General features: G+C 69.6%; 39 protein-coding genes and 1 pseudogene (1 of these 40 running past the window's edge). 14 read left to right on the top strand and 26 right to left on the bottom strand.

The annotated features are described in order from the left end of the window. Positions 1-258: 258 nt before the first annotated feature. Positions 259-1,734, top strand: coding sequence for an endo-1,4-beta-xylanase (locus AB0B66_RS15425; RefSeq protein WP_360528969.1), 1,476 nt, complete (start codon positions 259-261; stop codon positions 1,732-1,734). Between the two features lie 191 nt (positions 1,735-1,925). Further along, complete coding sequence (locus AB0B66_RS15420) at positions 1,926-3,971, top strand: family 43 glycosylhydrolase (RefSeq protein WP_360528993.1); 2,046 nt, start codon at positions 1,926-1,928, stop codon at positions 3,969-3,971. A gap of 105 nt (positions 3,972-4,076) precedes the next feature. On the opposite strand, the gene AB0B66_RS15415 is transcribed toward AB0B66_RS15420, so the two are convergent. After that, on the bottom strand, positions 4,077-4,943 hold the full coding sequence (locus AB0B66_RS15415; RefSeq protein WP_360528966.1) for an alpha/beta hydrolase: 867 nt from the start codon (positions 4,941-4,943) through the stop codon (positions 4,077-4,079). Between the two features lie 183 nt (positions 4,944-5,126). Here AB0B66_RS15415 and AB0B66_RS15410 point away from each other — a divergent pair, with 183 nt between their 5' ends. Then, positions 5,127-6,629, top strand: coding sequence for a class I SAM-dependent methyltransferase (locus AB0B66_RS15410; protein WP_360528963.1), 1,503 nt, complete (start codon positions 5,127-5,129; stop codon positions 6,627-6,629). Between the two features lie 10 nt (positions 6,630-6,639). Here AB0B66_RS15410 and AB0B66_RS15405 read toward each other — a convergent pair whose 3' ends face one another. Beyond that, positions 6,640-7,422, bottom strand: a complete 783-nt coding sequence (locus AB0B66_RS15405) for a hypothetical protein (protein WP_360528960.1) — start codon at positions 7,420-7,422, stop codon at positions 6,640-6,642. 89 nt (positions 7,423-7,511) lie between these two features. On the opposite strand from AB0B66_RS15405, the gene AB0B66_RS15400 reads away from it, so the two are divergent. Then, complete coding sequence (locus tag AB0B66_RS15400) at positions 7,512-8,144, top strand: DUF998 domain-containing protein (protein ID WP_360528957.1); 633 nt, start codon at positions 7,512-7,514, stop codon at positions 8,142-8,144. Here the strand turns inward: AB0B66_RS15400 and AB0B66_RS15395 are convergent. Continuing rightward, the gene (locus tag AB0B66_RS15395; protein ID WP_360528954.1) at positions 8,130-8,813 is read right to left on the bottom strand and encodes a HEAT repeat domain-containing protein; all 684 of its coding nucleotides are present in this window, start codon (positions 8,811-8,813) and stop codon (positions 8,130-8,132) included. The genes AB0B66_RS15400 and AB0B66_RS15395 overlap by 15 nt on opposite strands. Positions 8,814-8,952: 139 nt before the next feature. Between AB0B66_RS15395 and AB0B66_RS15390 the strand changes: the two genes are divergently transcribed. After that, positions 8,953-9,666, top strand: coding sequence for a GNAT family N-acetyltransferase (locus AB0B66_RS15390; protein ID WP_360528951.1), 714 nt, complete (start codon positions 8,953-8,955; stop codon positions 9,664-9,666). A 69-nt stretch (positions 9,667-9,735) separates the two neighbouring features. Here the strand turns inward: AB0B66_RS15390 and AB0B66_RS15385 are convergent, their stop codons facing one another. Both AB0B66_RS15385 and AB0B66_RS15380 read right to left on the bottom strand, forming a co-directional pair. Beyond that, on the bottom strand, positions 9,736-11,115 hold the full coding sequence (locus AB0B66_RS15385; RefSeq protein ID WP_360528948.1) for a thrombospondin type 3 repeat-containing protein: 1,380 nt from the start codon (positions 11,113-11,115) through the stop codon (positions 9,736-9,738). A 294-nt stretch (positions 11,116-11,409) separates the two neighbouring features. After that, positions 11,410-11,895 carry a hypothetical protein gene (locus AB0B66_RS15380; RefSeq protein WP_360528945.1) on the bottom strand — a complete coding sequence of 162 codons (486 nt, stop codon included), beginning with the start codon at positions 11,893-11,895 and terminating at the stop codon, positions 11,410-11,412. A 925-nt stretch (positions 11,896-12,820) separates the two neighbouring features. Between AB0B66_RS15380 and AB0B66_RS15375 the strand changes: the two genes are divergently transcribed. The 3 genes from AB0B66_RS15375 to AB0B66_RS15365 are packed head-to-tail and all read left to right on the top strand — an operon-like array spanning position 12,821 to position 15,902. Next, complete coding sequence (locus tag AB0B66_RS15375; protein WP_360528942.1) at positions 12,821-14,227, top strand: MFS transporter; 1,407 nt, start codon at positions 12,821-12,823, stop codon at positions 14,225-14,227. Between the two features lie 37 nt (positions 14,228-14,264). After that, positions 14,265-15,134 carry a hypothetical protein gene (locus AB0B66_RS15370; protein ID WP_360528939.1) on the top strand — a complete coding sequence of 290 codons (870 nt, stop codon included), beginning with the start codon at positions 14,265-14,267 and terminating at the stop codon, positions 15,132-15,134. Positions 15,135-15,143: 9 nt separating this feature from the next. Next, positions 15,144-15,902: an MBL fold metallo-hydrolase gene (locus AB0B66_RS15365; RefSeq protein WP_360528936.1), complete on the top strand. Its 759-nt coding sequence runs from the start codon at positions 15,144-15,146 to the stop codon at positions 15,900-15,902. Positions 15,903-15,964: 62 nt separating this feature from the next. Here the strand turns inward: AB0B66_RS15365 and AB0B66_RS15360 are convergent. Further along, positions 15,965-16,651: pseudogene (locus AB0B66_RS15360) on the bottom strand (transposase); the annotation flags it as partial. Between the two features lie 15 nt (positions 16,652-16,666). Then, the gene (locus AB0B66_RS15355) at positions 16,667-17,182 is read right to left on the bottom strand and encodes a hypothetical protein (RefSeq protein WP_360528933.1); all 516 of its coding nucleotides are present in this window, start codon (positions 17,180-17,182) and stop codon (positions 16,667-16,669) included. A 134-nt stretch (positions 17,183-17,316) separates the two neighbouring features. On the opposite strand from AB0B66_RS15355, the gene AB0B66_RS15350 reads away from it, so the two are divergent. Beyond that, positions 17,317-19,329 carry a phage holin family protein gene (locus tag AB0B66_RS15350; RefSeq protein WP_360528930.1) on the top strand — a complete coding sequence of 671 codons (2,013 nt, stop codon included), beginning with the start codon at positions 17,317-17,319 and terminating at the stop codon, positions 19,327-19,329. On the opposite strand, the gene AB0B66_RS15345 is transcribed toward AB0B66_RS15350, so the two are convergent. From AB0B66_RS15345 to AB0B66_RS15335, 3 genes are all read right to left on the bottom strand, one after another. Continuing rightward, positions 19,326-20,372, bottom strand: coding sequence for a questin oxidase family protein (locus AB0B66_RS15345; protein ID WP_360528927.1), 1,047 nt, complete (start codon positions 20,370-20,372; stop codon positions 19,326-19,328). The genes AB0B66_RS15350 and AB0B66_RS15345 overlap by 4 nt on opposite strands. Positions 20,373-20,441: 69 nt before the next feature. Then, positions 20,442-21,077, bottom strand: a complete 636-nt coding sequence (locus AB0B66_RS15340) for a hypothetical protein (protein WP_360528925.1) — start codon at positions 21,075-21,077, stop codon at positions 20,442-20,444. Positions 21,078-21,117: 40 nt separating this feature from the next. After that, positions 21,118-21,723 carry a TetR/AcrR family transcriptional regulator gene (locus tag AB0B66_RS15335; RefSeq protein WP_360528922.1) on the bottom strand — a complete coding sequence of 202 codons (606 nt, stop codon included), beginning with the start codon at positions 21,721-21,723 and terminating at the stop codon, positions 21,118-21,120. 66 nt (positions 21,724-21,789) lie between these two features. On the opposite strand from AB0B66_RS15335, the gene AB0B66_RS15330 reads away from it, so the two are divergent. Then, complete coding sequence (locus AB0B66_RS15330) at positions 21,790-22,704, top strand: alpha/beta hydrolase (protein WP_360528919.1); 915 nt, start codon at positions 21,790-21,792, stop codon at positions 22,702-22,704. Between the two features lie 453 nt (positions 22,705-23,157). Here AB0B66_RS15330 and AB0B66_RS15325 read toward each other — a convergent pair whose 3' ends face one another. Together AB0B66_RS15325 and AB0B66_RS15320 are read right to left on the bottom strand one after the other, a co-directional pair. Then, on the bottom strand, positions 23,158-23,730 hold the full coding sequence (locus AB0B66_RS15325; protein ID WP_360528916.1) for a hypothetical protein: 573 nt from the start codon (positions 23,728-23,730) through the stop codon (positions 23,158-23,160). A 1,375-nt stretch (positions 23,731-25,105) separates the two neighbouring features. Beyond that, positions 25,106-26,164 (bottom strand): saccharopine dehydrogenase NADP-binding domain-containing protein, encoded by a 1,059-nt coding sequence (locus AB0B66_RS15320; protein ID WP_360528913.1) that lies wholly within the window; start codon positions 26,162-26,164, stop codon positions 25,106-25,108. Between the two features lie 93 nt (positions 26,165-26,257). Here AB0B66_RS15320 and AB0B66_RS15315 point away from each other — a divergent pair, with 93 nt between their 5' ends. Further along, on the top strand, positions 26,258-27,238 hold the full coding sequence (locus tag AB0B66_RS15315) for a helix-turn-helix domain-containing protein (protein WP_360528910.1): 981 nt from the start codon (positions 26,258-26,260) through the stop codon (positions 27,236-27,238). 32 nt (positions 27,239-27,270) lie between these two features. Here the strand turns inward: AB0B66_RS15315 and AB0B66_RS15310 are convergent, their stop codons facing one another. From AB0B66_RS15310 to AB0B66_RS15290, 5 genes are all read right to left on the bottom strand, one after another. After that, the gene (locus tag AB0B66_RS15310) at positions 27,271-28,932 is read right to left on the bottom strand and encodes a CotH kinase family protein (RefSeq protein ID WP_360528907.1); all 1,662 of its coding nucleotides are present in this window, start codon (positions 28,930-28,932) and stop codon (positions 27,271-27,273) included. Then, on the bottom strand, positions 28,932-29,609 hold the full coding sequence (locus AB0B66_RS15305) for a DUF4956 domain-containing protein (protein WP_360528904.1): 678 nt from the start codon (positions 29,607-29,609) through the stop codon (positions 28,932-28,934). Before AB0B66_RS15305 ends, AB0B66_RS15310 begins: the two co-directional genes overlap by 1 nt. After that, positions 29,606-30,571 carry a polyphosphate polymerase domain-containing protein gene (locus AB0B66_RS15300; RefSeq protein ID WP_360528901.1) on the bottom strand — a complete coding sequence of 322 codons (966 nt, stop codon included), beginning with the start codon at positions 30,569-30,571 and terminating at the stop codon, positions 29,606-29,608. The genes AB0B66_RS15305 and AB0B66_RS15300 overlap by 4 nt, the downstream gene beginning before the upstream one ends. Before the next feature lie 267 nt (positions 30,572-30,838). Next, positions 30,839-32,296, bottom strand: coding sequence for an MDR family MFS transporter (locus AB0B66_RS15295; RefSeq protein ID WP_360528898.1), 1,458 nt, complete (start codon positions 32,294-32,296; stop codon positions 30,839-30,841). A gap of 346 nt (positions 32,297-32,642) precedes the next feature. Further along, a complete protein-coding gene (locus tag AB0B66_RS15290; RefSeq protein ID WP_360528895.1) occupies positions 32,643-32,930 on the bottom strand; it encodes a hypothetical protein in 288 nt (95 codons plus the stop codon). A 314-nt stretch (positions 32,931-33,244) separates the two neighbouring features. Between AB0B66_RS15290 and AB0B66_RS15285 the strand changes: the two genes are divergently transcribed. Further along, complete coding sequence (locus AB0B66_RS15285; RefSeq protein ID WP_360528892.1) at positions 33,245-33,391, top strand: hypothetical protein; 147 nt, start codon at positions 33,245-33,247, stop codon at positions 33,389-33,391. A 115-nt stretch (positions 33,392-33,506) separates the two neighbouring features. On the opposite strand, the gene AB0B66_RS15280 is transcribed toward AB0B66_RS15285, so the two are convergent. The 3 genes from AB0B66_RS15280 to AB0B66_RS15270 all read right to left on the bottom strand — a co-directional run bounded on the left by AB0B66_RS15280 (position 33,507) and on the right by AB0B66_RS15270 (position 35,522). After that, positions 33,507-33,881, bottom strand: a complete 375-nt coding sequence (locus tag AB0B66_RS15280; RefSeq protein ID WP_360528990.1) for a PRC-barrel domain containing protein — start codon at positions 33,879-33,881, stop codon at positions 33,507-33,509. A 167-nt stretch (positions 33,882-34,048) separates the two neighbouring features. Then, positions 34,049-35,074 carry a DUF6461 domain-containing protein gene (locus AB0B66_RS15275; protein WP_360528889.1) on the bottom strand — a complete coding sequence of 342 codons (1,026 nt, stop codon included), beginning with the start codon at positions 35,072-35,074 and terminating at the stop codon, positions 34,049-34,051. A gap of 133 nt (positions 35,075-35,207) precedes the next feature. Next, a complete protein-coding gene (locus AB0B66_RS15270) occupies positions 35,208-35,522 on the bottom strand; it encodes a hypothetical protein (protein ID WP_360528886.1) in 315 nt (104 codons plus the stop codon). Positions 35,523-35,788: 266 nt separating this feature from the next. Between AB0B66_RS15270 and AB0B66_RS15265 the strand changes: the two genes are divergently transcribed. Further along, positions 35,789-36,577, top strand: a complete 789-nt coding sequence (locus AB0B66_RS15265) for a S1 family peptidase (RefSeq protein WP_360528883.1) — start codon at positions 35,789-35,791, stop codon at positions 36,575-36,577. 151 nt (positions 36,578-36,728) lie between these two features. On the opposite strand, the gene AB0B66_RS15260 is transcribed toward AB0B66_RS15265, so the two are convergent. Further along, a complete protein-coding gene (locus AB0B66_RS15260; protein WP_360528880.1) occupies positions 36,729-37,280 on the bottom strand; it encodes a YdeI/OmpD-associated family protein in 552 nt (183 codons plus the stop codon). A 237-nt stretch (positions 37,281-37,517) separates the two neighbouring features. Here AB0B66_RS15260 and AB0B66_RS15255 point away from each other — a divergent pair, with 237 nt between their 5' ends. Then, on the top strand, positions 37,518-38,312 hold the full coding sequence (locus AB0B66_RS15255; RefSeq protein WP_360528877.1) for a class I SAM-dependent methyltransferase: 795 nt from the start codon (positions 37,518-37,520) through the stop codon (positions 38,310-38,312). 103 nt (positions 38,313-38,415) lie between these two features. Here the strand turns inward: AB0B66_RS15255 and AB0B66_RS15250 are convergent, their stop codons facing one another. From AB0B66_RS15250 to AB0B66_RS15230, 5 genes are all read right to left on the bottom strand, one after another. Beyond that, complete coding sequence (locus AB0B66_RS15250; protein ID WP_360528874.1) at positions 38,416-38,769, bottom strand: matrixin family metalloprotease; 354 nt, start codon at positions 38,767-38,769, stop codon at positions 38,416-38,418. Positions 38,770-39,095: 326 nt separating this feature from the next. Continuing rightward, positions 39,096-39,602, bottom strand: a complete 507-nt coding sequence (locus tag AB0B66_RS15245; RefSeq protein ID WP_360528871.1) for a hypothetical protein — start codon at positions 39,600-39,602, stop codon at positions 39,096-39,098. Beyond that, the gene (locus tag AB0B66_RS15240) at positions 39,569-45,826 is read right to left on the bottom strand and encodes an RHS repeat-associated core domain-containing protein (RefSeq protein ID WP_360528868.1); all 6,258 of its coding nucleotides are present in this window, start codon (positions 45,824-45,826) and stop codon (positions 39,569-39,571) included. The genes AB0B66_RS15245 and AB0B66_RS15240 overlap by 34 nt, the downstream gene beginning before the upstream one ends. 594 nt (positions 45,827-46,420) lie before the next feature. Further along, positions 46,421-46,990 (bottom strand): hypothetical protein, encoded by a 570-nt coding sequence (locus AB0B66_RS15235; RefSeq protein WP_203692972.1) that lies wholly within the window; start codon positions 46,988-46,990, stop codon positions 46,421-46,423. Positions 46,991-46,998: 8 nt separating this feature from the next. Then, a protein-coding gene (locus tag AB0B66_RS15230) for a polymorphic toxin-type HINT domain-containing protein (RefSeq protein WP_360528864.1) crosses the window boundary here: on the bottom strand, positions 46,999-47,951 show its final stretch. The gene runs 5,722 nt beyond the window's last position; the window shows 953 of its 6,675 coding nt (coding positions 5,723-6,675); its start codon lies off the right edge, out of view; it ends in the stop codon at positions 46,999-47,001.

Below are 47,951 nucleotides of genomic sequence, written 5' to 3'. Positions count from 1 at the left end.
AACGCCGACCAGACCATGACCATCGACCCCTGCAACCTGCAGCTGCTCTACCAGGGCCGCTCGCCGAACTCCGGCGGCGACTACGGGCTGCTGCCTTACCGACCGGGCCTGCTCACCCTGCAGCGCTGACGCCACCGGCACCACACCGGCCGTGCGGGCACGCCCATGCCCGCACGGCCGGCACAACGACCTATCGCACCTCCCGGGCAACCGCCCGGGCGGCTCCACGGACCTGTCCACCGCTCCCAGGAGACAGACATGAAACGAACGAACGTCCGCACGTTCCGTGCGGCTCTGACGGCGACGCTGCTCGTGGCCGCGACCGCCCTGACCACCATCGCCATGGCGAACTCCGCCAGCGCGGGCACCACCCTCGGCGCCTCCGCCGCCGAGCGGGGCCGCTACTTCGGCGCCGCGATCGCGGCGTACAAGCTCAGCGACTCGACCTACGTCGGCATCCTGAACCGCGAGTTCAACTCGGTCACCCCCGAGAATGAGATGAAGTGGGACGCCACCGAGCCGTCGCAGGGCAGCTTCAGCTACGGCAACGCCGACCGAATCGTCAACCACGCCCAGGCCAACGGGATGCGCATCCGCGGCCATGCCCTGCTCTGGCACGCCCAGCAGCCCGGCTGGGCGCAGAACATGTCGGGCAGCGCCCTGCGCTCGGCGGCGATCAACCACGTCACACAGGTGGCGACCAAGTACCGCGGCAAGATCCACTCGTGGGACGTGGTCAACGAGGCGTTCGCCGACGGCAGCGGCGGCGGGCGGCGTGACTCGAACCTGCAGCGCACCGGCAACGACTGGATCGAGGCCGCGTTCCGCGCCGCACGGGCGGCCGACCCGAACGCCAAGCTCTGCTACAACGACTACAACACCGACGGGATCAACGCGAAGTCGACCGGCATCTACAACATGGTGCAGGACTTCAAGTCCCGCGGCGTGCCGATCGACTGCGTCGGCTTCCAGTCCCATCTGAGCAACTCGGTCCCCTCGGACTACCAGGCGAACCTGCAGCGTTTCGCGAACCTGGGCGTCGACGTCCAGATCACCGAACTGGACATCTCCGGGTCGAACCAGGCCGCGGTGTACGCCACGGTGACCAGCGCCTGCCTGGCCGTGGCCCGCTGCAACGGCATCACCGTGTGGGGCATCCGCGACAGCGACTCCTGGCGCACCGGCCAGAACCCGCTGCTGTTCGACTCCTCCGGCAACAAGAAGGCCGCCTACACCTCGACGCTCAACGCCCTCAACAACGGCACGCCGTCGAGCCCGGCACCGTCCACGCCGAGCGGCTCCATCGACACCAGCGCGTGGTACGTCCTGGTCAACCGCAACAGCGGCAAAGCCGTCGACGTGTACAACTTCTCCACCGCCGACGGCGGCCGCATCACCCAGTGGACGCGCGGCAACGGCAACAACCAGCAGTGGCAGTTCGTCGACTCCGGCGGCGGCTACTACCGCATCAAGTCCCGCCACTCCGGCAAGGTCCTCGACGTCTACAACTTCTCCACCGCCAACGGCGCGTCCGTGGTGCAGTGGGCCGACGGCAACGGCACCAACCAGCAGTGGCGCGCGGTCTGGTCGGGCGGCTACCTCCGGCTGATCAACCGCAACAGCAGCAAGGCCCTCGAAGTCCAGGGCGCGTCCACCGCCGACGGCGGCAACATCGTGCAGTACGACGACTGGGGTGGCAACAACCAGCAGTGGCAGCTCGTCCGCGTCGGATAGCCCACCATGATCAGCCGCCGGTGCGTGGGTAGCCGCAGCCCCGCACCGGCGGCCTGCTCCACGAATCCCCGCCGCGAACCTCGGCGCGGCGGGGCCCGCCATGAGACAAGGAGGATGCCGTGAGCGGCATCGGCACCATCACCCATGTCCGGCCTCCCCGGCGAGGCTGGCGCGCCGCGCTGATCACCGTCGTGGTCACCGCGCTGGCCGGCACGGGCCTGGCCGTCGTCACCACCAGCGCGGCCCAGGCCGCGACCGTGGACACCAGCGCCTGGTACATCCTGGTCAACCGCAACAGCGGCAAAGCCCTCGACGTGTACAACTTCTCCACCGCCGACGGCGGCCGCATCACCCAGTGGACCCGCGGCACCGCCAACAACCAGCAATGGCAGTTCGTCGACTCCGGCAGCGGCTACTACCGCATCAAATCCCGCCACTCCGGCAAGGTCCTCGACGTCTACAACTTCTCGACCGCCAACGGCGCGTCGATCGTCCAGTGGGCCGACGGCAACGGCACCAACCAGCAGTGGCGGCTGGCCGACTCGGCCGACGGCTACGTCCGGTTCATCAACCGCAACAGCAGCAAGGCCCTGGAAGTGCAGGGCGCGTCGACCGCCGACGGGGCCAACATCGTGCAGTACGACGACTGGGGCGGCAACAACCAGCAATGGCAGCTCGTCCGCGTCGGGGGCAGCACCCCGTCGCCGAGCGCGTCCTCCTCGCCGCCGCCGTCGGGCGGGACCTACGCCAACCCCGTGCTGTGGCAGGACTTCGCCGACATCGACATCATCCGCGTCGGCGACACGTACTATTACTCCGCCTCGACCATGCACTACTCCCCGGGCGCGCCGATCCTGCGCTCCTACGACCTGGTCAACTGGGAGTTCGCCGGGCACTCGGTGCCGGTGCTGGATCATTCCAACGCGTACAACCTCAACGGCAACGGCCGCGCCTACGTCAAGGGCATCTGGGCGTCCACCCTCAACTACCGGCCCTCCAACAGCACCTTCTACTGGATGGGCTGCATGGAGTTCAACAAGACCTACGTGTACACGGCCTCGGCCGTGGACGGCACCTGGTCGAAGCGGTCCACCATCAACAACTGCTACTACGACGCGGGCCTGCTCGTCGACGACGACGACACCATGTACGTCGCCTACGGCAACTCCAACATCAGCGTCGCGCAGCTGTCGTCCGACGGGCTCAGCCAGGTGCGCACCCAGCAGGTGTTCACCACCCCGTCCAGCGTCGGCACCCTGGAAGGGGCCCGCTTCTACAAGCGCAACGGCAGCTACTACATCTTCCTCACCCGACCCGCCAACGGGCAGTACATCCTCAAGTCGTCGAGCCCGTGGGGCCCGTACACGATGCAGCAGCTGCTGCTCAACCTGCCCGGCCCGGTCTCCGGCGGCGGCGTGCCCCACCAGGGCGGCCTCGTCCAGACCCAGAACGGCGCCTGGTACTACCTGGCCTTCGTCGACTCCTACCCCGGCGGGCGCATCCCGGTGCTCGCCCCGGTCACCTGGACCTCGGACGGCTGGCCGCAGCTCCAGCTCGTCAACGGCGCCTGGGGCAGCAGCTACCCCAAGCCGAACCTGCCCGCGCCGCCCCGCCAGGTCAAACCGATGATCGGCAGCGACAGCTTCACCGCGAGCACGCTGGGCCCGCAATACGAGTGGAACCACAACCCCGACAACAGCCGCTGGTCGGTCGGCAGCGGCCTGCGCCTGCAGACCGCCACCGTCACCAACGACCTGTACAACGCCCGCAACACGCTGACCCACCGCATCCAGGGACCGACCTCGACCGCCACGATCGCCCTCGACTACTCGGCGATGCGCGACGGCGACCGGGCGGGCCTGGCGATGCTGCGCGACCAGTCGGCGTGGATCGGCGTCAAACGCGACAACGGCACGACCAGAGTCGTCATGACCAACGGGCTCACCATGGACAGCAGCTGGAACACCACCGGCACCGGCAGCGAGAACGCCTCCGCCTCGGTCTCGGGCGGGCGGATCTGGCTGCGCGTCAACGCCGACATCCGACCTGGCAGCGGACGCCAGGCACGCTTCTCCTACAGCACCGACGGAACCAACTTCACCGCGCTGGGCTCCGCGTTCACCCTCAACAACGCCTGGCAGTTCTTCATGGGCTACCGCTTCGGCATCTTCAACTACGCCACCCAGGCGCTGGGCGGCTCGGTCACCGTGTCCCGGTTCGACCTGACCACCCCGTAACCCGGTCGGCCGGGTTCGCAGCAGACGGCCGGTGCGGATTGACCGCTCCGCACCGGCCCGTTCTGACGGGCGAGAAGGCGCGCCCGGCCGCCCCGCCCGCGGGCGTCAGGCGTCCTCGGCGAGGACCTCGCGCAGTTTGGCGGCGAACTCCGCCGGCTTACCCGGCATGCCGAACTCGCCGCCCATGAAGCCGCCGTGGTTGCTGGGGAACACCACCGCGGTGGTGCCCAGCCGCTCGGCCAGCGCGACCCCGCCGCGGTAGGCCATCGTGCCCGCCGACTCCTCGCCGACGGCCGGCACGATCCTGGTCGACGCCGCACGCAGCGCGTCGAGGTCGGGCTCGTAGTGCGTGCAGCTGATCAGGTTCTGGCCCAGCAGCACGTCGTCGCGGGAGCCGTCGTCCTCGGCCGACATGCCGAACTGCGCCGGGTCGGGCGCGACCGCGTAGTCGGCCGGGAACTCGCCCTGGTGACCGACCGCGGCGATGAAAGCCGCCATGCCGGCGCCGGAGCCTTTCGCCTGGTACGTGTCGCGGATGAAACGGATCGCGGCGAGCGCCTGCTCTCGGTCGGGCAGCAGGGTCCCGGCCGGCGGCTCGTGGGCGACCAGGATGCGCACGTCGGCCGGATGCCGGGCGACCAGGGCCAGCGTGTTGACCGCCCCGCCGCTGCTGGCGAAGATGTCGACCGGTCCCCCGCCGAGCTCGGCGATCAGCCGGTGCAGGTCGTCGGCGTGCACGTCGGGGGTCGACTCCCCGGCGTCCGCGGTGCGGACGCTGCGCTCCGCGCCGCGCGGGTCGTAGGTGACCACGGTGCGGTCGGGGAAGTACCCGGCGAGCGTGGTGAACCCGCGCGCGTCCATGGGCGAGCCGATCAGCAGCAGGGCCGGCTCGGTGGTGTCGGCGTTCTCGCGTACGTCGTAGTGCAGGACCGCGCCGGGAACGTCCAGGGTGTGGGTCTTCGCGTCAGTCATCGGTGCCACTCCTTCTCGGGTCATGTCCAGGTAGACCGCCGCCGCCCGGGAAACTCATCGGTGCACGGCCGAGAACTTTCCCGGCGTCACCGAAACGGGCAAATGCCTCCGCCAGCATAGTCCGGCACCCCGCCGCCGACCTGCGATGAACAGCTCCGCCCGCGCATGCGGTATCAAGTTCCGATGGAATTCGTGCTGTTCCCCGGACGCCACCACCTGCTGACCCGGTTTCAGGCCGACCGGCTCGTCGAGCTGGCCGCCCGGCACGGCGCGACGATCGTCTGGGCGGTGACCTCGGCGAACCACGACAACACGCGCCGCAACCCGGTTCCGTACCACCGGCGGGAGGCGGCCGTCGAACGCTTCAGCGCGACCACCGGCCTGCGCTCGGTGGTGGTGCCGGTCTTCGACATGCCGCCGACGCCGCGGTTCGCCGAGGTCACGATCAAGAACATCACCGCGGCCACCGGTATCGAGCTGACCCCGCACAACACCGTCGTGGCCTGCTCCACCCCCGACGTCGCCGCGCTGTACGAGCGGCTCGGCTTCGCCATCGACCCCGTCGAGGCCGGGCAGTCCCCGGCCGCCGAACGCCCCTGGGACGTGCTGCTGCGCCTGGCCGCGGGCGACGAGACCTGGCGCGAGCTGGCCCATCCCGCCACCGTCGACGTGTTCGACCGCTACCGCCTCACCGAGACCGTGCGCACCGTCGTCAACGACCCGGTCGTCGGCGACGAGGGCGGCCTGACCGCGACCCGCGACTACCGCGCCTACGTGGAGGCCTTCGCCGACAGCGCCGCCCGCAAGTGGGCCACGGCCCGCGAGCACGTGCAGCCCGGCCGGGTCGTCGACATCGGCTGCGGCGCGGGCGCCGTGCTCGAACTCGCCGACCGCGAACCGGCCCTGCGCGAGAGCGACCTGATCGGGGTCGAGATCGCCCGCCACTTGTTCGACGAATGCGTGCACCGCAAGGCGCAGGGCGTCTTCGCCAATCCCAACGTGTTCTTCTACCGCCGCAACGTGCTCGGCGGCGCGGTGTTCCCCGCGCGTTCGATCAACACGACGCTGACCTTCGCGCTGACCCACGAGATCTGGTCGTACGGCGACCAGGAGAAGTCGCTGCGCGCCTTCGCCCAGGCCATCTTCGACCACACCGCGCCGGGTGGGGTCTGGATCAACAGCGACGTCTGCGGCCCCGACGAGCGCGACCGGCAGGTGCTGCTGCGCCTAGAGCCTGGCGACGGCGAGAACCCCGACCGGCCGCGCACCGACCTGGCCGGCCTGCCGTCCGCCCAGGTCGCGGCCTATGTCGCCGGGCTGTCCACGCGGGCCCGTTTCGACCAGTTCACGGTCGACTTCGCCTTCGGCGTGCCGCACGTCCCGGCCGGTGACACCGTCCGGCTCTCGCTGGGCGACGCCATGGACTACCTGACCCGCAAGGACTACTCGGCGAGCTGGCTGGCCGAGACCCGCGAGCAGTTCTGCGGCATGGCGTACGCGGACTGGCGGCGGCTGCTCACCGACGTCGGCTTCGAGCTGGACCCGGCCTCGGGGACCAGCCGCAACGACTGGATCGTCGACAACCGGATCGCGCCGGTCGCCGCGCTCACCGACCTCGACGGCACGCCGCTGGACTGGCCGGTGACACACCTGCTGGCGGTCGCCCGCCGCCCGCTGAACTCGTGAACCGTCGGGGTCAGCGGATCCGGCCGCCTTCGGTGACCAGCCACTCGCCGGTCTCCCAGTCCGACGGGCCGCCCTCGCCCCGGTAGCAGAGGTCGAACCGGATGCCGAGGTCCGGCCACGGGTGGCGGACCGGGACGACCCGGAAGATGTCCGCCAGACCCGGGAAGGTCATCCCCTCGGGATCGGGGAACAGCACCTCCAGCTCGTCGCGGGTCAGGTCGGTCCACAGGGCGATCTGCCACGACGTCTGGGTGAGCCGCTGCTCGCGGACCAGCTCGAACCGGGGTTCACGGCCGACCACGAAGTCGCGGATGTCGTCGGCCAGCTCCTGTGGTGTCGCGGGCAGCACGAACGGCCACGGCTCGCCGTCGGGGTAGTGGTACATCGCCGACGCGGCGGCGACCGCGCCCACCAGGTCGTCCCACTGCTCGGCGGAGGTGCCGACGGGCAGGTTCACGCCCGTGTGGTCCACCCGGCGCACGCGGCCGGCCAGGCGGCGGGCCAGGTCGGACAGCTCGACCCGGGCCGGCAGGACCACCGCGTCGGTCCCCGGGCCGGTCACCAGGCCGATGACCTGCCCGGTGTCCAGGGCGACCTCGGGCGCGGGCACGTCGGCCAGCGCGAACGTGGTCACCGGGCGGGCCTCGCCGGACCACGGCGGGGTGAGCGTCAGGCGATCCACGGACCCCACGGCGTACGGCACGTCGGCGAGCAGCAGCCGCAGTCCGTCGAGGAAGGCGCGGGACGCCGCCGTGTCGGGCAGCCGGAAAGTGATCTCGGAAAGCCGGTTCATGCGCTCGACCGTAATCGCGACCAGGCCGCCCCCGGTACGACAATTTGCCGGGACCGCGCATCCCGGCCGATGGGTCTAATCTCGACGGGGTGAGACAACGGCTGGGTGCGGCCTGCTGGATGCTGACGGTCGTCTACTTCCTGGTGCAGCCGGTCGTCGCGGCGGCCTGGGATCCGGCGTACAGCTATGCCGACAACACGATCAGCGATCTCGGCAACGCGATATGCACGACCTCGGACGAATCGTGGCGGCCCGGCGTCTTCCTCTGCTCGCCCCGGCACGTGCTGATGAACGTGACCTTCGTGCTGGTCGGCCTGTGCACGACGGTCGGCGCGCTGACGACCCGGCGCTGGTGGCCGCAGCATCGCCTGGCGGGGACGGGACTCGCGCTGATCGCGATCAGCGGCGTCGGCGCCGTGCTGGTCGGCCTCGCACCCGGTGACGTGAACATGCCGCTGCACCTGGTCGGGGCCGGGTTGCAGTTCCCGGCCGCGCTCAGCCCGCTGCTGCTCGGCCTGGCCACACCCCGCGAGCGGCGGCGCGAGCGGGCGTTCTCACTCACGATGGGCGTCGTCGGGATCGTCGGCTGCGTGCTGTTCGCCAGCGGACTGCATCTCGGGCTGGGCGTCGGCGGCGCGGAACGGCTCGGCTTCGACCCGCTCACCGTCTGGACGGTCGTGCTCGGCGCGGTGATCTGGCGCGCGGGCTCAGTCCGGCGCTGATCGGCCGCCCTCCCCGGCGGCCAGGCGGACCCGGGCCAGCTCACGGATCTGCTCGTCGGGGTCGTCCACCAGGTCGGCGAGTGACCGGGCGACGAGTTCGGGATCAGCGCCCGAGATCTCCTCGACCATCGCATAAAGGGCGTAGTACCGGGTGTCGGCCTCGTCGTCCCGGCACAGCGACCGCAGCGCCTCCAGCGCTCTCGGCTCGATCCGCTCCTGGTCCACCAGCGCCGGAAGCACCGCCGCGACGTGGAAGCGGACCCACCGGTTCGGGTGCCCGGTGAACCGGAGCACCTCGTCGAGGGCCTCCCGCGCCGCGTTGTACCCGAGCGCCGAAATCACGTTCTGGAGCACGTACGGGTCCTGCTCCCGATCGAGCCGCCCGACCAGCAGCGGTATCGCCTCCGCGCTGAACGGCCTGCGTCCCGCGTCGTCCTGCCGCCCCAGTTCGCGCAGGACCCGCACGCCGAGTTCGCGCGCGTCCGGGTCCTCGTCGTCCAGCGTGCTCACCGCGGTGGCGTACACCGCCCGGGTCGGCCGCTCGTGCAGGGCGACCAGGTGTGGAGCCGGGTCGAGGGGGTCGCCCTCGGCGACCTCGGTCGCCGCTGCCGCGAACAACTCCGCGTCCGGCATCCGAGCCGGCTCGACCCTGCGGTCCTGATTCCCCATCAGGCCATTGTCGGCCGCCACTCAACGGGTTTCGCGCCGGAGCCGAGCGCGGCCTTGGCCGCCGAATCTAGACTCCATTCACGACCGTCAGTGTCGGACTGGAGTCCGCACCGGCCCTCGCAGCGACCTGGGGACCAGAATGGCCGATCCGCTCGACGACCCCGTGCGATCCGCGCTGACCGGGCCGCATGCCCACCTGGCGCAGCGGCGGGGCCGCGTCCTGCGTTATCCGCCGGAGCTGTCGAGGTTCATCGCGATCCCGCATCCGACGACCGCCGAGGACTGGGCCGACGCCGCCGCGCTGGTCGGCCCCGAGCGGGCCCCGATCGCCGGCGTCGTCGTCGCGCCCCACGACGATTGGAAGGTCACCGGCGTCGGGCCCGGTCTGCAACTCGTCGAGGACGACGTCGAGCCCCGGCACGACGACGAGGCCGTGCGGCTCGGCCCCACCGACCTGCCCGAGATCGTGGCGTTCGTCGCGCGGCACCGCAACGGCCGCTTGTTCACGCCGCGCACCCTCGAACTGGGCACCTACCTGGGCATCCGCCGTGGCGGGGCGCTGGTGGCGATGGCCGGGGAGCGCCTACGGCCGGTCGGCTGGAACGAGCTCAGCGCCGTCTGCACCGACCCCGCCCACCGCCGCCAGGGCCTGGCCATGCGGCTGGTCCGCGCGCTGATCGCCGGTATGCGCGAGCGGGGCGAGCGGGCCTTCCTGCACGTGAGCGACAGCAACCCCGGCGCGTACGCCATGTATGAGCGGCTCGGTTTCCGGGTGCGGCGGCCGATCACCATGGGCTCGGTGCACATTCCCGAGGAGCATCTTCCGGCCGCGTTCCGGTCGGACCACAGCTGACGCCGGGACGACGGGCAAGGGATGGCCGGACCGGCCGCCGGATGCCTCCCGCGGCCGGTCCGGGGTCGTTCACCGGCAGGTCAGGCAGCCCTTGGACGCGGGCAAGCCGGGGAGAGGCAGGTCGTCGCGGTACTCGGGCTGGGCTTTGGTGATCCGGGGTGGGGACACCAGCAGGAAGCCGCTGGACAGGTCGGAGTCGATCAGCCCGACCAGGACCGGGTCGCGCGGGTTCGCCGGCTCCTTCTCGAAGCCGGGCGCGGCCCAGCCGGGCACCGTGTTCACGGCCGCTCCCCGGGTACGCAGGACGTTCTTCTCCGCCTCGAAGGTGACGACGGTCGTGTCGGCGTCGGGGTTGTAATACTCCTCGTCGTCGACGGTGTCGCTGTCCTCGTAGTCGGAGTCGACGACGGTGCAGTTGCCGTCGGCGTCGCACTCCTCGACGGTGGTGTCCGCCGAGCCGTACTCGCCGTCGGCGGAGACGTAGCTGACCACGGTCGTCTTCTGCGAGCCGATCACGTTGCCGTCGCCGTCGTAGGCGAACTTGATCGTGGTCGTCATCGTGCTCACCGCCCCGCTGCCGAAGCGGTGCTCGTCGACATACGTGACGCTGGTCAGGGTGCCGTCGGGGTCGGTCGTGCTCTGCTTGTCGCCACGTACCGTGCCCCCCTCGCCGTCGCTGGACTCCCTGCTCTGGCCCACGGTCGACGGGCCCGTGCTGCCGTCGGGGTTCGTGGTGGTCCGATTGAACCCGCCCTCGCCGTCGGACCTGGTGGTCTGGGTCGCGCCGTCGTTGAACTCGATGTGGGTGCCGGTGCCGCCGTCGATGGTCTTGACGCTCTTGACACCGCCGTGTTCCTGGCCGAAGCGGTACTTCGGATCGGCCGCGCCCGCGGAGATCAGCCCGACCGACACCCCGCCGATGCGGGCGCCCGGCAGCGAGCCGATCCCGCCTTTGCCCGCCATCCCGACGGTGAACCCGTGGGTCGGATCGACGTCGACTCCGCCCGTCTGGAGTTCGCCGAAGGTCAGGCCGAAGTGGGTCAGCGTGTCCCGGCGCGAGGCCATGTCGAACGCGCCGAGCACGTCCATGCCGACCTTCTCGCGCGCCTCGATGATCTCCTGGGGCACGGCGAGGAACGCGCCGAGCCCTGCCTCGAACGACGGGAGCTTGCGCTCCAGGGCCACCTCGACGACCACTTCCAGGCGCGGGCGGCTGTTCGGGTCGTACGGGTCGGTGCCCGCCATCAGCTCGTCGGCGTCGCTGACGCCGTCGTGGTCGGAGTCGACGACCCGCCAGGCCACGTAGCAGCCGGTCGGGTCACAGATGCGCAGGGTGGACTTGTTGTGCACCGGATCTGCCGCGTGGGCCGGCTGGGCCACCACGGTGGCGGCCAGCAGCACGGCTGCGGCTACGGTCGCGGCGGTGCGCCGCGAGATATCGAACATCATGCGCGAAGCGTCGGCGAGCCTTCCCATGGACGCCCCGGACTGCGCAGAACCCGTCAGTCCGAAACCGGCCTGCCGGCAACCCGTGCGCGAGGAAGGACGCCTACCCTGCCGCGAGGCATGAGAAGGCGCCCTTCCTCGGTGCGAGCCGCGGGCCCGGTTCACGGGCCTAGGGCTCAGCGCCCGGCCCACCAGCGGCCGCACACCCCGAGCAGCACGCACAAGAAGCCGGTGAGCAGCAGCGATACGACGTCGGGACCGCCCGTCACCGGGAGCACGCCGGTCGCCGCCGCCCGGTCAGCGAACTGCCTGAAACGTCACGTTCCAGTTCGTCGTCCACTTCATGCCCTGGCAGATCAGGGGTGCGTCGCCAAGCTTCACGCCGTCGCCGATGGTGTAGTCGAAGTCGCCGTCCTTGGCCAGCGTCGGCAGCGCAGGGTACATGCCCTGGTTAGTGACGACGTACGCCTTGCACGTGTCCACGTCTGTGGGGGCCACCCCGCTGACCGTGACCGTGCCGGGGCTGATGCCGGTGACCTGTGCCCGCACGTTCGAGTTCGGGTTGTGGATGGCCAGTTTCACGTTCGACGACTCGCCCGGCAGCAGCGGCGAGCTGAGCTGCTCTCCGACGACGGTGATCTCCTGGACGATCTCGGCTCCACCGGCGGCTCCGGCCACGATGGTGGAGCCGAAGACGGCCCACGCGGCGGTGGCTGCCACGATGGTGCCGAGCACGGCCGTGCCGACGACGGCGGTCCGCTTGGTGATCCGGTGTTGCTTCATGGCGTCCTCCTGGACAGGGTGGGTCGACCCGCGCGCCCACACGACGCGCCGGTTGCTGGTTGACGTGGTGTTACGCCGCGGACGCGGGCGTCGCGGGGACAGGCGGCGACGGGTCGGCCGTCGCGCTTTCGGGGGTCGGGGTCTCTGAGGGCACGGCGTCTGGAGCCGGATCAGGCAGCGTCTCGCCGGCCGGTGGCGAAACGGCCGACGGCGACGGCGACGCCGTCGGTATCGGCGACGGGCTGGCGGACGCTGACGCGCCCGGCTCGTCGGTGCCCGGTCGGGCGGTTCCGGTCGGTGTCGGGGCCGCCGGGGTGGCCGTCGGCCCGGCGTGCGCCGACGGACTGGGCCACCTTCCGGCCGCGTGGCCTTCGACCGGCACCTGTGCGGAGCCGCGCCAGGGAGCCGCGGCTGCGACAGCACCAGCAGCGACCAGCACGGTGGTGGCGGCCAGCGCACCGGTGGCGAGCAAACGTCGGCCTCGCCGGGTCAGCGGCTGGTGCACCACGGGCGGCCTCCTGTGTCGGGTGCCGCTGCGCGGATCGCCGGGAGGCGTCCGGTTGCGGCCACGCGAACAACCCTGCCGCATAGCCATGGAATGGGGCATAGGGAACATGGTGGGCTACCGCTGACACATAGGGCGGCTGTCCAGCGCAGACGTGCACCGGCCGGCTCCGGGCGAACTACCCAGAAAGGATGAATCGAACTATATAGATAGGCATCGTCGGCCATGCGGTCGCGGTGGCTGGAGACCCTTACCGCAAAGCAACCCACGAGGTTTGCCATCGGATATTCACAATATAACGGCATGAAACAGACACGCTAAATACGCTGTAGGGCACCCGCGTCCTGCGATCGGGCGCGTGGAGAACCTGGACAGGCTGCTCGATGCGGCCCACGCACACGGGCGATCGAGGAGGCACCCATGACGACGGCCCGATCCCCCGCCGCCGAGCCGCCCGCGCGGGCCCTGCGGCAGATGCTCGTACCGCTCGCGCTCGCGCAGTTCATCTGCAGTTTCGCCGGTTCGAACATGAACGTGATGATCAACGACATCAGCCAGGACCTGAACACGACGGTCCAGGGCGTCCAGATCGCCATCACGATCTTCCTGCTGGTGATGGCCGCCCTGATGATCCCAGGCGGCAAGCTGACCGACCGGTACGGCCGCAAGCGCTGCTTCCTCGCCGGCCTCATCCTCTACGGCATCGGCGCGCTGCTCAGCGCCGTGTCACCGGGGCTGGGCGTGCTCATCCTCGGCAACTCGATCCTGGAGGGCGTCGGCACCGCGCTGCTCATCCCGCCCGTCTACATCCTCACCACCCTGCTGTTCAGCGGCGTCACCGCGCGGGCCAAGGCGTTCGGCGCGATCAGCGCGATGGGCGGCGTCGGGGCCGCGGCGGGCCCGCTCATCGGCGGTCTGATCACCTCGGCGCTGAGCTGGCGCTGGGCGTTCGTGTTCCAGGCCCTGGTGATCGCGGTGATCATCGTGCTGGGCCGCAAGGTGCTCGACCCGCTGCCACCGGACCCGACCCGCCCGTTCGACACCCGCGGCGCGGTGCTGTCGGCGGCCGGGCTCATCCTCGTCGTGGCCGGCATCCTCGCCGCCGACGACAACGCCTGGCTGATGCTCGGCCTGATCGCCGCGGGCGTGCTACTGCTGTTCCTGTTCTTCCGGTGGGTACGCGCCCAGGAGCGGGCCGGCCGCGAGCCGCTGCTGTCGACCGCGCTGTTCCGCAACCGCACCTCGAACCTGGGCCTGATCACGCAGAACGCCCAGTGGCTGATCCTGATGGGCACCTCGTTCACGGTGGCTGCGTACCTGCAGGTGGTCCGGGGCTACGACGCGATCCAGACCGGCGTCATCTTCACCGCCGCGACGGTCGGCCTGCTGGTCTCGTCACTGGCGGCCGAGCGACTGGCCAAACGCCGCCCGCAGCGCACGCTGATCCAGGCGGGCTTCGTGCTCACCGCGGTCGGTGTGCTCGTGCTGCTCGCCCTGGTCGCCGGGACGCCCGGGGTCTGGGCGTTCGCGCCGGGACTGCTGCTCATCGGGCTCGGGCTGGGCCTGATGCTGACCCCGTCGGTCAACGTGGTGCAGTCCAGCTTCGGTGACGACCTGCAGGGCGAGATCTCCGGGCTGTCGCGCAGCGTGTCCAATCTCGGCTCGTCGCTGGGCACCGCCGTCGCGGGCACCATCCTGGTCGCGGGCATCACCGCGACCCCCGGGCGGGCGTACGGGCTGGCCATGGCCGTACTGGCCGTCGTGGCGCTGGCCGGGCTGTTCGCGGCCGCGAAGCTGCCGAGGACCGCCGCACCCTCCGCGCCCTGATCAACACATGTCCCCGACCTACCAGGCAGGAGACCACGTGGACACGTTGCAGCTGCTGCTCAACGCGATAACCGTGATCTTCATTTCGTCGACCATGTTCGCGGCGGGCCTCGGCGCGACCGTGCCCGCCCTGCGCCGGGCGTTCACCGACGTGCCCCTGCTCGTGCTCGTGCTGCTGGCCAACCTGATCGTCATCCCGCTGCTGGGCTGGGGGCTGGCCGCCCTGCTACAGCTCGCGACCGCGCCGTTCATCGCACTGCTGCTGATCGCGTGCTCACCCGGCGGGCCGTTCGGGGCCAAGCTCGGCATGATCCAGCGCGGTGACGTCACCACCGGCGCCGCCATGCAGGTGCTGCTCGCGGCCATCGGCAGCGTCACCTTCGCGCTGACCGCCAACGTGCTGCTCACCGCGGCCGACGTGGGCGGCGGCATCTCGCTCGACGTCGGCGCGCTGGTGCGCACCGTCGCGATCCTGCAGCTCGTGCCGTTCGCGATCGGCCTGCTGCTGCGCCATTACGCCGCCGACACGGCCCTGTCCTGGCATCCGGCCGCGGTCAAGGTGTCCAACGTGACGTTCCTGATCGTGCTCGCCGGGATGCTGCTGGGCAGCTGGAGCGACGTCGTCGACCTGCTGGGCTCGCGGGCGCTTCTGGCCGGGTTCCTGTTCTCCGTCCTCGCGTTCGGCCTGGGCACACTGCTGTCCACCGGGTCACCGGCCCGGCGCACCACCATGGGCGCCGTCACCGCCGTACGCAACCTCGGCCCGGCCCTGGCCGCCATCGGGATCGCGTTCAGCGACCAGCCCGCCGTGCTCGGCGCGCTCGCCGCGATCCTGCTCAGCGGGCTCTGCGCGGCCATCCCCATCACCGCGGCCCTCGCCCGCCGCCGCGGCGAGCCCCGGAGCTGAGAGGTCCCGGTGGCGTGCTCGCTGGTGTTCCTCGGCCACTCGACGGTCCTCCTCGACCTCGACGGCGTACGCGTGCTCACCGATCCCGTGCTGCGCGGCCGCCTGACGTTCCTGCGCCGGGTCGCCGCGCCGGTGCCGACCCACCACCACGCCGATGTCGACGTGGTCGTGCTGTCACACCTGCACCACGACCACTGCGACCTGCGCTCGCTCGCTTTGCTCGGCCGCGACGTGCGCCTCGTCGCACCCGACGGCGCCGGGGCCTTCCTGCGGCGGCGGGGCTTCCGTCAGGTGGTCACGCTGAAGGCGGGCGAGTCCCACACGGTCGGCGCATTGACCGTGACCGCGACCCCGGCGGTGCACGACGGCAGGCGGGAGCCGTTCGGGCCGCGGGCCGCCGCAGTGGGATACCTCATCGGGTCCGCGCGCAGCGCCGTCTACTTCGCCGGCGACACCGACCTGTTCGCCGGGATGCGCGACCTGTCCCCGGACCTCGACCTCGCCCTGATCCCGGTGTGGGGCTGGGGACCGAACCTCGGCCCGGGACACCTGGACCCGCAGCGGGCCGCCGAAGCCGTCGCCCTGCTGCGGCCGCGCCGCGCGGTGCCCATCCACTGGGGCACGCTGTTCCCGTACGGCCTGCGCGTCTTCTACCGCGACCGGCTGCGCGAACCCGCCCGCGCCTTCGCCGCCGCCGTCGCGGCCCGCGAGCTGCCCACCGAGGTACGGGTGCTGGCCCCCGGCAGCGGGCTGACATGGCAGCCTTGACTGCTTCCCCGCCTGAAGGCGGGGGATTCTTCCCGCCTTCAGGGCTTATGAGGATTCCTGGCTCAGGCAGCCACCCGAGCCAGCGGCTCAGGTGGTCTTATGCCCTCAGCACCAGCAGGGCTCAGACCAGCCCTGACAAGCATCACGCGGGCGGAGTTCTTGTCCCGTGGGGACACGGCTCCGCACGCGGTGCGGGTATAGGTGCGCTCCCCCAGCGGCAGTGCATGCTTGGCTCTCGTCATGCAATGCGCGCAGTCCATCGTGGTATGCGCGGGATGTACGGGCCGGACGTCCCGGCCATGCTTGCGGGCCATCTCGACCAGTGCGGCTTTGGTGGCGCCGATGGCGGCGTCAGCGGCCTTGCGGGCCATGGTGGTCTTGGCGAGGAACTTCGGCCGGAAGTCCTCCACCGCGATGTGGTCGTGGTCGGCGACCACGGCCTTGGCCCATTTACGGGCCGTGTCCTGCCGCTGACGGGCCACCTTTTTGTGCAGCTTCGCGGCCTGCCGCTGCGCCTCGCGGTAGCCCCGACTCTGCGGCTTGCCCTTGGGTCGTTCGCGGCGCGACATCTGGCGCTGGTAGCGGGCCAGCCTTGCGGCGGCCTTACGCCCGTGCTCGGGGTGGGGAAGGTCATGGGCGTCGCTGGTGGTGGTCGCGACCTCTTTCACGCCCCAGTCGATGCCGATCACACTGCCGGTCGCGGGCAGTGGCTCGATCGGTGCGGCGACGACGAACGAGCAGCACCAGTGTCCGAGGTTGTCGCGTTACACGCGCACCGAGCTGGGGTCGGCCGGGAGTTCGCGGGACCACACGACGGTCACGACGACGCCGCCCGCCAGGTGCAGCTTGCCGTCCTTCAGGCGGAAGCCGCGGCGGGTGTAGTTCAGGCTCGGGTCGCTGTGGTGTTTCTTCTTTACCCGGGGCATCCCAGCTCGACGCGCCATGGGCAGCCGGTCCTTGATGTCCTTCAGCGCTTTGGCACGGGACTTGCCGAAGTCCCGTGTCACCTGCTGCTGCGGCACCGACGACCCTTCGCGCAGCCACGCGGTGCGGCAGCGGGCCTCGGTCAGCATCTTGTCGAGCTGCGCCGGACCCCGGGCTACCTTCACGCCGGTCGACCTGGACTGATGGTGCGCGGCCTTCGACTGGTGGACGCATTCGTTCCAGACCCAACGGCAGCGGGCCCACTCGGCTTCCAGCGAGGTGGCCGCGGTCTTGGACACGCGCAGCCGGTACATGTACCGGGCATGACCGGCATCATCCGGCGGCGTGGCGGTCATGGTCCCAACCTAGCGGCGGGGTCTGACAGTCGACGGCGGTCCGCCCTGTGGGCGAATCGCCTTTCCTTGCCCTGCTGCGCAGGAGTCCGAATTCCTCCCCGTCCTGAAGGACGGGGCATCCTTCGGAGGTTCCGGTGAACCTCCACCGCCTCGGCGGCCGGCTGCGCCCGGCGATCGTGGTGCTGCTGCTCGACTGGGCGGCGCTGAGCATCGCGATCGCGGTCACGCCGGGCCTGTCGGCGAGCACCGGATGGGACGTCCTACTGGCCGCGGTGCTGCTCGCGATCGCCGCCGCGGTGCTGCGGCCGCTGTTCGCCGCGTTCGCCGCCCGGCTCGGCTGGGCCGGGGTCGTGGCGGGCTGGCTGCTGACCCAGTCGCTGCTGGTGTACCTGGCGCTGATCCTCGCCCCGCACATCACGGTGGACGGCTTCTGGCCCGCGTTCTGGGCGTCGTGGATCTACTCCATCCTGGTCAGCGCCGGGATGTGGCTCGTCACCGCGGGCGACAACGCGGCGATGCTCGCGCACCTGCTGCGGTCCACGAAGACGACCCGCCGCGAAGCCGTCGCCACCGCGGTCCCCGGCGTACTGATGATCCAGATCGACGGGTTGTCGGCACCGCTGGCCCGCTGGGCGATCCAGGCGGGCAACCTGCCGACGCTGACCCGCTGGATCCGCTCGGGCAGCCACACGCTGGTCGAATGGCACGCCCAGCTGCCCGCGACCACCCCCGCCAGCCAGGCCGGCCTGCTGCACGGGGCCAGTGCGCACGTGCCCGCGTTCCGCTGGCTGGAGAAGGAGACCGGCCGGCTCGTGGTCACCAACCACCCCAAGGACGCCGAGTACGTCGAGCGCGGCTTCTCCGACGGGCGGGGCCTGCTCGCCGACGGCGGGGTGAGCCTGTCCAACGTGTTCTCCGGCGACGCTCCGGTCAGCCTGCTGACCATGAGCACGGCGGCCCGCAAGGGCAGCAAACGCGGCCCCACCCGCGAGGTCAGCAGCTATCTCGTCGACCCGTTCGGGCTGACCCGCTCGCTGGTGCTGACCGCCGGAGAAATGATCAAGGAAGTGTTCCAGGCGCGGCGGCAGCGGGCTCGCGACATCGAACCCCGGGTGCACCGCGCCGCCTCTTACGTGGCCCTGCGCGGTGTGACCAACGTGCTGCTGCGCGACCTCAACCTGAACCTGGCGGCCGAGCACATGATGCGGGGCGCACCGGTCCTGTACTGCGACTTCGTCGACTACGACGAGATCGCCCACCATGCCGGGCCGACCCGGGCGGAGTCGCTGGCCTCCCTGGACGGCATCGACTGGGTGCTGGGCACGCTGGAGCAGCTCGCGCGCAGCGCGCCACGGCCGTACCACCTCGTGGTCCTGTCCGACCACGGGCAGAGCCAGGGCGCGACGTTCCTACAGCGGTACGGCACGACGCTGGAGGCCCTGGTCCGAAAGCTGATGGCGGGCGACGGCGCGGACGTGGCGACCGCGCCCGAAAACGAGCAGTGGGGCCGGGTCCGGGCCCTACTCACCGAGATCAGCGGCGAGCGGAAGGCCGTCGGTCGGCTGACCCACGACATGCTGGAGGCACGCGAGCCGGTAAGCGCGCCGGGGTCTGCCGCGGGTGCGGAACTGGTCGTCGTCGCGTCCGGCAACCTGGGCATGGTCTACCTCGCCCGGGAGCGCCGCCGGCTGACGCTGGAGGAGATCGAGGCCCGGCACCCGAACCTGCTCACCGGCCTGGTCGCCCACCCGGGCATCGGGTTCGCGATGGTGCGCTCCCGCGCCCGTGGACCGGTCGTGCTCAGCCGCGACGGCGTCCACCACCTCGCCGACGGGCGGGTCGACGGCACGGACCCCCTCGCGCCGTTCGGCCCGCACGCGGCCGACGACCTGCGGCGGCACGACACGCTGCCGCACGTCGGCGACATCGTGCTCAACAGCCTGCTCGATCCGGCGACCGGTGAGGTGGCCGCGTTCGAGGAGCTGGTCGGCTGCCACGGCGGGCTCGGCGGGTGGCAGACCCGGCCGGTGCTGATCCACCCTGCAGGATGGACCGCGCCGGACGCCCTCGTCGGCGCCGACGCGGTCCACCGGCAGCTGGTGCGCTGGCTGGAAAACCTCGGACTGCGAACACCGCCGACCGGTTAGCCCCGGGCGATCAGATCGTTGGCGTACGTCGCCACGTCCAGCACCGCCTGCTCGCCGGTGCGCCGATGCACGTCGAGGGCCGCGTCGATGAACTTGATCCCGTGCGAGTCCTGGTCGTGCAGCCCGCGTGCCATCAGGTCGGCCGGATCCGTCGCTCCGCGGACCGGCATCGGCCGAGCCTCGGCCGGCGAGTACGCGCTCGTCACCGCCGCCGTCGCGGCCCACGCCGCCTGGACGCTCGGCTCCCACAGCGCGGCCGGCAGCACCGGCAGCACTCGCGCGATCGCGTTCGGCGCGGTGGTCGCGTGCACCAGCATCACCGGGTTGCCGTGCCCGTGCGTGCCGAACCGCAGCGCCGCCGCCTCGACGATGGCCGCGAGCCGGTCCGGCGCGCCCGTCTCGGCGTCGCCGGGCACCGCCCCGGCCGACTCCGGCCATCCCGGCAGATCCGCGAGCTGCGCGAGCCGGTTGCGGATCCCGGATCGCTGGTGCGGCACCCGGGGCACGGCGTCGAGCGCCGAGCGCGGATCGCTCGACCGATACGGGCCTTTGCCCGCCGGTGCGAGCGGCTGCCAGCGGGCGGCCCAGTAGCCCAGGCCCGCGCCGAGTTCGGCCACCCGGGCGGGGGTCGCCGTGCCGTCCTGCTCGCTGTCGAGCAGGGCGCGCACCGCGTGCCCGACCCTGATGACGCCGTGCGTGGCCCCGGCGGCCACTCCCGGCAGCAGCCGGGGCCACCACTGGATCAGCACCTCGCGCCAGGGCCGCTCGGTGAGCTGCCGTTCGAAGAAGGTGAGCCAGTCACCGGTGCGGACCGGGTCGCCCAGCGGATCGCGCCACTCGCCGACGGAGATGCGCCGGATGCCGCGCGGGCGTTCGGACAGCCGGTCGCGGTAGCCGTCGATCCAGGCGTGCACCTGGTCGGCGTGGCCATGCCGGACCAGTGCCTCCGCGGCCATGGGCGCGTGGTTGGACAGCCAGCCGTCGCGCTCCGGCCCGGTGTGCTGCAGCCGCTGGTATACCTCGTCGAGAACCCCGTTTATCATGCTCAACAGCTTTCGACCTCAAGCTGACTTGATGTCAAGAGCTTCTGAACTGGCGAAAGTGTAGAGCGGTCACCATCCGCTCGCGGCGTCGCCGAGGATGCCGCCCCGGACCGCGCGAGCCAGTCCCTGCGCCAGTTCCTCCTCGTACGCGCCGACGTGCACGTACAGGCTGTGGCCCGGCGGAGGATTACGGTCGTACATCTCCATGCCGTTGAGGCCCAGCTCGAACCCGGCCCCTTTGCACCGCCCCGGCCAGCACACGTGCCAGGCGATCGTCGCCGGGTCGCCGCCCACCGCCGCGACCACGAGATCGGCGGGGTCGTCGTGCAGGTCGTGCTCCCGGGTGAAGATCGTGCCGTCGAGCAGCGGGAGCCCGGACAGCACGGTGACGACGGCTTCGGTCAGGTCGGCCATCAGGTACGCGCTGCCGTCGCGTCGCCGGGTCATCCGGTCGGCGGTCGGCAGATGCGGATCCAGCGCCGAGGCGAACTGCTCGAAGAGTTCCGCGGCAACCGACACCGACAGGTGCGCGCCGTTCAGGGTCAGGTAGCGGGCCAGGTCCCGATGGGTGTCGACCTCGATGCACGCGTCGACGCGCGCCGGGCAGCAGGTGGGCGAGCGCAGGTCGAGCAGCCGCCGCGTCTTCGCGTACACGGTGTCGAGGTCGTCGCTGGTGTAGATCCGGTACACGGTCGAGTTGCCCACGGCGGAGCATCATGCCATCAACCGCGGCGGGCCGACGAGGTCAGGCGTGCGCGGCGGCAGTGGCGAGCTGGGCGAGGTGGCGGTCCACGACGGCCAGCGCGTCCTGGTGTGACAGCGCGCCCGCGAGCACCGGCAGCCGCAGCCCGTCGAGCAGCGCGGCGAGCCGCTGGGCCTCGGCGGGGGCGTCGATCGGCCACCCGGCGGTGTCGAACACGCTGCTCAGCGTACGGACGAACCCGGCGAAGGCGGGCGCGAGCGCGGCGGCGAGCGCCGGTGCGACGGCTGCCCGGGACAGGAACGCGACGGCGACCAGCGCGTCGGCCCGTCCGGCCGCGTCGTGGGGCAGGTACTCAGCCGCTATCGCGCGCAGCACCCCGGCGGGTTCACCCGCGGGTTCGCCCGCGAGCCGGTCGCGGACCCGGCCGGCGAAGCGGTCGTGCACGCTCAGGCTCAGCCAGTGCTGCAGCGCGTAGAGCAGCATCTCGTCCTTGCTGGCGAAGTAGTGCTGCACGGCGCCCATGGACACGCCAGCCTCGTGGGCGACCTCGCGCAGGGATACCGCCTCCAGGCCCTGTGCTCCGGTGATGCGCAGCAGCGACTCGACGATGTGGCGGCGTCGCTGATCATGGTCGACCTTGCGGGGCATGGCCAGAACGTACCTTCCCGTGTTTACAATGCAGTCGCATTGCGAAACTAGCGCGAAGAGGCCACGGTGACCATACGGACGGCACACAACGGAGAAGTCCAGCTCGCGTACGAGACCTTCGGTGCGCCCGGCGGCGAGCCGTTGCTGCTCATCATGGGTCTGGACTTCCAGATGGTGTTCTGGCCCGACGGCTTCTGCCGGGCACTGGCCGACCGCGGCTTCCACGTCGCGCGCTACGACAACCGCGACGCCGGGCTGTCCACGCACTTCACCTCGCCGCGGCCGGAGAACCCGTTCCGGGTCCTGTTCAGCGGCAGCCGCAAGCCCGCCTACACCGCCTCAGACATGGTCGACGACGGGCTGGCCGTCATGGACGCCCTCGGGTGGAACTCGGCCCACCTGTGCGGCGTCTCGCTGGGCACCGGCCTCGCGCTGGCCACCGCCGTCCTGCACCCGCAGCGGGTGCGCACCGTCACCGCCGTCGCGGGCGGGCCTTCCGGCAAGCTCGGCCTGCTGCGCTACGTGAAGTTCGGCGTGTTCGGCCGCTTCGCGCGGATCAAGCATCCCGACACCGATGAGGGAGCGGTGCAGACCCTGGTCGACATGATCCGGCTGCTGTCCTCCCCGCATCACCCGTTCGAGGAGGAGTGGGCCCGGTCCGTGGCACGGCTCAGCCACGCGCGGTCGCCGCGTGATCCCAGCACCACGCAGCGCCAGACCGCCGCCGGGCTCAACCTCGGCGCGACGGGCCGCCGGCTCGGTGAGATCACCGCGCCGACCCTGATCGTCAACGGTGCCGACGACCCGCTCATCCGCGCGTCCGCCGGCGCCGCACTGGCCCGCCGGATCCCCGGCGCGCGGGCTGTCGCGTACCCCCGCATGGGCCATGTCCTGCCCGAACACGTGTGGGCCGCCATGGCCGACACCATGGCGGCCCAGGCCGGGCTCGCCGCCGGACCGGTCACCACCGACACTGCATAGCAGCCCACACACGCGGCTCAACCCCGCCCGGGTGCAAGACCGGGCAGGTCGACTGCCGTCGCGTCGAATGAGATTGTCGAGGACGGAGTGTGGGCAGGGCAGTAATCGCCGCGGGAGTTCGCCCCGGCCGATCTTCATGCGGCCAATGCCGTGGAGTCAAAGCTGACGCCGTTTGTGAACAACTTGCCGCCATACGACCCCGAGAACCAGGAAGAGAGAACGACTCGGCTCGTCGATATCGTGGTGACACGTCAGCGCGGCCTGGCCGCCAAGTAAGACAAAACCGTCACCACCAGTTTTGCCGCAGGCAGCGCGCAGAGGGCCGCCCCGCCGAAGGACACCGAGATGCAAGAGAGGTAAAGCTCAGCCACCGTCTTCGCCGGCACCAAAGTCAGATAGCTCCGGCGGTAGAGGTCCCGTGGCCACACGCGGGACCCCCACCGCCCGAGACATTCACACAGGCAAGTGGTCGCGCACCAGGTTCTCGGCAACGTCGATCGCCGTCACCAGTTCGCTGGCCGCGCTGTACTGACGCAGGGCGACTAGCCCGACCTCGGCCTTCGTCCAGGTTTCCGGTACCACGCCCATGGCCTCGACCCGTTCCTCCGGGAACGGTGTTGTCAGTAGGACCTCGGCAAGCTGCGCGACACCACCGTCGTGGCAGCGGCACAGGTTGTCCCTGACCGTCTCAGGCAGGGACGACGCGACGACGTTGAGGCTGTTGAGGTGCTCTTTCAGGTCCAGCTGCTCCATACGACGAGCAGTCAGGACCTCGTCGCCGTTCACCACGGCGCAGGCGATGACCTTGAGGTCAAGCAACCTGTCGAGCGCCTTGTTGAGCGCGTGCTCGTGCCGCACGCCGACTGTGCGGCGGGCCAGATCTTGCCGACGGGCAGCACTCTCGACCTCTCGACGCTCTTCGTCCTGCCTACGCCAGTTGCGGGCATCCCCGAGCTGGAGGAACCCCGCGATGCCGAGTAGACCGCAGACAGCGGCGATGATGGAGACGATCAGGTCAGCGTCCACCGACACCTCCGTGGCGGTGGACGAACAGCCGACGGCGGTGGTGGAGTACTGGTGTGCGGCGTGGCGCGTGGGCCAAGTCATCTCCTTGTTCGTATCGGACACATCGTGGGCAGGCGCACCACCCGGCCGGCATAGCCGTGGCGGGGGACGCCACGGCCATGCCGACCGTGGCGGTGCGGATAGGCGGACTTGCGTGTCTTGCTCGTGGTGCCGTGTTGCTCTCGGTGCCGTCCGGCCGGGATGGAGGCCCTTCGCGGACGCACTTCAGGATCCCACGCAGACATCTCATTGCGAGCTGATCGTCTGCGAGACACGGGTTTGGCGTGTCGTATCAGGCCTCATGTTTCACTCGATCGGTGGATCGTGTTCGGGTCGCTTTCCTGACTCACGCGACTTACACATACGCCAAAAGACATCAAATAACCCAAATCAGACAAATATGGCTCGGTGTGCCCGCTGGCGCAGCGGAGGAGACGACCCCACAATGGGGAAGTCGTCGACAAGTTCCTTGCGGTCGTGTCGCGACACTCGTGCGCTTCCTAGGCGGACTTGCGCGAGAACACTGTGGGGCGCGTCCGGATGGAGCCGGGCGCGCCCCAAAGCGTTTCAGCAGTTCTCACCGCTCACGAGAGTCGACCGCCCACGGCAGCCTCACCGGCCGCGACATCTACCTGCTCTTCCGCTAAACGGAGGTGGCCGATGTTCAGGTTATGGACGATCAGTTCCCGAGTAGCCGGGCAGGCGATGCCAATATCGTCCAGCTGATAGATGCGATGGCCAACGGGCGGGCGTCGAGGCGTCGAACGACTCGACGCCGAAGGGCCATGACGTCGTCAAGCGCGTGGAGCTGACGGCCGACGAGGTCAATCGGTAGAGCGCGATCTGCACACGAAGGGTCCGGCTACGCCTGCGGCGCGGCAGCCCTCCATTCGAGCGAGCTCGACGGGCGGTCGCTTCGGATCAAGTAGGACACCATCTGCGACCAAGTGAGCGAACTCGCGCTCGCGCCGGGCACTGCGGTGGGCGACTGTCCCCGCTGGACTGGCCACAAGACTGACCGGTGTGCTGTACGGCTCAGTGATCTAGCACTTTGCGGTCGCGGCGCAGAGACAGACCGCCACCTGGCTCGACCTCGACGCGATAGCTGGATGAGATACCGCGCCGCCACTGATCGTCAACTGCAAGGACGACTCGTTCATCCGCCCGTCCGGCGGCGGTCACGCTGGCCCGGCGGACCCCCAGCGCACGCCCCGTCGTGTACCCCGCGTGGGCCACTCTTCCCCGAACACGCCAGGGCCGCCATGGCTGACGCCATGGCGGCCCTGGCCGGACTCACCGCCGCACCGGTCACCTCCGGCACCGCCAGAGGCTCCGATCAAGCGACCTGCGCCACACGGGACTCGTGGCGCGGCTCGACCGACAGGTGCGCCGCGAGCGCACCCAGGAAGTCGGCCGCGTCGAAGATCTCTCCGGCCGAGGCGACCCCGGTCGTCGTCACCTGCCCGGCGAGGATGCGGTGGACCGCTTCGACCGCCAGCGGTGCGCTGATCGCGTAGATGTCCCGACCCGTGGCCACGACACGGCGCTGCGTGTCGCCGGAGCGCACGACGACGTCGACCACGAACGTCTGCGCGGACCGGCCGCTGTCGTCGACCGCGACCGGCGCGGTGTGCGCCGACGCCAGGTCCCTGGCCGCGGCGGCGGTCATGTACGTGCGCACCTCGGGAATCTCCAGGTGGCTGGGGACGGTGACGACATCGGCCATGGTGAACTCGCCGAGGACCGGCCGGGTGCCCAGCGGGGCCGGGAAGTCCCAGTCCAGGATCGGCAGGTCGCGCTCGGCGGCGTAGTACTCGATCCGGCCGCCGGTGTAGCGGACCCGGCGGCCGTCGCGCCGGTCCCGCGAGACGGTGCCGGACACGACGGTCCCGGCCGTGGGGTGCCAACTGCTCAGCCCGTACGCCACGTGCGCCTCGTCGGCCGCGGTCCAGTCCCCCATCGCCGTGGTGACCAGCAGGTCGCCGAGCCCGCCGAAGAACGCCATCGCCGGGACCACCGCGACCCCCGCCTCCCGGGCCCGGTCGGCGAAGTGCGCGAACGTGTCGAGGTTGGCCTCGATCTCGGCGGCCACGTCCACGTAGGGAATCCCGCTGCGCAGAGCGGCCTCGATCACCGGGCCCGCCGTCGAGGCGAACGGGCCGGCGGCGTTGACGACCGCGGCCGCACCCCGCAGCGCCCGGTCGAGCGAGGCCGGATCATCCGCCGACGCCACCCGGTGCGCCAGGCCCGGATGGGACTCCGCCAGCTCCCGGAGCTTGCCCGCGTCGCGGCCGACGAGCAGCGGCACGAACCCCCGCGCGGTCAGCTCCGCCACCACGAACCGGCCGGTGTGCCCGTACGCCCCGAACACCGCCACGGTCTTGTCCGTACCCATCTTCGTCTCCTCAAAGATCGACCGAAAAGATCCTCCCAACGGCGGCAGCCCCGGACGAGTGTCTGGAACGCCACGCCTCATACACTTTCGGACATGGCCACGATCGCGCTCGCCGCCACCGACGGCATGCTCCACTTCGAACTCGCCATGGCCTGCGAGATCTTCGTCCGCGACCCAAGCGGCCTGGCCGACCCCTGGTACGACCTGGTGGTCTGCGGCCCCGGCCCGGTCGGCATCGGCAGATTCCGGATGGAACCCGACGCCGGGCTCGACCGGCTCGCCACCGCCGACACCGTGATCATCCCGGCCATCGACGACATCGACGCCGAACCGCCCGCCGACCTGGTCGAGGCCGTCCGGGCAGCCCACCGGGCGGGTGCCCGGCTCGTCTCGCTGTGCACCGGCGTGTTCGTGCTCGCCGCCGCCGGGGTCCTCGACGGGCTACGCGCCACCACGCACTGGGCCCACACCGACGTGCTGGCCGCCCGCTACCCCCGGATCGACGTCGACCCGGACGTGCTCTACGTCGACAACGGCAACGTGCTCGCCTCCGCCGGCAAGGCCGCCGCGATCGACCTGTGCCTGCACCTCATCCGCCGCGACCACGGCTCGACGGTCGCCAACGCCGTCGCCCGCCGCCTGGTCGTGCCCCCGCACCGTGCCGGCGGCCAGGCCCAGTTCGTCACCACCCCGGTGCCCGCCCGCGACGACCACCCCCTCGCCGACCTCTTCCCCTGGGCGATGGAGCGGCTGAACCGCCCGCTGACCGTGGAAGACCTGGCCCGGCAGGCGAACATGAGCTCGCGCAACCTGGCCCGCCACTTCAAGTCGACGACCGGCACCACCCCGCTGCAGTGGCTGTCGACGCAGCGCATCCGCCGCGCGCAGGAACTGCTGGAGAACACCGACAGCGGCATCGACGCCATCGCGGAGGCTTCCGGCATGGGCACCGCCACCACGCTGCGACGGCACTTCCACCGCACCGTCGGGGTGGCTCCGGACGCCTACCGCCGCACCTTCCGCGCGCCGGGAGGCCACCTCCCGCACGGGGAGGCGGCCTCCGACCTGCCCTGATCCACCCTGTCTCGATCCCGGGGCGAGACAGGTCAGCCCTTGATCACCGTGTCCTTGGCCAGTGCTTCGGCGCGCTGCTGGACCGTGGCGCGGAGCTTGTCGACGTCGGTCTTGACGGCGGCGGTGTCGGCCCCCTGCACGGTGTTCAACGTCGCCGTGATCTGGTCCAGGGCCTTCTCGGCCGCCTTGTCGGCGTAGATCTTCTGGTACAGCTCGCGGTAGGCGTCCTCGTACGCCTTCTTGAAAGCGTCCGAAGCCAAGAACCGCTCCTTGAGCTTGTTGCCGCCCATCATCCCGCCGCGGCCGCCGCCGGGCGGGGTGAACCCTTCCGGCAGCTCCATGCCCTCGGGAGGTTCCATGCCCTCCGGCAGCTGGAAGTCGCCGCCGGGGAAGCCGCCCATGCCGCCGCCCATCGACATCGTGTCGTGGGGTCCGGCCGTGGCGCTGCCGCTGAAGGTCAGGTTGTGGTCCCAGCTGATGACCTTGAACTTCTCGGTGTCCAGGTCGTACCACAGGTAGTAGTTCTTGCCCGGTCCCGACATGTCGTCGAAGTTGAGCAGCAGGTTCTGCAGGGCTAGGTACCGCGCGAACGACGCGACGTCGACGTGGTCGGCCAGGTGGGCGTCGAAGTCGGCGTCGGAGGCCTCGTTGGCCCATTTCACCAGGTCGATGACCGGCGCGAGGTCGTGGCTGCCCTTGTTGTTGACCTGCTTGAAGTCGTCTTCGTACTCGGTCGGGTCCGCGCCCTGGTAGGTGAACTGTCCCGTGGCCAGCGACTTGTAGAGCACGCCGTTGCCGAGGCTGTCGGCGAAGTCCTCGTCCGGGTGCTCGACCAGCAGCCGCGCCTTGACGGGCCGGCCGTTGACCTGCAGGGCCGTGTAGGCGTACCGCTGCGTGGGCTGCTCGGCGGCAGCCGCGACGGCCAGCGACAGGGCCTCGTTGACCACCGTCGTGCCGCCGCCCATGCCGGACACGCGCACGGCGACCTCGCTGCGGCCCTGGTAGCGGCGGCCTTCGGCGAACTCGTCGAAGCTGATCAGCCACGGCAGTTCCTCGGGCTTGGCGCTGTCGAGGCTCGTCCGGCCGAAACCGCCGCCCATCATCCCGCCGGGTCCGCCCCGGCCGCCGCCCTGGTTGCCGCCCTCGCCGCCGCCGGGCATCTGCGGGAACCCGCCCTCCGGCATGCCGGGGAACCCGCCCTCGGGCATGCCCGGCCGACCGCCGGGGCCGCCTTGGCCGCCCCGGTCCTCGAACAGCGACCGGGTCTTGCCCTCGTGGGTGACGCCGGACAGCGTGGAGTTGCCCTTGAGGCGGATGCCGACGTCGCGGATCAGGGTGCCGTCGACGGTCGCGTCCACGCGCACGTACTCCTTCTCCCCGGTCTGCATGTATTCGTCGAACATGCGCTGGTAGTCGGCTTCGGTGTAGGTGATGGTGACGGTGTGCGCGACGGTGGCGTCGAACAGGTCGACGGTGCCGTCGATGTTCTCCACGACCTCGTCGTGCTTGCCCGCCGCCTGGCTGGTCACGATCGGCGCGATCCGTACGTTGCCCGCGACCACGACCAGCGCCGCGACCACCGCCACGCAGGTGGCCAGCAGCTTCCAGTAGTGGCGGACGCGCACCGGGATGCGGTGCTTGAGCCGGGCCCGCGGCGGCGGCGCCGCGGGCTCGGACGCAGGACTCGTGGTCATCACAGGTCCGTCTGGTCGTATCCGGTGAGCACGGTGACCCGCTGGCCCGAGGTGAGCCGACTCAGTGCCGCGATCAGGTCGCCGGGCTCGCTGCCCTTCTTCAGCCGCACCGTGTACATCAGCTCGGTCAGCGCGCCGCCGCGGATCGACTCCATGCTGACCAGCTCGAACTCGGTGGTGTGCGCGATCAGCGCGTCGTTGATCGTGGCGGTGTAGTCGCCCTCCGGCGGAACCTGCACCTTGACGACCTGCCGCTGCACCGACAACTGGAACCAGCTGAACCGGAACATCACGAAGATGACCAGGCAGATCGCCACCGTCGCGATCACCGCGAGGCTGTAGAACCGCGTGCCGACCGCCATGCCGACACCCATGACCAGGAAGATGAACCCGACGTCGCGGGTCTCCTTGATCGCGTTGCGGAACCGCACCACCGACAGCGCGCCGACCAGCGCGAACGCCCGCGCGATGTTCGACCCGACGACCAGCATGATCAGCGACACCAGCATGCCGAGGATGACCAGGGTCTGCACGTACGACTGGCTGTAGGACACGTTGCGGTGCGTGGCCCGGTACACCCAGCCGATGAACGCGCTGAGCAGGAACGCCAGGGCCATGGCCATGACGATGTCGGTGACACTGAACGTGCCGGTGAGGTCCTGGAGTTCGAAGTTCATCGGGTCGCCTTCATGATCAGCGCCGGTGCTGCTGCCGCGGCGACGTCGAGGTGGGTGGGGTCGTCGGTGAGCTCGACAGCCGGGGCGGGCGCCTCGGCGTCGTGGTCGGGGATGTGGAACAGCGACCGCGGGGCACGGCCGAAGGCCTCGACGCTCTGGCAGTACTTGGACAAGCGCACGACCGACAGTTCGGCGCGGGCGGCCAGGTCGGTCAGCCAGTACGGCACGCGGTCGTTGGCCTTGACCTCCAGCACCGACAGCGAGGCCGGGATGATCAGCCGGTTCTCGGCGTCGGAGCCGAGGTCGAACTCGCGGTCGCGGCCGCGGACCCGGTGGTCGAGGGTGACCCGCAGGCCGAGGTCGGCGTCGCGGCCGACGTAGGCCTCGCGCTGGTAGCCGGTCATCGCCACCGGCCGCAGGTCCAGGCCCTGCACCAGGCCGAGGACCTCCTGGATGAAGCCGGTCTGGCCGGGCTTGTGGCGCACCATCTGCCGGCCGTCGCACAGCAGCCGCGCGTCGCCGTACGGCATCGCGACGCGGCGCTTCTGGGTGACCCGGTTGACCCGCTGCTTGATCTCGACGTACACCGTCGTGTCGTTGTCGATGTTGAAGCGGTCGCCGTAGTGGCGCACCCGGATCTTGCGGCGGAACCGCAGGCCCTCGATCTTCTCCCAGTAGAAACGCAGCAGCCGGGTGTCGTAGTAGACGCTCCACACCCCGTAGCCGCCTTCGATGGCGTGGCTGTCGAGGTCGAGCCGGGCGCGCAGCTCGTCACGGATCGCCGCCAGGCGCTCGGTCGGCACCAGATACTTGATCTCGTAGCGGTTGAACGCGTGCAGCGGGCTGGGGGCGCGTAGCGCGTGGCCGATGTGGTCGTCGGACGTTCTGCCGGATGCCTGCTGGGCCGGGCCGCCGCCTTTGTCGGGTCCCGGCGGCGCTGCTGAGTGCGGGAGCAGTCGCATTCGCGTACCGTTTCTCTCGCCCCGGGAGGCGCACCAATGGTGAACGGCGGCTGAATCCCGGGTGGACTGATGGTGGACACCGATCAGCCTGGCGAGCCAATCTAGGAAACCCCTGTGGAAAGCCCAAGAATTCTTCAGGAGAAGGCCGGAGCCCTCGAAATGGCACAAACGCCCTGACAGCGCGTGACCGACCCACCGCGGTGCACTCGGAAACCGTGAAGGCAGGGCACATCCCGCGACGGGGTGTGCCCTGCCTTCAGATGCTGCTCAGTGAGCGTGTACGACGCCTTCGGCGTTGCTGTCCGCCCTGGCGGGCAGTAGCAGAGCGGTGATGACCACGCCGATGGACAGGACCACGCCGATGATGAACGCGAGCCGCATGCCGTCGAGGCTGGCGGCCGTGGCCGCGACACCATCGGCTTTGAGCGAGTCGGCCCGCGCGCTCATCACCGTGACCACGAGCGCGGTGCCGAAGGCCGCCGCGACCTGCTGCAGCGTGCCCAGGATCGAGCTGCCGTGGGCGTACAGCGGCGGCGGGACCGCGCCGAGGCCCAGGGTGAAGACCGGGGTGAAGGTCGCGGCCAGGCCCACCATGAGCAGCGCGTGCATGGCTAGCAGCTGCCAGTACGGCATGGTCATCGAGACCTGGGTGAAGCCCGCGAGCGCCAGCGAGATCGCGATCGCCCCGGGGATGACCAGGACCCGGCCGCCGAACCGGTCGAACAGGCGGCCCACCGTCGGTCCGAGCAGGCCCATGGCCAAACTGCCGGGCATGACGAGCAGCCCGGCCTGCAGCGCGCTGAGCCCGCGGATGTTCTGCAGGTACAGCGGCAGCAGGATCATCGAGCCGAGCATGGCCATGAACGCGACCGACATCAGGATCAGCGCGATCGTGTACGTGCGGTGCTTGAGCGTCCGCAGGTCCATCAGCGGCGACCCGGACTTCTGCAGCGACAGCTGGCGGAAGACGAACACGGCGATGGCGACCAGCCCGGCCGCGACGATCCCGGCGGCCATGCCGAGGTCGTCGCCCTGGAACTGGCTGAGCCCGTAGACCAGGCCGCCGAAGCCGAGTGCGGCCAGCGTCACGCTGAACCAGTCGATGGTGCTGACCTCGGGCTCGCCGACGTTCTCGAGCTGCTTCAGGCCACCCCAGGCGATCACGGCGGCGATGGGGAACACCACGGCGAACAGCAGGCGCCAGGACCCGAAGTTGAGGATCACGCCCGACAGCGCCGGGCCCATCGCGGGCGCGACCGAGATGGCCAGGGTGACGTTGCCCATGACCTTGCCCCGGTCGTGCTCGGGCACCACGTGCATCAGCGTGGTCATCAGCAGCGGCATCATCACCGCCGTGCCGGACGCCTGGATGATGCGCGCGCCCAGCAGCATCTCGAAGCTCGGGGCGACGGCTGCCGCCGCGGTGCCGAGCAGGAACAGGCCCATCGCCGTGGCGTATGCGCCGCGGGTGGACACGCGCTGCAGGAACCAGCCGGTGATCGGGATGACCGCGGCCATGGTCAGCATGAAGGCGGTCGAGAGCCACTGCGCGGTCTGCTCGGTGATCTTCAACGCGTCCATCAGATTCGGGATCGCGTTGATCATGATCGTCTCGTTGAGGATGACGATGAACGTGGCCAGCACGAGCAGCCGGATCACGGGCGGGGTGCGACCTGACGGCGGTGCCGCGGATTTAGCGGGTGAGTCGAGCAGCTGGCTGGACACGGTACCTCTATCGGGGGTCTCGGGGAATCAGGCGGTGACGGCCGGTGGGCTCACCGGCAGTCGCTGTCTTGCCCAGACTGACCGATGCCACCGACAAAACGCATCGCAGCTACTCACACTGCTATAAGTTCTGGCAAAGGTCACCCGGATTTCACCGGCAGACGACTCCAACGGGTGACGACACCGACAACACCGTTCCGGCCGCAACGGTGTCACCGAAGGTGCACCGATTATCCGGAACGGCAGTGGCGTTCGTCACGATTTCCCGCCCGACCCGGCCGGCGTCCTGCCGTCGTCGGTCGACGGGCGAACGTTTCCACAGGTGATCACCGCAGGGCAGTGGCCTTCATCGCGGGCAGTCGGGTGCCATGCAGTCGCGACGGCGGCGATGTATGCGCAGGTCGTTCGCGCTGATCTGCACCACGCTCAGCCGCGGGCGCACCGGGCCGGGCCGCCAGTAACGAAAGTCCGCGGCAGCCGTCCGGACCGCCTCGGCCTCGGTCAGTCGCGGCAGGACGAACTCATGTGTCGCCGGGTGGGACCAGTCCCGGCGTACGACATACAGCACCTGGTTGTCGCGAACGCGGTACGACAGCGCGCCCCGCCGGAAATCGCCTGCCCACAGACGCCTCACGCCCACCCGCCCTTCGACGAGAACGAGCCGCCCCGATGCGAGCGGCCACCTGTTTCGAACATACGTTCGAACGTCGATGCTAGCAGTGGGCACCCGGATCCCGACGCCGGCACATAGATCCACTGCGGGCGAGAGTTCGCCCGTGCAGCGGTGACGGCCGTCACTACGAGTAGGCATACCTAGAGCGGGTGGGACGGCTGTCTAAGTAGGTCGCGTGCAGGCAAGATACGCCGCCGATGCGGATGGGCAGAGCCCGTCGCGGGAGGAGTATTCATCTCGTCAGTAACACAGTGTCAAGGACTGAGGAGTCTGCGATGTTCGGATCGCCCGAGATGGACTTCGCTCTCGCGAAGATGCATCACCGAGAGCTCATCGACCAGGCCGCGAAGGAGCGGGTCGCCAACAGGGTGCACCGCCACGGCCGCAAGCGCCGTGAGGCGCGCGACCACACGGCGCGATGAGCACGAGCCGACAGGCCCGGGTACCGCAAAGCGGACCCGGGCCTGTTCCTTTTCCTGATCGTGGGCGCGGGCCGGCCCGCTCGGCGGTCATCGGGTGCCGCCTGCGGCCGCGCTGTCAGAGTTGCCGGAACTGGCCGTAGTACGAGCCCAGCGAGTCGAGGTAGGCCCCGTCCTGATGGCGCTCGGCCTCGTACTCCGGGGCGTCCTTGACCTGGTCCTTGGTGCAGTCGATGTAGACGCGCTCGTCGTCGAGGTCGATGCTCTTGATGACGCCCGCAGGCAGCACCACCTTGCTGCCGAAGACCCACGGGCCGGTGTCGACCACGAGGATCCGCGAGCCCTCCTCGCCGGCCTGCTCGTCGATCCTGCCCACCGAGCCGTCGGTCGCCTCCACCCGGAAGCCGGTCAAATCCCTCTCCCCGCCTTCGAGGACAGGCTTGTAGTCCAGGGTCTCGTGGTAGTTCCACGGATCCCAGGGCGTGGGGTTCATCAGCGTCACGACAGCCTCCTTGCTCACCGCCAAGTACGCTGCCCACTTACCCGCTGACAATCCCGCCAATCATCACAAGCTTCCTCGAACCGATCCGTCCCGGCGAACACCGCGGACGCGCGTTCAGCTCTCGGCGGCAAGGCTCGCCCTCACGACGACCGGCAGGCTCAGCCGCGCAGCAGCCGGTCGATCGCCTGGCGAAGGCGCGGCCATTCGTCGGGAATCGCATACGTGGCCGCGTTGACCAGGTCGAGCGGCTCGTCCCCGGGGCTGCCCGGCGGGGCGGTCGCCGCGTAGAGCCCGTGGACGGCCGATCGAGTGTCACCGTCACCGGTGGCCTGCGAATGGAACATCCGCGTGCGCATGTCCGGAGCGAGCGGCACTCCTCGCCCGATCGAATCCACCGTCGCCGCCACCGCTTCGGGGTCGCTGAAGGTGAACCGGCCGACGAGCGCCCGTGCGACCAGTACGAGGGCGGCGCGGCGAGCCGGCTCCGGAGCGCTCCGCAGCCGGGCGTCCAGGTCGGCGTCCCGGTACCCGAGCCGGCCCGGCGGCGTCGGGTCACTCGGGACGTCACCGATCACCACCGCCTGGTCGGACTCCTCCAGGCCGTCCACCCAGCCGACATCGAGCCGAACTCCGGTGCGCCGCTCGACCAGCGCCATCGCCTCGGCGTCGAAGTCGACGCCCGCCAGATCACCGGCGTCCCAGCGACGGCGGGCATCGCGCAGCCCCTCCAGGTCGGCGTCGAGAACCTCCGGCTGCTCGCCGTGGCGCCGACCGGGATCGTTCTTGTCCACCCACGCCAGGACCTTGCCGTAGACGGCGTAGCTGACGCCTCCGTTGCCGTTGATGGTCCAGTCGACGTTGTGCACCTGCGCTCCGTCGCTGAGCCGGCGCAGGACCTCTGGTCGGGCGCCCTCGAAGCCGTTGGGCTGGAGCATCACCACGGCCGGACCCGCCTGGGTCAGGTACGCCACCTTCGACTCGTCGGGCATCCCGGGCCTGAAGTCGTTGACGTGCGGAAAGTCGATCCCGGTCAGGTCGACCCGCCGACCGCGCAGCCGGCCCAGCACGACATCCTCGGTGACCGGCTCACCCACCGGCTGGATCACCGTCCAGCTCAGCCCTTCCGCATACCACGAAAGCTCGCTGAGGAACTGACGGTAGTACGCGACCACGTCGTCCGACATGCCCGGCAGACTAACGCCAGGGGGCGTCGAGCACTGATCGGGAACGGCCCGAACGCGGGTCGGGTCGCGGCGGTCGCCGGGTCAGTCGTCGGGCCCGGCCTGATCGGGCAGCGCGACCGGGTCGACGAAGACCTCACGGCGCGCGCCGCCATCCGTCGATGCGCAGGTTTGACCAGCACCCGGCGGGCGTACGCCTGGGGTCGCCGTTGCGCGCCGCGCGCCAGGAGCGATAGGTGCGCTCGTAGGTGGCCTGCACCAGTTCCTCGGCCCGGATCGGGTCCCCGCACAGCGGCACGGCAGTGCGGAGCAGATAGCGGCCGCAGGCACCCACGAGCTCCAGGAACTCCTGGTCACGGGTGCTCGCTTGCGCGGCGTGGCGACGAGCGTCCGTCGGCTCGGGCGCAACGCCAGCCGGGTCGGCGGCAGACGGTTCGCTGTTCGTCCTCACGTTAGGCACCACGTGGCGAGGCAGGGTCGGAGGTTGTCACGCACAAAGACCGAGGCGCTGCCCGGCGAGGTGATCCACGTCGGTGTAGTGACGATCATGATCCGGCCGGGACATGGCATTGAAAGCTTGGAGATCACAACCAAGCGCCGCGTGTTCGGCGTTTATCCATAGTGGAAGGGAAGTTTGCCGTCGCGGCCGTCGAGGCAGTCGAGGCAGTCGACGACAGACAGACGCGGGCCCTCCCGCGCAGAGCGAAGGATGAGTTCTTGGACGTCACACACAAGCACCGCATTCGACGGGCTGGGCTGCTGCTCAGCTCGACGATCATCGCGGCCGGCCTCGGGATCTTCTCAGCGGGCCCCGCAAACGCCGTGGCGAACAGCGAGATCGTGCCCAACGGCAAGTACGAGTTCGCGGTCAAGCTGACCATGACCGGGATCCCGACGGCCGACGGTGGTCGCCGCAACAGTGCCTGCTCGGGTGCGCTCATCGCACCACAGTGGATCGTCACCGCAGGACACTGCTTCCGGGACTTCAACGGCGTCCGGGTGGAGCGACCGGTCGCCGACCTGACCACCGCCACCGTCGGGCGGGCAGACCTGACCACCGACATCGGTCACGTCGCCACCGTCATCGCCGTGCGCCAGTCCCCCACCACCGATCTGGCGCTGGCGAAACTCAGCTTCCCGATCAAGGGCATCAAGCCGCTGGCTCTGAGCCGTAAGGCACCGAATGTCGGCGACATCCTGCGGATCACCGGTTTCGGCTCGGTCACCAGTTCCAGCCCCGTGCCGTCGCCGCAGCTGCGGACCGGCCAGGTCACCGTCGTCGCGGTGACGGAACCCAGCGTCGGCGTGACCGGCCTGGCACCGTCGCCCGACACCAGCGCCTGCCCGTACGACTCCGGTGCGCCGTACTTCACGGAGCACGGCAAGGGGCATCCCACCCTGGTGTCAGTGGAAAGCGGCGGGCCGTCCTGCCCGCATTCGCTGGAAGAACGGACCTCCCGGGTGGACAACATCGCCGGCTGGATCAGGCAGATCATCCGCGGCTGATGAGTAGGAGACCGGGCCGGCTTGCCTGCCCGGTCGCCACCCAGGACAGACCGGGGCCGCGCTCCGTGTTCTGCCCACCCCACGCATCAGGTGTGGTCCCGGTCGTCAGCCCCGCAAGTCCCGGAAGGGACGGCCGGGGCGTGTCGTCGGTTCACGGGTGGAACAAGTGCCCCTGATGCAGCCGATCGAGGAGCCTGGCCCTGGTCTCGGGCCGTTTGGCCTGATGGAAGCGGCTTATGTAGGCGTAACGGTTGGTCCTGTTCATCGCTTCGATGACACGTAGCGCCTGCGGATCAGCAGCGATCTCGGCCGGAATCTGCGCGGTGGCGGGGCCGTGGTAGGCCGCCTCCCAGCGGCCGTCAGCCTTGGCCGCGTCGATCTGAGCCTGGCCGGCAGGACGCATCCTCCCGCTCTCGATCAGCGCCGCCGCCTTCGCTGTGTTGATCTTCGACCAGATGCTACGCGCGCGCCGCGGGGTGTACCGCTGCTGGTAGAAGACGTCATCGATGCGTTTGGCCTGCCCGTCAATCCAGCCGAAGCACAGGCTGACCTCCACGGCCTCGACATAGGTGAGCGAGACGACGCCGCTGCCCTTCTTCGCGAACTTGATCAGGATGCCGGGAGAGGCCGCGTGCTCCCGCTCCAGCCACTGCTCGAACTCTTGCCCCGAGACGAAACTCATCAACTCCAGTTCATCAGCCACCGAGCCAGTCTGCCTCCCCCGTACGACAGGCAGTGACAGGCGACAACGCCGACGGCGAGCGCCGACCGGGGTGAAATCGGTGTGCGCCGCGTCCTGCGGTGCCATACCGTGATCGTGTGCGAGATAGCAGTCGGCCCGAGCGCGCCCGTCCCCTCCGGGGATGCCCGCGCTGATCGTCCTGACCTGACCTCGCACTTCGGGCGGCACGACTGCCCGGTCACCATCAAGGACCCCGTCATGGACCTGACCCTGCCCGGCTCAACCCCATCCGACCGTTGCGACCCGTCCTTCGAAGTCCTCCTGGCGGCAGCACAAGCCGCGCCCCTTCACGGCTGGGACCTCAGCTGGCTCCGCGACCGGATCGAGGAACAGCCACTTCCCTGGTCGTTCGGAGAGTTGGCCCGAAAAGCGATCGACGATGCCGAAAGCCTGCTCGACATCGACACCGGCGGCGGTGAGAACCTGGCCAGGCTGCAGCCGTTACCAGCGAGAACGGTAGCGACAGAGGCGTGGGAGCCCAATGTCGCGCCTGCCGTCGCGCGCCTGCGCCCCCTCGGAGTCGATGTGCGCGTCCACCGTCACGGTGACCGCCTTCCGGCGGCGGACGGCGAGTTCGACGTAGTACTCAATCGGCATGGCCACTTCGATCCCGCGGAGCTGTGGCGGGTGCTGCGCCCCGGTGGCCTGTTCCTCACCCAGCAGGTCGGCGCCGACAACGACCTCGCATTGAACGAGGCGCTCGGAGCCCCGGCCGTGGCGCATCCACGTGCGCTCACCCTCGACACCGCGGTATCCGCGCTGCGGCGCGTCGGCTTCGAGGTCGTCGACGGCCGCGACGCGAGGCCGACCATGCTCTTTCGGGACATCGCCGCGGTCGTCTACCAACTCCGTGCCGTCCCATGGCAGATCGCCGACTTCGACGTCGACCGTTACGACCGACAGTTGCGCAACCTTCACCGGTATATCCGCGAGCACGGCGCATTCACCGCACACCACCACCGATTGCTCGTCGTGGCGCGCAAGCACCCTTGACGCGCGCTCGCCGCGGTGCCGGCTGAGCAAGGCCTGACTCGGGCTCCCGCTGACAGGCCGGTCGGCCGGTGACGGCGTCACGTCACCGGCCGACCGGAGGGTCCTAGTAGTGACGCTCGAGCAGGTTGTAGTCGTCGGCGTCCGGGTACTTGGTGCTGGTGCGAGACGAGTAGAGGCAGCTCTCGGTGCCGGTGTTGTGGTCGAGGCCCAGGACATGGCCCAGTTCGTGGCAGGCCGTGTTCCACTTCTGCGCCTCGGTGCCCCAGTAGTAGTCGTTGAGCTTCACCGAGGCACTGGCGTAGTAGGTGTTCGCGGCGTTGAAGGTGCGAGACGTGCTGCCCGTCCAGCCGGTGGCACCGTAGTTGGAGCTGTAGACGTGGACGCAGTGCGCCGGCGCGCCGTCGCAGCCCGAACTGGCCGGGCGGTAGATGGAGCGATGCCGGAGGTCTCGTTCCACTCCGTCACCGCGCGTCCGACGGGCCAACTCGCGCCGGAGTGGTCGACGAAGTCGATCACCGGGCGGACCACGCCGTTGTACGACCACCGGACGAAACAGGTCGCCGACGTCGAGGTCCGTCACGACGGCCACAGCCACGGCCTGGCCGTCGCGTTTCGCATCGGCCGCCACGCCCACCCGATGGCGCAGAGGCCGCCATGTGAGGAACTCACATGGCGGCCTCTGCGCTCGTCCGCCCGCACACCAGGACCCGCCGGTCTCTGCCGCCACCAACCCCTATCGACGGATTCCCGTGACGGCGCGTCGTAAGGATCCCGGCAGCCGCCTCAGCCCCTGCAGCCCACAGAGATCAGGATGATCTCCAGCTCGCCGCTGCGGAAGCGGGCAAGGTCCCGCTCCGACAGGTCCGCCTGCAGGGGATTCAGTTGCTGCAGCAGCGTCAGCCCGCAGTGCGGCCAGTCGGCCGGCAGCGCGGAGTCCGCCAGGATCTGGTCGAAGTCGGTCTTCGTCTGCTGATCGGCCGGCCTCGGCGTCAGGGTGATGCCCGGAGCACGGACAAGCGTGAACGGATCACCCGCCGGTCCGACGTAGTATCGGGCCACCGTGAAGTCGCTGTCCGTCAGCTCCTTCGTCATCGTGTAGCCGTCCACCTCGATCTTGTCAAGGTAGGAGGCCGCCGTCCGCTGGGCGCTCGACGAGTACTGCAGGAACGGCCACAGCACCGTGTAGCCGACCCACAGCATCAGCGCGGCCGCGGTCGCAATGGCGGCGATCAGCCACGGTGGTTTGCGCGTCTGACTCAACAATTGATCACTCCATCCCCGCAGAGCCATTGGTCGGCCGTGGGCCACCAGGCCTTGACGCCGTTCATATAGGCCTGGGCGCTGTCACCCATCGACTTTCCCGGTGCACCGTACTTCTCCGCGTAGGTACCGCTGCCGATCGGGTCGACGAACTCCATGCCGACGTTGTAGCCGACCGCCGCGATCTCCTCCCGGGTGAAGGCCGCCCCGGTGCCCGTCGGCTTGGCCGGCACCTTTGCCAGCAGATCCTTCAGCCGGTACGCGGCGGCGCGGATGGACAGCTTCTCATCGTTGATGGAAGTCTTCCACATTCCGTATGGCCCCATGCCGCCGCTGACGGAGTTGTTGATCGGCTTGCCCGTCTTCGGGTTCTGCCCGAACTCCGTCGGATGGTTGTTGACGGTCTCCTCGAACGTGCCCATCTGCATGTTGGCCATACCGACCGAGACACTGCCGATGGCCGCCGGGATGAACCGGTCCCACCAGGCCATGGTCTCATCGTTGGAGCGGTCGTCGGCGCTCTCGATGATCAGCACGGTGAGCAGCAGCCGCGGGTCGATCTCGGCCTCCCACGCGGCCCGAACGATCTCCCGCAGCCACTCCTGAACACCCTCCTTGTTGTGGCCCGCCGGCTTGCAGGATTGGTGACCCGCCGGCACCCAGGAACCAGTGGCGCACTCCCCCGTCTTGTTCCAGTTGGGGCCTATGCTGAATTTTCGCGGTTGTTTGGTCGGCTGGTAGCCGGCGGCGGTGCCGCAGTCACCCTCGTCGAGACACGGTTTCGTGCCCGAGGGGTCGGGCATCACCAGGGGGTTGCCGTTGCCGTAGCCGTAGGCGCTCCACTGCTGCGGATCCTTGAGATCCATAATCGGGTCGACACTGGTGAACCGGCCGATGGCCGGGTCGTATTCACGGGCGCCCAGGTGAGTCAGTCCAGTGCTGTCCTTCGTGCCGCCTACGAAGCCTTTCTGATCGGGCCACGAGGCCGGCGGTGTGCCGCCACGGTCGGCGCCGTACGGCGTGGTGCGCCGCCAGCTGATGGACCCTGTGGCCGCGTTGATCACACAGGAGGCGGTCCCATTGCCGTCGGCGGCCTGGAAGTTGACGGCGCCCGTACCCTTGCGCACCGCCACCGTCTTGCCGCCGAAGGCGTAGAAGCGCGTTCCGGTGACCGCCCCGGCACCGGCCTGCGCGAGCTCCATGCCCGGCAGGTAGAGCGTGGTGGTGCCGCCGGCCTCCTTGCGGGCGATCCGGTTGCCGTCGGCGTCGTAGATGTACGTCGTGGTCTGGCCGCCGGCCGGGGTGCTGGTGGCCAGGTGGCCCTCGGCGTCCCAGGTCAGTGTCTGGTGCCCCGACTCGCCACCGACGGCGCAGACGCTGTCGGTGGTGGAGTTGGGCCGACACACGGTGTTGCCGGTGGCGTCGTACCGGTAGCGGAAGGTCTTTGACCCGGCAGGGCCGGTCTCCTCGATCGCGGTGACGGTGTGCGGCTGGTTGTAGCCCTCGCCAGGTGCGGGGTACTGGTATGTGCGCTCGGTCGGCGCACCGCCGGTGAGCGAGTGGATCGTCTCGGTCTTGCGGTTGCCCACCTCGTCGAAAGTCCAGCTGTGGTGGTACGGTGCCGGACCGCCCACTCCCGTCTCGGTGACACCGTCCGCACACGTCTTGGTCGCGCTGTCGGTGGCCCACGCCTCGGTCAACCGGCGCAGGTGGTCGTAGGCGAAACACTGGATGTCCCGGGTGCCGCCGACGGGCGTGTCGGCGATGGACAGGATGTTGCCCGTGTCGTCGTACGAGTACTGGGCGTTCATGTCGTCGACGGAGACGCCCTGGCGCTTGACCGTCGACTTCACCATCCGGTTCGTGCCTCGCTCGTACTCCCAGCCCAACCAGGCCTTCTTGTCCGTGCCGCCGGTGAACAGCTCGGCCTGCAGCAGGTTACCGACGTTGCTGTAGGCGCTGGCGGTGACGTAACTGCTCGCTCCGTCGAGCCGGCTCGGCCGCCGAAGGCCGTCGTAGGTGGTGGTCACCGCCTCCGCCGGCAGGCCGCCCGCCTCGGGCGTGCCGTTGGACTGCACCGTGCCGTCGATGTTGTACGCCGTGGTGAAGTCGTAGCTCTTGCCGAGCTGCGAGCCGACGCCGCCGGAGGGGAAGGAGTAGCGGGTCTTGGTGGGCCGGTTGAGCGCGTCGCGGGTCAGATGGATCGTGTAGTAGTTCTGGCCGTCCACGATGCGCTGGCTGTAGTAGAGCTGCCCCTTGGCCACGGTGTCGTAGACCCACGCCGCGATCTTGGTGCCGCTGTCGAGGTCGCCCTGCCAGGTCTCGATTTTACGGCCGATCTTGTCGTATCGCATCGACAGCTTGTTGCCGCGCTCGTCGATCGAGTAACTGAGCTGGCCGAGCGCATCGTATTCGTACCTGCTGTCACCGGAGTCCGGGTCCTCGACCCAGGTCTTCAGCCCGCGCTGGTTGTAGTGGTAGCGCCAGACGTTGCCCAGCGGATCGGTCACCGTCTCCAGCGACCCGCCGTGGTTGTACGTGTAACGGGTCACGTCGGCCGGCCCGCTCGGACCGGACCCGTGGTACTGGTGCAGCTCGGTCATCTGGCCGAGCGCGTTCGTAACGGTCGTGGTGGGCACCCCGCCCAACGGCGGGTCCACGTTCGTGCGGTCGCCCTGGTAGGTCATCGTGGTGGTCCACCGGGCGTCGCCCGCCACGGAGAACGTCTCCGCGACCGGCCGGCCCGCGCCGTCGTAGGTGATGGTGGTCTGCCCGTTGACCGCACCCTCCGGCGTCACCAGCGGCAGATCGCCGGCGGTGCCGATGGCCAGGTACGCCGCGTTGGTCTTGTACGCCTGGCCGAGGCCGTTGTGGAAGGTGTCGGTGAGCAGCCAGCCACCCGGTCCCGGCCGCTGGCTCTGCCGGGGCCGGAGCATCCCGTCCATCAGCTCGAAGCTCATCGAGTAGGTGCCGTCCTTGTTCAGTTCACCGGTGCCGACCACGGAGGGCCGGTCGTTGCGCACCAGGTACGTGTACTTGCGGCTCGGCGTGGCCCCCTGGCTCCGGTCGCGGTCGGGCATCCAGACGTCGGTCAGCCGACCGAACGAGTCGTACGCCATCTCGGTGCGCCGGTTGTTGTTGTCGATCGCCACCGTCGGCACCGCAAAGGCGGCATCGTAGGTGGTGGTCGTGGTGAAGGTCTTCGGGTCGGTAACCTTTACCTGGGTGGTGAGGCCGCGGGTCTCGGTGTATTCGGTGAGGGTCTCGTAGTCCAGCGCGTTGCGAACCGCCAGCGCGCGACCATACACGTCGACCGAAGTCGTCTCCGACACCCGCAGGTATTGGATCTGCTCGCCGTCGTAGCGGTCCAGACTCTCGCTGCGCGTCGCCGTGCCGTACTGCGGCTTGACGTTCCACGCCTGCAGGTCGAAGCTGGTGCGCTCATCGGCCAGCAGATCGGTGTCGAGGTCGAAGGGGTCGGCACACTTCGCCGACACCGTCTGGGTGCGCGAGACGAAGGTACGCATGTTCAGGTCCGGGTTGTCGACGTACCACGTGCGCACGCACTTGTCGTCGTCAGACTCGGCCACGTCCCCGAGGTCGTCGACGGACACCACCCGACCCCACGTCGGGTCGAGTTCCGTCACCGTCTTGTGCTCGCGCCACACCGGGTCGCCCTGGGCGTTGTCCGGCATGGCCGTCAGCTCGCGTACCACGTCGGTGCGTACCATCGCCGTGGTCCGCGTGCCCCATGTCTCGGTCTGGGTGTGGGTGACCTTGCGCCACGGCTGGCTGATCGTCTTCGACACGACGTCGGCGCCGTTGTAGACCACGGTCTCAAGCTCATGACCTGCGAACTCGTCATGGTCGGTGTAGCCGGCGCCGGTCGAGTCCGTCCGCGTCACCACCGCGGAGGAGCCGTCCGCCTTCTTCCCGCCGGAGAGACCGCGCAGGAAGAAATGGTCGGTTCGGCCCGGCATCGACTGGCCGTCACCCGCCCGGACGATCACCTGGGCGTAACCACGCCAGTCCGACCAGGTCAGGTCCTCAGCTTTGGTAATACCGTCGGGCATGGACTTGCGCCACGCCGCGTCGCCAACGTACTCGTACGAGGTGACCATGTCGTCATTGCCGCCGACAAGGTCATCCTGCACCACGTTGTCCACGACGTACTTGTGGAACCAGTCGGTGATCTCGTCGTCGTCGCCACCGCCATATGGATTCCACATCACCGGATAGCAGCGCCGCGTGGAGTTCCCGGCAGTGGGCAGATCGTTCTTCGAGCAGTCCGGGGTCTTGTAGTTGATGCTCAACTGCATGCCGGTGTCGGTCTTGACGGTCGACAACCGGTAGCGGATCAGGGGTCCGATGAAGTCGTCGTCGCGATCGATGCGGTTGGGCAGCTGGATGCCGTCCAGCTCCACTGCGGGAGCGGTCTGCGTGACGCCACCGCCGTGCGACGAGTGGACGATCCTCTTGAGCCACAGCGTACGGGAGTTGTCGTCGTTGGCCTTGAACTCGTGTTCCAGCGCCCATGAACTGACGGGGAGCCAGTCAGTCGCCCCCCGAATCTCGCTCTGGATCTTGACAAGCCGGCGTCGGGTGAAGAACGTAGCCGAGAGCTGCGACGCCTCGCAGTGGGTGGACGCAGGGCAGATACGGTCTTCGGGCACGTCCGGCCACGAGGCCGCGGTGGCGTCGGTCAGATCCTGCGGATCACAGTCGACGGAACCGCCAGGAATGCACCGCTCCGCGGTCGTGAACACCACCCGGGCCGGCGCGAACGTACTGTAGACCTGCCCGTCACGCTGCCCGTAGTCGACATGCGCCAGATATCCCCCGCGGTGGTACGCGGTGCCGTTCACGTCGGTACGGCCGCCACGGGCGTAGTGATTCGTCTCCCGATCGTAGAAATACGAGATCACATTGCCGCGCGGGTCGACGACGTAGTCGAGGTTCCAGCGCCACCCCTGGTCGCAGTACGAGTCGGCGAACCCCGAGGCTTTGTGGCACGGCTCGTTCGCGTCGTCGCCGTAGACCGGCACCGTCCAGACCGACTCGGTCTCCTCCATGTTCGCCGACCAGCCCGGCAGCCGGTTCTTGCCGAAGTAGTACTGCATGCCGTCGGTCGTGGTGACCCGCCAGTGCTCCCCGTCGCCGTCGCCGTTGACGGCACCGGTCAGCCGCTGCACCTTGGAACCGTCGTCGGGCGAGAGTCGGTAGTTGTCGTCATCGACCTTGACCAGGGTGCCGGAGTGGCCGGACAGCATGAGCGTGCCGTTATGGAACGCCCAGCACTGGTCGCTCGCCTCCTCGTGCCCGTCGTCGGCACACGACTTATACCGGCGCTCGATATATCCCGGCTCGTACGTGAAGCCCTCTCCGATCCAGGAGCCCTGGTTGTTCGTCGCCGCCGTCCGGCCGTCAACCGCCTGCGACGAGTAGGACAAAGCCACCTGCGGGCCGAGGCCGCTCGGCGTGACCGGCGTCTTCACGGGATAGTTCCAGCTGAAGCTGCCCGTCGCCAGCGCCGTGTTCCAAGACGAGGACGGCGCCAGCTTCGTCGCCTTGTAGTCGCCCTGTGACGAGGAGTCGCCGGCCGACAGCGCGAACACCGGCGCGGCCGCCGCAGCGCCGTCCCATTGCACATCGACCGAGACTGCGGCCGAGCGGGCGTCGTTCAGCGAAGGCAGTGGCGTCACCGTCCGGCACTCCGGCCGTTGCGGCGCCGTGAGCGCGCATGCGGGCAGCCGCACGAGCCGCAGCCGGGCAGCCCAGTCGCCGCCGATCGCATGTGCGAAGTCCGCATAGCCGATCGAGACGCCGAGCCGGGCAGAACCAGCCGCACCGTCCGACCGGCGCATCGAGAACACGGGGCCGTCGAGGCCGAGCCCGCGCGACACCGCACGGTCATACACCCGCACGGCCGCCGACCGAGCCGGCACCTCCTGCTCGCGCTGCGCCGCGGACCCGGTCGCCGCGACCCGCGCCTCCGCCAGCCCGACCGCGAGGCCGCCGACCGTCGTCCGGCTGCCACGAGACTTCGACACGACGACCGTTGCCTCGCCGCCACTTGGCCAAGCGACCGCATCAGGACGTTTCAGCACGCGATCCGCGGTGGGGTCCGCCCTGGGCGTCTCGGGTTTCAGCGGCGCGGTGCGTGCTGCCGCTCGCTGCGCCTGTGCCGCCGGCCGATCCGCCGCCGTGGCGGCTTGTGGCGTGCCCGCCACGACCGAACCCGTCAGCAGCAACATCACGATGAGGGCCGACTGTCGCCGTCGGGCCGATGATCGAAATGCTAATGACACTTCGTCCGATGCGGACTGCCTCTTTCGGGCATGGCGAAGCACGGATTATCCCCCGTCGTTCTAGGCCTGAGCGCAGGATGCTACACCACAAACGACGGCTGGAGGGGGCGTGCTGACCATGCAATATAGACACATGCCGCCATCCTCGCGATGGTGGACCTTGGTCGGCGGAACGCGCAATCCGGACGCTGGTGACACCTGCCCATGACGCCGATGCGGCGCGGCGCCAATAGCGCGTCAACTGGCAGCCCCGCGATACTGGCGAACGGCCCCGATCCGGCGCAGGCCGGGCTGCTGAGTGCCGCCGCCACCGACGGGAACCAGGTGCGCGATAGGTGGCAGGGCATCGAGCCCCTCCGGATCGTGACGGCGCACGCCAGCACGCTTCTGTGCACATCAGACTTGATCAATGAACCTGATCGCGAAGAAGCCCCATCTGAAAAGTTCAGATGGGGCTTCTTCGGTGCACCACCAGGAACTCGAACCCCGAACCCGGGGATCAAGAGCGCCGAGCCGGCGACACCGACCCTGCGAGCGGGCTCAGGATCGGCTCAGCCACGCCCGCGCGTCGTCAGCCGCCTTCGGTGACCGGTGACCGAGGGCCAAGACGCCCTCGACATACCGCCGCAGCACCGCCACCCGGTGCGGGTGGGGCACCATGACCAGGCCGGCGCAGTCCTGCCAGGCCGTCGCCGCGATGACGACCTCGCCGTCCAGGGAGTGCATCACGAACCGCGGGTAGCGGTTGGTCACCCCCAGGGCGCCGGTCTCGACACCCGCGCCCGCGATGTCCCACTCCGGCTCGAGCCGGACCCGGGCCCAGTGCGGCAGCGGCATCGGGCGGTCGTCGCCCGGCCCCACTGCCAGCAGGAACTCCCGGTCCGGGCCGAACAGCGAGTGCCGCGTCGCCATCGCGTACCAGGCCGCGTTCATTTTCGCGACCAGGTCGGGATCGTCGAAGTCGACGGTCTCGTCGACCCGGCCGTCCTCCGCGCGACATCCGGTGACCATCACCGCGGCCTCCGCGGGGATGGTCACGGTCGGGTCCTCGAAGTCCAGCATGGTGAGACCTGCCGCGGCGAGCGCCGCGGACAGGTTCTCACGGTTCATGTACGTGCTCAGGGGGTTCCTCCTGGCGCATTAACGCCTGCCGTGTTGCATCCGGCACCGCCGGTGCCGCCGCCGACCGGCGGCTTGAACGCACCGTACGAGTAGATGCGCTGGTAGTTGTGGCCGGCCCCCTTGCTGCCCGCCTTGGGCCAGCCCGTGGGGGCGACCCACCCGTAGGTCCACTGTCCGTTCTTCTTCGTACGGATCACGCGCCAGTCGTTCTCCGTACCCGGCGGAAGGCCCGGAACCTCGTAGATCTCTGCGTTATACCAGTATGCCTTGACTCCCTTGGGTGCGTCCTTGCCCTTGTAGAAGTCGAGATTTCCGTGCTGGTCCACCCGCTGAGGCTGGCTCCCGTTCTCGATGAGCTGGATGGCGTCTTGGATGAAGTCGGGAACGGGCGCCGGGCCGGGATTGTTGTGGACCAGCACTGCCTCATCGCCGACGAGCACGTAGTACGTGTGCAGGTCGTCGACCGTCAGGTTGTACATGGTCTTCGGGCCGAGGTGGTTGTGCACCCCGGCCACGGTCACGAGGTCGCCGTCCCGGGTGCGCAGCTGCTCACCGGGTGCCAGCTCGGCCGCGTCGACCCAGCTCTCGCGGGTCTGCGACCAGAAGGGGTGATCCCAGGTGGTGTCGATGACGTGGCGGTCGGCGCCGTCCTGCACCGTCAGGTCGGTGAGCATGTCGTCGGTGTTGATGTGGTGCACGGTGACCGTCTCGGCGCTGGTCTCACCGGTCTCCGGATCGGTGGCCAGCACCCGTTCGCCCGCAACGAGATCCTTGATCGGCTTGGAGCTTCCGTCGGCGAGCAGCACCTCGGTGTCGGCCGAGAAACTGTAGCCACGGCCGGCGGTGCGGACCACCGGGTTGCGCCCGAAGCCCCGGCAGCCCGTGCTGCCCCAGCCGCCAGTGGGCAACATGCTGATCACGATGGCCGCCCATTGCAGCCATCCCGACT

The organism is Catellatospora sp. NPDC049111 (genome assembly GCF_040648615.1).
Lineage (GTDB): Bacteria > Actinomycetota > Actinomycetes > Mycobacteriales > Micromonosporaceae > Catellatospora > Catellatospora aurea.
Note: the sequence above shows the minus strand (reverse complement) of the source record. Positions and strands in the feature narration are given on the sequence as shown.

Excerpts from the sequence above, each read along its gene's own strand:
- AB0B66_RS15305 (WP_360528904.1), bottom strand. The coding sequence starts at position 29,609 with ATGAACTTCGAACTCCAGGACCTCACCGGCACGTTCAGTGTCACCGAC.
- AB0B66_RS15245 (WP_360528871.1), bottom strand. The coding sequence starts at position 39,602 with ATGGCTCTGCGGGGATGGAGTGATCAATTGTTGAGTCAGACGCGCAAA.
- AB0B66_RS15320 (WP_360528913.1), bottom strand. The coding sequence starts at position 26,164 with ATGGGTACGGACAAGACCGTGGCGGTGTTCGGGGCGTACGGGCACACC.
- AB0B66_RS15415 (WP_360528966.1), bottom strand. The coding sequence starts at position 4,943 with ATGACTGACGCGAAGACCCACACCCTGGACGTTCCCGGCGCGGTCCTG.
- AB0B66_RS15395 (WP_360528954.1), bottom strand. The coding sequence starts at position 8,813 with ATGGGGAATCAGGACCGCAGGGTCGAGCCGGCTCGGATGCCGGACGCG.
- AB0B66_RS15375 (WP_360528942.1), top strand. The coding sequence starts at position 12,821 with ATGACGACGGCCCGATCCCCCGCCGCCGAGCCGCCCGCGCGGGCCCTG.
- AB0B66_RS15345 (WP_360528927.1), bottom strand. The coding sequence starts at position 20,372 with ATGATAAACGGGGTTCTCGACGAGGTATACCAGCGGCTGCAGCACACC.
- AB0B66_RS15390 (WP_360528951.1), top strand. The coding sequence starts at position 8,953 with ATGGCCGATCCGCTCGACGACCCCGTGCGATCCGCGCTGACCGGGCCG.
- AB0B66_RS15355 (WP_360528933.1), bottom strand. The coding sequence starts at position 17,182 with ATGACCGCCACGCCGCCGGATGATGCCGGTCATGCCCGGTACATGTAC.
- AB0B66_RS15275 (WP_360528889.1), bottom strand. The coding sequence starts at position 35,074 with ATGTCGGACGACGTGGTCGCGTACTACCGTCAGTTCCTCAGCGAGCTT.
- AB0B66_RS15385 (WP_360528948.1), bottom strand. The coding sequence starts at position 11,115 with ATGATGTTCGATATCTCGCGGCGCACCGCCGCGACCGTAGCCGCAGCC.
- AB0B66_RS15380 (WP_360528945.1), bottom strand. The coding sequence starts at position 11,895 with ATGAAGCAACACCGGATCACCAAGCGGACCGCCGTCGTCGGCACGGCC.
- AB0B66_RS15300 (WP_360528901.1), bottom strand. The coding sequence starts at position 30,571 with ATGCGACTGCTCCCGCACTCAGCAGCGCCGCCGGGACCCGACAAAGGC.
- AB0B66_RS15280 (WP_360528990.1), bottom strand. The coding sequence starts at position 33,881 with ATGAACCCCACGCCCTGGGATCCGTGGAACTACCACGAGACCCTGGAC.
- AB0B66_RS15285 (WP_360528892.1), top strand. The coding sequence starts at position 33,245 with ATGTTCGGATCGCCCGAGATGGACTTCGCTCTCGCGAAGATGCATCAC.
- AB0B66_RS15255 (WP_360528877.1), top strand. The coding sequence starts at position 37,518 with ATGGACCTGACCCTGCCCGGCTCAACCCCATCCGACCGTTGCGACCCG.
- AB0B66_RS15335 (WP_360528922.1), bottom strand. The coding sequence starts at position 21,723 with ATGCCCCGCAAGGTCGACCATGATCAGCGACGCCGCCACATCGTCGAG.
- AB0B66_RS15315 (WP_360528910.1), top strand. The coding sequence starts at position 26,258 with ATGGCCACGATCGCGCTCGCCGCCACCGACGGCATGCTCCACTTCGAA.
- AB0B66_RS15240 (WP_360528868.1), bottom strand. The coding sequence starts at position 45,826 with ATGTTGCTGCTGACGGGTTCGGTCGTGGCGGGCACGCCACAAGCCGCC.
- AB0B66_RS15235 (WP_203692972.1), bottom strand. The coding sequence starts at position 46,990 with ATGAACCGTGAGAACCTGTCCGCGGCGCTCGCCGCGGCAGGTCTCACC.
- AB0B66_RS15410 (WP_360528963.1), top strand. The coding sequence starts at position 5,127 with ATGGAATTCGTGCTGTTCCCCGGACGCCACCACCTGCTGACCCGGTTT.
- AB0B66_RS15405 (WP_360528960.1), bottom strand. The coding sequence starts at position 7,422 with ATGAACCGGCTTTCCGAGATCACTTTCCGGCTGCCCGACACGGCGGCG.
- AB0B66_RS15425 (WP_360528969.1), top strand. The coding sequence starts at position 259 with ATGAAACGAACGAACGTCCGCACGTTCCGTGCGGCTCTGACGGCGACG.
- AB0B66_RS15310 (WP_360528907.1), bottom strand. The coding sequence starts at position 28,932 with ATGACCACGAGTCCTGCGTCCGAGCCCGCGGCGCCGCCGCCGCGGGCC.